Below are 57,671 nucleotides of genomic sequence, written 5' to 3'. Positions count from 1 at the left end.
ACCGCCGCGAGCCCGACGGCCGCGATCGTCACGATGCGGAAGGTGTTGCGCGCCTTGGGTTTCACCGGTGGCGCCGGGCGCTGCTGGAGCTCGGCGACGAGGGTGGCCAGCTCACCGAGCGTGCGCGCTTCGGCGGCCAGCTCGGTCATCGCCGTGTGCTCCTCGGCATCGAGCTGACCGTCGGCGCGGGCGGTGTCGAGGGCGGCGATCGTGCGTGCCCGGTCGTCGTCGCGCGCCTTGGTCCTGGCCGGGTACTCGCCGGAATGCTTGCGGCCGAAGCGCTTCCGTTCGGTGGTCGGACCGAACACCGCGGGAGACTGCAGATCGGCGGTGAGACCACGCAATTCACCGAGTGTGCGCGCCGAACCGGCCCGTTTCACCCGGTCGTGGTACTCCTGTGCACCGAGCTGGCCCTCCGCGTAGGCCGCGTCAAGCACGGTCGACACCTCGGCGCGATCGATATCACGCGCCCTTGTCCGGGGATCGGCGACGGAGCGCGCCTGTGGAGAATCTGCCATCTACTTGCCATGCCTCACCTGCGAAAAGACCCGGAAAGTACCCGGTATCGGGAGTCTAAGGCCGCCGGGGGCAACAAGCGGTGGCACCGGCGGTGGAAATCAATCCCGGCTACTCTGGTGATCGTGCGAATTCAGCGGCAGGTGGTGGACTATGCGCTCCGGCGCAGGTCGCTGCTCGCCGATGTCTACGCGGGGCGGGTCGGTGTCGCCGAGGTGTGCGATGCCAATCCCTACCTGCTGCGAGCCGCGAAGTTCCACGGTCGCGGCAGCGAGGTGACCTGCCCGATCTGCCGGAAAGAGCAGCTGACGTTGGTGTCGTGGGTGTTCGGCGACGGGCTCGGCCAGGCGGCCGGGTCGGCGCGCACACCCGACGAGTTGACGCGGATGGCAGAGTCGAACGAGGAATTCTCGGTGCATGTCGTCGAGGTGTGCCGCTCGTGCAGCTGGAACCACCTGGTGCAGTCGTACGTGCTCGGGTCGGCGCCCGCGCCCGCCCGTCGCCGGGCGGGACCGAGAGCGGGACGTCGCTCTGCGGCCGAATGACAGCGGCCGCGTGACGCGCCGCAGTTCGGGGTGCAAAATATCCGCGCCGGTCCTCCGGCGCGGATGTTGTGTGCCGGTCGAACCTTACGAGTTATGGAGATCTGGTCAGTGAGTTCGCCCTACGAGCCCTCCCCTTACGGTGACGATCCGCGCGGCGGCCGCCCGTCGCGGGGTGCACAACCAGGTCCGCAGTCCGGTGATCGTCCTGTCGGGCCGCCGCGTCGGCCGACGCCGCCCGCCGGACCGCCGCGCCCGCAGGGTGGACCGGGTGGGCGTCCGCCCGCACCGACCGGGCGTGGGCCCGCGCCCGGCGCACGTGGTCCGCAGCCGCAGAACCGTCAGCCCGCGCCGCCGCCGGGCGGGATGCCGCCGCGTCGGCCCGGTCAGCCGCCGCAGCGACCCGGTGCACCGCAGGACCGTCCCGGTGCACCGCAGGGCAGGCCCGTGCCGGGTCGCCCGGCCGCGCCCGCCGCAGGAGCTGCCGGCGCCACTCAGAAACTTCCCCGTCCCGGTGTCGACGAGTCGACGGTGCGGGCGAGTCATCCGCCGCGGACCGTGCGCGAGGAGGCGGGTCGTCCGCGTACCGGTGGCACGCCCGTCGCCGCGCGACCCGGCGCGGGTCGTCGTCCGGGCGGACCGACCACCGGTGAACGCCGCGCCACCGGAACCGGCGGCACACCCCCGCCGGTCGGGCCACGCAATCGCCGCGATGGTGGCGGGGGCGACGACGGCTCGGGTAGGGATGGTTCGGTGACCAAGAAATCGCCGTGGCGTGCCGTGCGCCGGACAATGTATGTCCTGATGGCCTTGGCCATCGTCGTGCCGAGTGCCGTTTTCCTCGTCGCCTACACCGCCGTCTCCGTACCCAAGCCGGAGGATCTGGAGACCAATCAGGTCGCCATGATCTACGCCTCCGACGGCACGAGCGTGATCAGCAAGGTGGTTCCGCCGCAGGGCAACCGCACCGAGGTCTCCATCGACCAGATCCCGCCGCATGTGCGCAATGCCGTGATCGCCGCCGAGGACCGCGACTTCTACACCAATCCGGGCTTCTCGGTGTCGGGCTTCGCCCGTGCCGCCCGCGACAACATCCTCGGCAAGGAAAGCGCCGGTGGTGGTTCGACCATCACCCAGCAGTACGTGAAGAACGCGCTGGTCGGTGACGAGCGCTCGATGACCCGAAAGATGCACGAGCTGGTGATCTCGGCCAAGATGGCCCGCCAGTGGAGCAAGGAGGAAATCCTTGCCGCCTACCTGAACACGATCTACTTCGGTCGTGGCGCGTACGGCATCGACGCCGCCGCCAAGGCCTACTTCGGCAAGCCGGTGCAGGAGCTGACCGTGCCCGAGGGCGCCGTCCTCGCCGCGACCATTCAGCTGCCCTCGCTGCTCGACCCGGAGAAGAACCCCACCGGCGCGAAGTCGCGCTGGAACTACGTGCTCGACGGCATGGTCTCCGGCGGCAACCTGTCGGCGGCCGAACGTCAGTCGATGCAGTATCCGGCTGTGGTGCCCATCGCGTCGCTCGGCGAGAACAGCCTGGACTCCGGGCCCGAGGGGCACGTGAAGAACCGGGTGCTCGAGGAACTGTCCGCCGCGGGCATCAGCGAGCAGCAGCTGAACACCGAGGGCCTGCAGATCACCACGACCATCGACCCGAAGGCGCAGGAAGCCGCGGTGAACGCCGCGCGCAACAAGCTCGACGGCGAACCCGAGAACCTGCGCACCGCGGTGGTCTCCATCGACCCGCGCACCGGTGCTGTCCGCGCCTACTACGGCGGTGAGGACGGCCAGGGCTACGACTTCGCCAACGCGGGTCTGCCGACCGGTTCGTCGTTCAAGGTGATCGGTCTCGCCGCCAACCTCGAGCAGGGCATTCCGCTGTCGCAGATGTACGACAGCTCGCCGCTCAAGGTCAACGGCATCGAGATCAACAACGTCGAAGGCCAGTCGTGCGGTATGTGCACGATCGCCGAGTCGCTGAAGCGTTCGCTGAACACCAGCTTCTACCGGATGCAGCTCGACATGCAGAACGGTCCGCAGAAGATCGCCGACATGGGTCACAAGCTCGGCATCGCCAAGGAACTGCCGGGCGTGGGCCCCACGCTCACCGAACCCGACGGCGCGGGCCCCAACAACGGCATCATCCTCGGCCAGTACCAGTCGCGTCCGCTCGACATGGCCTCGGCCTACGCCACGCTGGCCGCCTCCGGCATGTACCACGCACCGCACTTCGTGCAGCGCGTCGTCACCGCCGACGGACAGGTGCTGCTCGATCGCGGCGAACCGGCCGGTGAGCAGCGGGTGAGCGCGGCCGTCGCCGACAATGTCACCGCGGCGATGAAGCCGATCGCTGCCTACTCCAACAACCACAACCTGGCCGGTGGCCGGGAATCGGCCGCCAAGACCGGTACCCACCAACTCGGCGACACCGGCAACAACCGCGACGCCTGGATGGTCGGCTACACGCCGTCGCTGTCGACCGCGGTGTGGGTCGGTACCGAACAGGGTGACCCGCTGAAGAACTACGGCGGCGCGCACATCTACGGTTCCGGCCTGCCGTCCGACATCTGGAAGGCCACGATGGACGGCGCCCTGGCGGGCACCCCCACCGAGACGTTCCCCAAGCCCGCCGCGATCAAGGGCCAGGCCGGTGTGCCGGAATGGTCGGCGCCCTACACGGCGCCGGAGACCACCGCGCCGACCATCGCGCCGCCGGTGATCGTGCCGTCGCAGGTGGAGATCCTGCCCGGTATCCGCATCCCCGTGCCCGGTGTGCAGCAGCCCGCCGTGCAGGCGCCGCAGCAGGCGGAGCCGACCACCGGCCCGCTGCCCGGTCAGCCGACCGCGACGCCGGGCGAGTCACCCGGCAACGGCAACGGCAGGCCTGGTGGTGGCGGCAACGACGACGAGGAGACCGGCGGCGCGGGAGCCACACCGACGCGTTCCCGATAGCCACCGGTAGCCTCGGATGTCGTGACCGATCAGCAACTCGCGGACCAGCCGGCGCCGAACGACACCTGGCCCGGCCGCGAGCCGCGGTACGTGTCGCCCGCCCCACTGGCACCGGACCTGCGTTCGATCGACGCGCGAGACCGCCCGAGCCGCAACGATTCCCTCACCTCGCAACTGTCGACGGTGATCGGCGGCCCGGTCGGCGCGCACGCGCTGATCGGCCGGGTCCGGTTCTGGACGCCGCTGCGGGTGCTGTTCGCCTTCACCGTCGTCTTCCTCGCGCTCGGTTGGGCGACGAAGGCGGGCTGCATCCAGCAGACCGACGACGGCGCGGGCGGGCTGATGCTCGACTGGAACAACGGCCGCCAATACGTGGCCATGTGCTACTCCGACACGGTGCCGCTCTACGGCGCCGAGCGGCTCAACGAGGGCGCGTTCCCCTACAAGAAGTACTGGCTCGAGTCGACACCCGACGGTGGCACCGAGGTCAGATACATGGAGTACCCGGTGCTTTCGGGGCTCTACCAGTACGCGGCCATGCAGATCGGCAATGTGTGGGATCACCTGCCGCTGCCCGGTGCGCTGTCGGTTGTCGTGTACTTCAATGTGGTCGCGCTCGGGTTGGCCGTGGGGTGGTTGATCACGGTGTGGGCATCGTCGCGACTAGCCGGGCGCCGGGTCTGGGATGCCGCGTTGATCGCGGTGTCGCCACTGGTGATCGTGCACATCTTCACCAATTTCGACGCCCTCGCAACGGCTTTCGCGGCCACCGGACTGCTGGCGTGGGCGCGGCGGCGGCCGGTGCTCGCCGGGGTGCTGCTCGGTCTGGGCGGTGCGGCGAAGTTGTATCCGCTGCTGTTGCTCGGGCCGATCATCGTGTTGTGTCTGCGTACCGATCCGATGCAACGTGTGCCCGCCGCTCAGGCCGGTCTGCGATTACGCGATATCGACAGCCTCGCCGCGGTTCGCGCCTGGCTGCGTGCAACACCGACGCGCACACAGATTTTCGCGCAGCGTCCGCTCGGTTCGGCAACGCTCGCTGTGGCGGCGGCCCTCGGTACGTGGGGTGCGGTGAACCTGCCGATCGCGGTGCTGTTCCCGAACGGGTGGCGAGAGTTCTTCCGCCTCAACACCACCCGTCACGCCGACCCCGACTCGATCTACAACGTGATCTCCTCGTTCACCGGTTGGGAGGGCTTCGACGGTCCGCTGTCGCACGGTGAGCCCCCGGCCATCCTGAACACGGTCTCGCTCCTGTTGTTCGTCCTGGCCTGCGCGGGCATCGCCTACCTGGCACTCACCGCCAACCGCCGCCCCCGCCTCGCCCAGCTGTGCTTCCTGGTAGTCGCCGCGTTCCTGCTCACCAACAAGGTGTGGAGCCCGCAGTACTCCCTGTGGTTGGTACCCCTCGCCGTCCTGGCCCTCCCCCACCGCCGAATCCTGTTGGCCTGGATGACAATCGACGCCCTGGTCTGGGTGCCACGCATGTTCTATTACCTCGGCGAGGACAACAAGGGCCTCCCCGAACAGTGGTTCACCGCCACGGTGGTGCTGCGTGACCTGGCTGTCATCGGCCTGTGCGCCATGATCATCTACCAAATCCTGCGCCCAGAAACCGACCTGGTCCGCCGCGACCACGTAGACGACCCCGCAGGCGGCATCCTCGACCGCTCCCCGGACCCACTCCTCCCCTGGCTCCCCCACTTCCTTCAACCACGGAGGCGTTGGACCGACCCCGCGCACCCGGACGCCGTCCGAGTAGACGCGGGGCCGTCCCGCGTCTACTGAGCGGTCCTACATCCGCAGGTAGCGGGCCTGGAGTTCGGGTTCGAGGGGGAGCATGTCGAGGTCTAGTTCCCAGGCGTTGCCGGTCCAGGGGTCGAAGAGGGGGGTGCCGGGGAGGGTGGGGAGGTGGCGGCAGGATTGGGAGAGGAGGGTGGCGGGGGCGTCGGCCGCGTCGGGGGTGGCGGTGCCGACGATGAGGAGGGAGAGGCCGATGAGGTCGCCGCGGACCATGAGCTGGCCGAGGCGGACTACGTCGGCGGCTTGGTAGCCGTGGGGGAAGTCGGCCGCTACCAGGATGCGGTGTTCTTTCGGGGGCGCCACTTCGCCTGCGTGGTAAGCGATCTCGGCCAGTTCGGCGGCGTTGGCCAATTCGGCCAGGCGCGGGGAGATGTCGAGGTGGTCGGCGATCACCGGGCCCGCGAGCAGCGGGGACAGGGGCGTGGCGAGGCCGCGTAGGCCACCGGTGAGGTCGATCAGGTCGATGCGGGTCGGCCGGTCGGGGATGGCGGCGACGAGGCGGGCCAGCAGGGCGCCGACCACGCGGGAGGCGGCCGCGCTGGACTCCGTGTCGACCCACAGCGGCCGATTCAGCGGCACCGGAACGCAATACGGGACGCGGAGGTCGCCGCGGTCGGGTGCGTAGAGCTCGCCGAGGCGGATGCCGTCGCTGGCGGCGGCGCGGGTGGTCCAGGCGGGCGCGAGCCAGGAGGCCAGGGCCGCGGGCATCACCGAGTCGGCTTCGGCGATCTCGCGGGCGAGCATGTCGCTGTCGCGGCGGTGGTCGGCATCGGCGCGGCCGACCAGCTCGTCGTGACGGCGTTGCGCGGCGTGACGGGCGGCGTCGGCGGCAGGGGTGTTGCGGGTTGCGGGATTCGAAACCGCTTCCGACAGTTCCTGATCCAAGCGTTTGGCGGCGTAGTCGCGCGCCGAGACGAGGGCTGCGGCGGAGCGTGCGGCGTCCTCGAAGATCATCCACATGCGCTGTAGGCCGTGGTCGACTTCGAGGGGGAGGCCGGGGGCGGGCGTCGGTTGGGCGAGCGATTCGGTCGAGGCAGCGGCATGGCCCGAAGCCGGTCCCGCCGACGCGGCTGCTCCATGAACCGGCGCCACCGGCACCGTCCCATCCGGAACGTGACCGCGCTGCGCAGCACCGCCAGGCACTCCGCCGGGCGCACTACCGGGCATGCCGCCCTGTGCGCCACCGCCGGGCACACCGCCCTGCGCGCCACCACCGGGCACACCGCCCTGCGCACTACCACCGGGCACACCGCCCTGCGCGCCACCACCAGGCACACCGCCCTGCGCAGCACCGCCAGGCGCACCGCCGAAGGCAGCACCGCCAGGTACGCCACCGTGGGCACTACCGCGGAACGAATCGCCCTGCGCGCCCGACCCGAAACCACCGGTCGCCGACGGCACGCCATTTGCCGCGTTGTGCCCGAAAGCGGCGGCGCCCGAGGCACTTTGGCCGGGAACTCCATGCGTGCTCAGCAACTGAGCCACACCACCGGCATAACCCTGGCCGAGCGCACGCAACTTCCAGCCCGGCCCCCGCCGATACACCTCGAGACAGATCAGCGAACTCTCACCCGCCGTCGGCGAGATGACGAATTCCGCTGCCGGAACACCGTTCTCGGCAAACAACGCGGTCACCGGCCCGAGCACGTGCCCGGCGGCGACGAACAGCAGCACGGCATGCGCGTCCGAACGCACCTGGGGCAGGGTCAGTTCCACCGAACTGCCGCCGAACCGCACACCGGGAGCCGCGGGTCGCGACGCGCACACATGGTCGTGTTCGTCGCGCACCCGCAGATCCTCGCCGACCACGAGCGCGCCGAGTTCGACGGTGCCCGTGGTCTGCGCGGTGAAACGCACGGAGTCGGCGGTCAGTGCGGTGTTCTGCCCAGCCTTCAGGTGAATCACGGTGTCTGCCTTGCTGTGTGGTGCGGAAGGTCAGTCGCGGCCGAGGAAACGGCCGAGCTGCGGGACGGCCTCGCCGGGATGCTTGGCCTGGAATCCCTCGCCGAGCGCCTGCATCTTCCAGTCACCACCGGAGCGGTACACCTTCGCCATCGCCATCGCGGTGAACGGCATGCCGCCCGCGAGGGTGTAGCGGGCGAGTTCGCCGTTGGTCGTGCCGTCGATCAGGCGGCAGAAGGCGTTCTGCACCTGTTCGAAGGTGTGCCCCTTGTAGGAGGTGACGATGAACAGCAGCGTGGAGATGTGGGCGGGGATGCGGGTGAGGTCGACGAGGATCATCTCGTCGTCGCCTTCGCCCTCACCGGTGAGGTTGTCGCCCTGGTGGCGGACCGATCCGTCCTTGGACGAGAGCTGACCGTAGTAGGCCACGTCGACCAGGTTCTGGTCGGCGAACAGGCACACCGAGGCGTCGAGGTCGATATCGACGGTGCGGTTGCCGAACATGCCACGGGTGCGCACCGGGTCCCAGCCCAGACCCATCTTCACGAAGGTGAGCGCGGCGCCTTCCTTGCGCAGGGTGACCCGCTGACCCTTCTGCAGGCTGACCGGCCGGTCCTTGCTCAGGCTGATCTCCCCGGTCGGCTGCGGCGGCGCGGCAGGCGAGGCGGCGGGCGGGTAGCCCCCACCGGGCGGCGGCGGGTAACCACCCTGCTGCGGCGGCGGATAGCCACCGCCCACGGGGGGCTGCTGCGGCGGTGCGGGCGGCGGGTAACCCCCACCGGGCGGCGCGTAGGCGGGCGCGGGCTGCTGGTAACTCGGCGCCGGGGGCGGCGGGGCGGCCTGCTGCGGTGCGGCGGCGGGCTGTGCGGGCGAATCATCCACCTGCACACCGTGATCGGTGACCAGCGCGGCGAACCCACCGGCGTACCCCTGGCCGACGGCCCGCACCTTCCAGCCACCTTGACGGCGGTACAGCTCCAACGCGATCACAATCGACTCGGCGTTGAGACCCTCGATGAGGTACGAGTACAGCTGGTTGCCCGCGGCGTCGGAGATGATCGCGGTCGGCGGGGCGAAACGACCGAAATTGCTGGTCGCGTCGTCGAGGGTGATGACCGCGCGGATCTGGTCGATCTCGGCGGGCACGGCGGGCAGCGACACCGCGAGCGAGGCGGGCTGCCCGGCCGGACCGGGTCGCAGGTCCACACCCGGACCGCTCGGCTGGTTGTAGAACACGAAATCGGCGTCGGTGCGGACCTTGCCCTGCTCGGTGACGAGCAGCGCGGACAGATCGGCCGGCGCCGTGAGCTGGAGTGAGATCACCACGTCACTGACGGCCAGTGGACCGTTCTGGCCTTTGGCGAGTGTTGCAGACAAGTTCGACCCTTCGCTTGTCGGTGCGGTCTTGTTGTCACTGTACGAGAAACCGGGCCCGGGCGTTCAGCCTCCCGATCGGTTAGGGTGACGTCGCTGTCGGAACGGGGCGTCGCACCCGCCTTACAAAGGGGCCAGGAATGGCGCAGTTGTTCGAACAATCGAAGAAAGTGATCGAGGCACATCTCGCGGGGACCAGTATCCGCGCGATCGCCGGCTCGATGGTTGCCTACGAGGGCAATGTGCAGTTCAAATCGGCCGGCTTCGGCGGCGGCGAGGGCGTGCTCAACGGTCTCAAGCGCCGCGCCACCGGCGAGAAGCTGTCGCTGATGGAGTGCACCGGCAACGGTCGGGTGTTCTTCGCGGTCAACGGCCAGAACGTCACCGTGGTGAACCTGAACAACGACACGTTGCAGGTCGAGTCGCAGCAGTTGCTGGCCTTCGCGGGCAATCTGCGCACCGACGTGCGGTTCGCCGGTGTGGGTGGAATGTCTTCGGGCAGCGGCCTTTTCACCACAACGGTGAGCGGTCAGGGCCAGGTTGCGCTGCTGTCGGCCGGTGGGCCGCTGATCCACCTCGAGGTGTCGCCGCAGTACCCGCTGATCGTGGACCCCGATGCGTTCGTCGCGGCGCGCGGCAATCTCAACCAGTCGTTCGTCACCGATGTCTCCTGGCGCACGATGGTCGGCCAGGACGCGGGCGAGGCGTTCTCGCTGCGGTGGGACGGCCAGGGCGTTGTGCTGATCCAGCCCGCGGAACGGTAAGGGAAGCGACGATGTTCGAGAAGGTCAACAGCAAGGTCGTCAAGGTCGACGTCGCCCAGGCGGGCGGGGTGGTCGGGCGCACCGGCGCGATGCTGTTCTACACCGGCCAGGTGCAGTTCTCCCCACACCAGATTCCCGGCGCGGGTGGCGGCATGGGCGGTGGTGGTGGGCTGATGCGCATGGCGGGCGCCATGATGGCGGGCGAACACGAGCGGACCATGCTCGCGCGTGGAAATGGCTCCGTCCATTACGGATTCGCCGGGCTCGAGGTGCACGTGGTGCAGATGCAGCCCGGTGCGGTGCTGCGGGTGGAAGCCTCGCGGCTGCTGGCGAACACCGCCGGGTTGCAGGCCTCGGTGGTGTCGGTGGCCAGTTCCGGTGGTGGTGGCGGTGGCGGTCTGATGGGTGCGCTGCGCGGGGCCGCCGCGGGTGTGGCGACCGGGCAGGGCATGTTCACCACGCAACTGAGCGGTCAGGGTTCGGCGGTGCTGCTGGCGCACGGCGGATTCCTGGAATTGCAAGTGGGCGGACCGAATCCGGTGGTCGTCGACCCGCAGGCATTCGTCGCGGCGTACGGAAACGTGCAGACCGAATTGAAGGCGGCGATGAGCTGGCGCGACGCGGTGGGTCGCGGATCGGGCGAGGCGATGCAATTGCATTGCCACGGTCAGGGTGTCGTGTATGTGCAGGCCTCCGAAGAGAAGTTGTGAGTCATGAGCGAAATCCTGTCCCCCATGAATCTCGGTGCCAGCGACAATATTCCGGGTAACAGCTACGCCTATTGCATCGACCTGACCGGGCCGTGGTTCATGCGCAAGGGCGCCATGATCGCCTACTACGGGCAGATCAATTTCCAGCTGCTCACGCACGGTCTGCAGGGCCATCTCACCCAAATGGTGAGCAGCCAGTTCTCGGCGCCGCTGTTCGCCGGTGAGTACGTGGTGGCCGAGGGCCACGGCAAGCTCATCATCGGCGACCGCGGCTACGACATCAATTCCTACGATCTCGAGGACGGCAACCTCACGATCCGCGGCGCCAACCTGCTCGCCTTCGAGCCGGGCCTCGCGCTGAAACAGTCGATCGTGCCCGGTTTCCTCACCCTCATCGGCACCGGCAAATTCCTCGCCTCGTCCAACGGACCGGTGATGTTCGCCGAACCCCCACTGCGGGTGGACCCCGAGGCGCTCGTCGGCTGGGCCGACTGCCCGTCCCCGAGCCACCACTACGACCAGGGCTGGATCACCGGTTTCCTCTCGGCGGGCGCGGCCGCGATGGGCGCCACCTCCGGCGAGGAACGCCAGTTCGACTTCACCGGCGCGGGCACCGTCCTCATCCAGTCCTCCGAGAAGGTGATGAGCGACAACGCCCTGGTCCGCACCATCGAAGGTCAGTTGCAGAGCGGCGTGAGCGTGGGCGGCCTGCAACGCATCCAGGCCGTCGTCACCCAAAAGCTCGCCGGTCAGCAGCAGTACTAGACCGGATCCGCGACGGGGAGGGCGGCGTGGAACCAGTCGAGGATTTCCGCGCCGGCCAGGATGCCGGCGGCGGTGGTGACGGTGAGGTTGGGGGCGGTGTAGGCGAGTTCTTCGAGTTCGCCGTGGCGGGGGCGGATGGCGGCGTCGGCGGATTCGAGCATTTTCGCGTCGAGGGCGCCGTCGCCCGCGGCGAACAGTCGCGCGCCGTCGGGTAATTCACCGGATTCGGTGAGGCGGCGGCGGACTTCGGCGACGGCGAGGCTTTTGCAGACCGCGTCGGGCATGGTGTAGATCTTGCGGCCCTGCTGGGAGGCCGACCAGCCGTTGGCGCGGCACCAGTTGTCCCATTCGGCGAGGAAGCCCGCCGGGACCGCCTCGGGGCGGACGACCAGGTAGCAGAACAATTCGTCGGCCTCGCGATACTTGGTGACCCAGGAATCGCTGATCCGCGAACGCAACTCGGCGCCGACCGAAGCCAAGGTCGCGCCGGTCGCGTTGACCTGATCGTCGATGGACAACCGCCACGCCGGGTCGGGAATGCCGTCGACGAGGATATTGCCGCCGTTGCTCGTGATGGCGAAGCGCCACGGCGCACCGGGTAATTCGATGCGCTGGAACTGTTCGATGGTGCGGGTGGTGGTCGGTATCACCGGCGCGTTCGCGGCCAGCTCACGCAAACGGGCGATCGCGGTGGTGGTCATGTAGGACAGGGGTTCGCCCTCGTAGTACTCGACGCATTCCTTCTCGACGCTTTCGGCGCCGTGGAAGGCGTTGCGCGAGAAGATCATCGTGCGATCCAGGTCGGTGGCGAACAGGGCGGTCACTGCGATAGCTCCTTGATCAGGCCCATGCAGGAGTAGGCCAGATCCGGCACCACCTCCACCGGGACATTGCGTGCGGCGGCGAGCAGGCGGATGTGGGCATGCTCGGGTGCGTCGGCTTCCCGCACCAGCACCCGCCACGGTACGCGACGCAGCAGCACCCGGGTGGTCTCGCCGACGCCGGGCTTCACGTAATTCACTGTGCTGATGCCGTATTCGGCACGCACCTTCTCCACCGACGCCCAGCCCGACCAGTCGGGTGTTCGGTCGGAATCCCGGATCGCGGCGACGGCGGCGGGCACCTTGTCACGAATGGATTCGAAGGCGGCGGTGACGGTGTCGATCAGTTTGTTCGACACGTCGTCGGCGGCCAGGTCGCGATAGAACTTGGCGCCGTGGAAGTCACGCGGACCGATCAGCTTCTCGTTCAGGACCGTGCGTGAAACCAGGCCGGAGACAGTCGAATTCAGGCAGGCCGAGGCGATGAGGAAATCGTCACGGGTGCCGAAGGTTCGCACACAATTGGCCGGGTCGGCCAGCACGACGAGTTCGTCGTCGAACCTGGCGCCGCCCGCCGCGTGATAGGCATCCAGGGCAGCGGTGAGTTCGTGGGTGATGGCGCCCTTGCCGGTCCAGCCGTCGACGAACACGATTGTGGACGGATCGTGATGGTGGGCAAGGTAATCCAGGGCGACCGAGTCGATGCCGCGGTCGCGGACGATGGATACGGCGTAGTGCGGCGCGTCCAAAGCCGGGCGCCCGATACCGCTGGCCAACCAGCGTCGCATCAGCACACCGATCGGTGTACCGGCGCGGGCCAACGACACCAGCACGATGTTCTCGCCGCGTTCGGCGACGACCAGTTCGGCAACCGTCGCCACGGCCAGGGCGAGCCGCTCGGCACTCTCGGCGAGCACGCGGTCGAACAGTTCGCGGTAGGCGGCGTCTGGCTGGTACTCCACCGGCAGCGATTCGGCGTAATGGGCTTTACCTGCCTGAATGCGCCGTTCCCGTTCGGCCACATCGGCTTCCAGGTCGACATCGGACAGGTCCTTGAGCAGCCACGAGACATCCTCGCGCGCGTACGAGCCGAAGTCCGGGCCGTGCAGCGGAGCAGGGAAGTCGTTCGGCCCGACAGCGAGCTCAACGGCACCACGCGACTCTCCGACCCAGTGATTATCAGTCACCAGCTCTTCCCGGCCCCGGGCATTGCGCGGCGCCCCCTCGTCCGACGCTTGCGCACGGCGAGAGGCGTGCAGCTCGCGGGGATCGGCGCCCGGGACGACGGCGACCAGAACATCGGCACCCGACGCGGTGAGCACATCGACCAGACCGCCGGGGGCGACGAGTTCGGGCGTGTCGGCGGGCGGGTCGATGACGACCAGGAGGACCGGGTTCTCACCCTCCCACTGAGCGTTGTAGAGGTAGCGCTGGGCGGTCGGGTCGGGTTCGGGGGCGGTGAAGCGGAAACCTCGGCGCAGCGGATAGCCCGGCTCGTCGAGGACGTAAGCCGGTGAGCGGGTGGTGGTTTGGAAGCGGGCAGGGAACCCCGCGTCGGCCAGCCCGGCGGCCAGGCGCACTGGCAGGTACATGAGTTCCTCGTGGCCGAGCACGATGACCGGCCGACCGGCGAACTCGGCGTCCAAACGTGCGCGCACTTCGTCGACGACAACGTCCAGGGCGTCGTCGAAAGCCGCGGCGTCGGTGCGTAGAACACCGTGCCGGCCACCCTCGGGAACAGCGCCCGGCCAAGGCAATTCGATGTGGCTGTACGAACCCGGCTGAACCGATCGGGGATTGAGTCGCGGCTCGGGCAAAGCCGCCACCGCGTCGACGAGCCCGGCGGGTAGGTCGACCAGACCTGTTGCCAGACAAACGGTGTCGATGCGTGACCCGAGTTCGGCCGCGAACTTCTCGAACTTGTCCCGGTCGGCGGCGGTCCGCAAGTCGACCAGCGAGGCCAGCACGTACTGCGAACGCGGCGCGAATTCGTGCAGGGCGCGCACAGCGTCGATGGCCGTATCGCCGGTGGAGATCTCGTCGTCGACAAGCACCAGCGGCAGATCGTTGGCGAAGATCTCGGCGGGCGCGGGCTGCAACTGGTGGGAGGTGGCGTGCGAGTGCCCCTCCTCGAAACCGGTGAGCGTGGTGGCCCTCGGCTCGCTCCTCCGGGTGGAGTGCAGGTAGCAGCCGGCCTCGAGCCGCGCCGCCACACAGTGGCCCAAACCGGTTGCGGTCTCGGCGAATCCGAGAACAACCGCCTCTCGGTCGCCGAGCTTGTCGCGCACCAGGTCGGCCAGGCGGTTACCGGCGCCGATCACCACACGCGGGTCCGTGGGCAGATGCTTGCCGAGCACCGTGGAAACCAGCAGATGAGCGCGGCGCGGATTCCGGCGCAAGCCCGGACGCACCAGTTCACCGATCGACAGCGCATCGGGCAATTCGCCGCCCGGCTCGACAGGCGCGAGCCCCGCGCCCCAGGATTCGGCCGAGACTGCTCGGCTCTGCGGCGCGGGGTCGATCGCGGTCACCGCCGACGAACCGTCCGAGACGCCGCAGGCGGTGAAAGCCTGCCCGTGGTGCAGGCGAATCCCCAGATGCACGGTGGCCCACGGCATGTCGATCGTGCTCACGGCATTCATTCCGCGATCATCGCTGTCAGCAGATCCACGAAGGACACTCCCTTGTTCGCCACCCCGAACGCACGAGCCCGGACCAGCGTCTGGCGGGCCCAACTGCGGTGGGGGCGCATCTCGTTCATCTTGTTGCGGTACTCGGAGGCGGCGACCCCGCCGACATCGGCCTCCATGATGTGCAGCGCGTCGGCGTATTCCTCGTGCGTCACCACCGACAGCGCGTGCACGGCGGCCACGTGCGACGGGTGGATCACCGTTTTGCCCTGGATGCCGTTGGCGCGGTCGAGGGTGATCTCGCGCAGCAGCCCGTCGAGATCGCGGCTCACCAGGTACTGCCGGAACGGCACCGCGTCGGATTCCTCGAACGGGGCGGTGCGCAGCAGCGGGCGGAACATACGTTCGTGGTCGGCGAAGTACTCCCACACCGGGCCGGTGATGATGAAACCGGTGCCGTCGGCGCGGCCGAGGTAGTTGACGATGTCGGCGATCACGTCGGCGATCACCCGCACGTCGTAGATGGTGAGGTCGCGGTCGCGGCGGATGCCGAAGGTCGAGCACATGTCGGTGGCGCCGATCCGCACCGCGAGCAACCGGTCCCGATGCTCGGCGAGCAGCTCGGCGATGCGCGAGAGCTGTTCGTCGCGGGTCTGGCGATGCACGAGGTTCGCCGATTCCAGCACCGGCATGCCGTAGACGGGGCGGCCGAGGCGGTCGCCGGCCGCGTCGAGCGCGGCCAGGTAGGCGGGCCCGGTGACGGCGTCGAACTTGGGGAAGACGAAACCGGTGAGCATGTCGGCGCCCGGGCCGAGCCGGTCGGCCAATTCGGTGACGGTCTGCACGTCGCGCACCCGGACGAACAGCATCGGCACCGGGTCGGCGACTCCGGCGAGCAGGTCGAGGGTGGCGACCGCGTGTTCCTTCGCGGCGTCGACCTGATGGTCGGCCACGGCGTCCTCGAGGTCGATCACCATCGAGCACACTCCGCGCGCGGCGCGACGCAAAATGGTCGCGGCCAGATCGGGGCGGGTCGCGGGCACGTACAGGGTGGCGCCGAGGGCGGTGGCGAGCAGTTCGCGGTCGGCGGTTCCCGGAATCGGTTCCGGCTCCACCAGGAACAACTCACGGCTGCGCGGGCCCTGCAAATTGTGGAAGTGGCGCAGCGGCACCTGCTTTCGCAGGTTCACCTCCGGTGCGATGGCGTAGCCTGCGGTCATTCCCCCCACCTCATTCGTCGACCCGTGTCATGTCGTGTGCGGTCCTAAGTGCTGTCGGTTCCTACGGTTTTTCGCATGCGATCGACCACTCCGGCGATGAACTCCGCGACGGTTCGCAGTTCAGAAACATACGCCCAATAGTCTGGATGACGACCGGTCAGTCCGGCCGTTATGCGATCGAGGCGTTCGGCTTGCGCGTCGAGCACCGAACCCCACTCGCCGACCAGCCCTCGATCGACGGCGAGCATCTGCGCGTCCCGCAGCCGGAATCGTACGGTGCGTAGCTGCGCTTCGGGGTCCGCACGTACCTCGCGCAACAGTTCGAGCCGCCGGGTGACGGCGTCGACGAGCTGTTCGGACTCGGCGAGGTGTTCGCGCGCGGTCGCTGTCAGGTCAAGGGCGGTCTCCGGGTCGCGATCGGCAGCCGCGACACGCGCGCGTACCAGCGCCGCGTCCGCGGCCTCGATACCGCGCCGGCTTTCGCGTTCATTGTTCGTCAGATCCGCCGAACTCGCAGCGTTGAACTCGCGCAACAACGCCGAGTACGCGGGGCCGAGCGCGTCGGCCCGATTGCGCACGGCCGCCAGCCGGGTGGTCACCGAGGCGATCGCGTTGGACGCGGCGTTGGCACGAGATGGTGCCTGCGCCAACACTTCCCGCAATTCCACACACGCCTGGCGGACCTCGGTCGCGACCTCCCGCGCAGCCGCGACGGCGGTACCCGGATCGACCCCGGAGGCTGTGACCAGTGCCTCACTCAATTTCCGCACGCCCGCGGCCACCGAAGGGTAGGAGACATACTCCGACGACTCGGCCGCGGCGAGTTCCCGCTCCGCCTCGGCCCGCACCTGCGCGAGCAACTGCGGCACCGACGCCCGCACACTCACCGCGTGCTCGAGGCCGGCCCGATGCGCGTGATAGAACTCGTCGACCCCGCGCGCGGCGGCGGCGAGCTCGCGAACCAGCGCGTCGGCCCTGGCCGGGCCGTCGGCGATCGCCGTCCCCGCGGCCTCGGCGCTGTCGAGTTCGTCGGTGAAGCTCAGATAGGCGCCCGACGCGGCATAGCACCGCGCGCGCACCGGTTCCCATACGGCGCCGATGTGGCGCTCGGGGAACACCTGCTCGCTCGCCGCCACACCCGCCTCCGCTGCCGTCTGCCTGCGATCCATATCGAGAAAGGCGGCGGCCGTCGCGGCCCGCGCCCCACTGATCCAGGCATTGTCCGGCCCCGACCTGAACCATCCGCGTCTGCGAGGTGTCACCGGCGTATCCCCTTTCCGAACCACGCAGCGGTCACCCGCCCGCTGACCCGATCGTAGGAGATTCCCCCTCGCTACCAGGGCTCTCGGTTGTTCCTACGCAAGTTCGCCGAAACCTATTACTGTCGTAGCGGTACCCGGCGATTCGGACATGCTGGGAAACGACACACCGGACTAACCGAAGGGATTCCCGCATGGGTGTCAGTCTGTCCAAGGGCGGCAATGTCTCGCTGACCAAAGAGGCCCCGAACCTGACCGCGGTCGCGGTCGGCCTCGGCTGGGACGTGCGCACCACCACCGGCACCGACTTCGACCTCGACGCCAGCGCCATCGCGACCGGCGCCGACAAGAAGGTCGTGTCCGACAAGCACTTCGTGTTCTTCAACAACCTGAAGTCCCCCGAGGGTGCCATCGAGCACGCCGGCGATAACACCACCGGTGAGGGCGAGGGCGACGACGAGGTCATCAACGTCGACCTGGCCAACACCCCGCCGACCATCGAGAGCATCTTCTTCCCGGTCTCGATCTACGACGCGGAGACCCGTCAGCAGTCGTTCGGCCAGGTGCGCAACGCCTACATCCGCGTTGTCGACCGCGCCAACGGCACCGAGCTGGCCCGCTACGACCTGTCCGAGGACGCTTCCACCGAGACGGCTATGGTCTTCGGTGAGCTGTACCGTAACGGTGCCGAATGGAAGTTCCGCGCCATCGGTCAGGGCTACGCCTCCGGTCTGGCCGGTATCGCCCGCGACTACGGCGTCAACGTCTAGTCATCATCATGAGCAGGGGGCTTGTCACTGCGGGCCCCCTGCTCGTGTGACACAGAAAGGTCCCTCCGCGTGATAACGCGCATCTTCGGCCTGTCCATCGTCATCACGGTGCTGTCGCTGGTCGTGGCCTACCTCTACGGTGGTCTGACCGCCCTCGCACTGTGTGCGATCCTCGGCATCCTCGAGGTGTCGCTGTCGTTCGACAACGCCGTCATCAACGCCACCGTGCTGGAACGGATGAGCGAATTCTGGCAGCGGATCTTCCTGACCGTCGGCATCCTCATCGCCGTGTTCGGTATGCGTCTGGTGTTCCCGCTCGCCATCGTGTGGGCAACCGCCGGACTGAACCCGGTCGAGGCCTTCGACCTGGCACTGAACCCGCCGGCCAACGATGCCCTCGAGTTCCCCGATGGCAGCCCCAGCTACGAGAAGCTGCTCACCGACGCGCATCCGCAGATCGCGGCCTTCGGCGGCATGTTCCTCGCACTGCTGTTCCTGAACTTCATCTTCGAAGAGCGCGAGATCACCTGGCTGAGCTGGCTGGAGAAGCCGCTGGCGAAGGCGGGCAAGCTCGACATGCTCTCCGTCGTCGTCGCGGGCACCGGCCTGGTGCTGGTCGCGGAGTTCCTCGCCGCCGACGACAAGCGTTCGACCGTGCTCATCGCCGGCCTGCTCGGCATGATCACCTACATCCTCGTCGACGGCCTCGGCTCGATGTTCCACACCGAGGAGCTCGAGGAAGGTCCGCAGGGCGGCCCGTCCACACTGGTCAAGGCCACCGGTAAGGCCGCGTTCTTCCTGTTCCTCTACCTCGAGGTGCTCGATGCCTCGTTCTCCTTCGACGGTGTGATCGGCGCGTTCGCCATCACCTCCGACCCGATCATCATCGCGCTCGGCCTCGGCCTGATCGGCGCGATGTTCGTCCGGTCCATCACGGTGTACCTGGTCCGCCAGGGCACGCTGGCGGACTACGTGTACCTCGAGCACGGCGCCCACTGGGCGATCGGTGCGCTGGCCACGATCCTGCTGGTCTCGATCGGTGTGCACGTCGACGAGCTGATCACCGGCCTGATCGGTGTGGCGTTCATCGGCGCGGCGCTGATCAGCTCGATCATCCGCAACCGCAAGGGCGGCGATCCCGACAACGTGGATCTCACCAAGGATGCGGCCCCGGTCGGCTGATCGGTTCTGCCTCGACGGCGGCGTTTCCCCTGTGGGATTCGCCGCCGTTGTCGTTTGCTAGGCCGGTTGCAGTGCGCGAATCTCGTGCTGTGCGCGCCCGAGCGTGCGTGACCGCGTCCACACGAACAGGAAGAACAGCACCAGCAACAGGGCGCTGCGCAGCCACACGCCGAACTGCACGATGCCCTCCATGAGATGCACGTTCTCCCCGGCGCCCAGTGCCGCGAAGTAGCGGAAAACGCCGACGCCGACCGCGATATCCGCGAGCAGATAGCCCGCGACGAGTGTCCACGGCACCTCGAGCAGCACGAGGAACGGAATTATCCACAGGGTGTATTGGGGTGAGTGCACCTTGTGGAAAAGCAGGAAACCGGCCAGCATCGCACCGCTCACGCCGACCCAGGGGAACGCCGAGGCCGGGGTCCAGCGTCGGTAACCGAGCCACAGGGCAAGGGCGAACGACGCGAAGATCAGCAGCGGTGAGACCACCGAGACCATGGTGTGCCAGCTTGCCGACGTTTCGGCGGTCCGGCCGAACAGGGCTTGATGACCCCAGTACCAGATCGAATTGGTGGTGATGTCGGCCTGCCGCATCTGCTGGAAGGTGATCGAGGCCCGCCAGCCCTCGATCCCCGCCAGAACGAACGGCAGATTCACCGCGACCACCGTCGCCATCGCCGCGAGCAACGTCTGCGACGCACCTGCCACATCGAGTTCGCGCAAGCGGCGCCCGTCGCGCGGCGCACCCTCGGTGAGGACGTAGAAGGCCAAGGGCAGCACGAAGATTCCGGGATAGATCTTGAGGCAGAAACCGAGCGCGAGCAGTACCCCGGCGATGATGCCCCTGGCCCGCACGGACAGACCGGTCAGCATCGTCATCACATAGACCGCCGCCACCGCCGTGCACACCACCGGCAGCTCCCAGTTGTGGAAGGCGTAGAGCACCAGCGGCGGGCCGATCGCCCACAGCAGTGCGGCCGGACCGGCCATTCGCGCCAGCATCCAGGCGGTGAGCAGGGCGAACGGGGTGAGCAGCAACGCCGAATGCCACAGGAAGTCGGCGTCGTTGGTCGCGCCGATCGCGCCCGCCCACATCAGCAGGCCGCTCAGCACGGGGTATTCGACGGCGCCGCCGGTGAGCGCGCCGTCGTCGGTGATGGCGCCGCCGACGTACGGGAAAACGTGATTGTCGATATCGCGGCCAAGCCAGAGGAACTGGATATCCGAATAACAGACGGCGGTGTCCTTGCGCTCCTCGAAGACCAGGCTGCGGCCCGATTCGTCGATCGCGCCGCCCGCGCACCGCGCCTTGTTCGCATACGCCAGGGCGAGGGTGAGCCCGCACAACAGCACGATCAGGAAGGTCAACGCCGTGGCTGTCGCCGCACGGCGTGCCGAATGCTGCTGCGGTACGGCCGTGGTCATGTCGACCACATTAAGCGGCTGTAGCCTCGGCGCCCGGCGCATACCCGCCGCGAAGATCGATTTCGTCGGCAACTACCTGCTCATGTAGCCTTGGCGGGTTGCTGACGCAACGAACCCTCCTGCCACGGAAAGTCCGTGGCCGTTTACCAGTCCACAGGAGGTGATTGGTCCGTGCGTCAATATGAAGTGATGGTCATCCTCGACCCCAGCCTGGACGAGCGCATCGTCGGGCAGTCCCTGGATAATCTGTTCTCGGTCGTGAAGACCGAGGGCGGCAAGCTCGACAAGGTCGACATCTGGGGCCGCCGCCGGCTCGCCTACGAAATCGCCAAGCAGGCCGAAGGCATCTACGCGATCGTCAACCTGACCGCGACCCCGGCCACCGTGAGCGAGCTCGACCGCCAGCTGGGCCTGAACGAGACGGTGCTGCGCACCAAGGTTCTGCGCAACGACAAGTAGTTCACCTCCTTTGTGTCGGAGCCTGGCTTTAGGCTCAGCGCAAATCCAGGATGTGGACTGCACCCCCGAGCAGGAGGAACCCCATGGCAGGCGACACGGTCATCACCGTCATCGGAAACTTGACGGCAGACCCCGAGCTTCGTTTCACGCCCGCGGGCGCAGCGGTGGCGAATTTCACCGTCGCTTCGACTCCCCGTGTGTTCGATCGCAATTCGAACGAATGGAAAGACGGCGAGGCACTGTTTCTGCGCTGCAACATCTGGCGCGAAGCAGCGGAGAACGTCGCCGAAAGCCTGACCCGAGGCGCTCGCGTGATCGTGAGCGGACGGCTCAAGCAGCGCTCCTACGAAACCCGCGAGGGTGAGAAGCGCACGGTCGTCGAGCTCGAGGTCGACGAAGTCGGCCCGTCGCTGCGGTACGCGACCGCGAAGGTCTCCAAGGCCGGTCGTGGTGGCGGAGGCGGTGGCTTCGGTGGTGGTTCCGGTAATGCCGGTGGTGGTGCAAGCGCAGGCGGCTACAACGCCAACAGTGGTGGCGGACGCCCGGCAGGTAATGCCGGCGACGACGACCCGTGGGGTAGCGCGCCCGCGGCCGGCTCCTTCGGGGGCGGCGGCCGCATGGATGACGAACCGCCGTTCTGATCGAACGGCACTCATAGTACGGAGAGAAAACCATGCCTAAAGCGCCCGCGCGCGAAAAGGTACTGAAGAAGAAGGCCTGCGCTTTCTGCAAGGAAAGCAAGTCCGGAATCGTCAATATCGATTACAAGGACACCACGCTGCTGCGTAAGTACGTCAGCGATCGCGGCAAGATCCGCGCCCGCCGCGTCACCGGCAACTGCGTGCAGCACCAGCGTGACATCGCCGTTGCCGTCAAGAACTCGCGTGAGGTGGCTCTGCTGCCTTACGTGTCGACTGCTCGCTGAGAAAGGGAGTCGGACAGATGAAGCTCATCCTCACTGCTGATGTCGACAATCTCGGCGCCCCCGGCGACCTTGTCGAGGTCAAGGACGGCTACGGCCGCAACTTCCTGCTGCCCCGCGGTCTGGCCATCCAGGCCACCCGTGGCGCCCAGAAGCAGGTCGACGGCATCCGCCGCGCCCAGGACGCCCGCAAGGTGCGCGACCTGGATCACGCCAACGAGCTGAAGCAGGCCATCGAGGGCCTGACCGGTGTCTCGCTGGCCGTGAAGACCGCCGACAGCGGCAAGCTGTTCGGTTCGGTCACCACCGCCGACGTGGCCTCGGCCATCAAGGCAGCCGGTGGCCCCGTGGTCGACAAGCGCAGCATCGAGCTGCCGAAGTCGCACATCAAGGCGACCGGCAAGCACGGCATCGTGGTGCACCTGCACCCCGATGTGGTTGCCAAGTTCGACCTCGAGGTCACTGCGAACTAGTTTCGCCGGAAACCACCCCCGTGTTGTCACGGGGGTGGTTTCTGCTGCCCTTGTCGAGGGATCTTCTCCGATAGCTGGCGAGTAGCCGAGATTCGGGTTCGTTGTGGTCGAGTAACCCGGCCCACAGTCGGCAACTGCCTGACCTCCTGTTATTCAGCCTGTGGATTACCGAGGAAACCGACCGGCAGAATTGTGACTCCAGTCATAACGTGAACGCCCGCTGTTTACCCAACACGCCCGGTTGTTCACGTTCGCCGACACGCCGCGACTTCTTTAATCCACAGGGTCGAAGTCTGGTAAAGGGCTATCTATCAGGGCGTTCTACCGCACTGACCTGGGTTTTCCCCACGTTTTCCACAGGGGCTGCACAACAACAGGTGAACTACCCCCAAGTTATCCACAGTTGTGTGCACATGTCGGTTTGGCGTGGCTCGAAAACGTCGCCTAGGTTCATCGCATCGCCTCGCACGTGACCCCGGGAATCGTGCAGGGAACCGATTGCTGGCACTCGTGTCGGTGCCCGGGAGTACAACGAGTACATCGATGTGAAACCCCCGGTTCTGCGGGCAGAGAGGAGGGTCGATTCTGGTGACTACCACCGGTGACCGCGCGCATACCGAGTTTCCACCCGAGCCCCCCGGCGAGGACTTCGGCCGTCAGCCCCCGCACGACATGGCTGCCGAACAGTCCGTCCTCGGCGGCATGCTGCTGAGCAAGGACGCCATCGCCGACGTGGTGGAGGTGCTGCGGCCCGGCGACTTCTACCGCCCCGCCCACCAGGCCGTCTACGACACCATCCTCGACCTGTACGGCCGCGGCGAACCCGCCGACCCCGTCACCGTCGCCGCCGGCCTCGACCGCCGTGGCGAGCTGAAGCGCATCGGCGGCCCCGCCTACCTGGTGACGCTCACCCAGACCGTCCCCACCGCCGCGAACGCCGGCTTCTACGCCGAGATCGTCGCCGAGAAGGCCATCCTGCGCCGCCTCGTCGAAGCCGGCACCCGCATCGTCCAGTTCGGCTACGCGGGCGCCGACGGCCAGGACGTCGCCGAGGTCGTCGACCGCGCCCAGGCCGAGATCTACGAGGTCACCGAACGCCGCACCACCGAGGACTTCACCCCCCTCGAAGAACTCCTCCAGCCGACGATGGACGAAATCGACTCCATCGCCTCCCGAGGCGGAATCTCCCTCGGCGTCCCCACGGGCTTCACCGAACTGGACGAGCTCACCAACGGTCTGCACCCGGGTCAGATGATCATCGTCGCCGCGAGGCCTGGTGTCGGTAAATCGACCCTTGGAATGGATTTCATGCGCAGTTGCTCGATCAAGCACGGCATGGCCAGTGTTATTTTCTCGCTCGAAATGAGCCGGACCGAGATTGTGATGCGTCTGCTTTCGGCCGAGGCGAAGATCAAGCTGGGTGATATGCGGTCCGGGCGGATGAGTGATGACGACTGGACGAAGCTCGCGCGGCGGATGAGTGAGATCAGTGAGGCGCCGCTGTTCGTGGATGATTCGCCGAACCTGACCATGATGGAGATTCGGGCCAAGGCGCGGCGGCTCAAGCAGCGTCATGATCTGAAACTCGTTGTGGTGGACTACCTGCAGCTGATGAGCTCGGGTAAGAAGGTCGAGTCGCGGCAGCAGGAAGTCTCGGAATTCTCGCGTCACCTCAAGCTGCTGGCCAAGGAACTCGAAGTTCCCGTGATCGCGATTTCCCAGCTGAACCGTGGTCCGGAACAGCGAACCGACAAGCGCCCCATGGTGTCCGACCTCCGCGAGTCCGGCTCGCTCGAGCAGGACGCCGACATGGTCATCCTGCTGCACCGCCCGGACGCGTTCGAGCGCGACGACCCGCGCGGCGGTGAAGCCGACCTCATCGTCGGCAAGCACCGTAACGGTCCGACGGCCACGATCACCGTCGCGCACCAACTGCATTTGAGCCGGTTCGTGGATATGGCGCGCGGCTGATCGGTTTCGGAGCGATACCTTCGCGGCCTTCGCCTCGCTGACGGATCAGAACAGGATCAGTGCGGTGCACAAGCCTGCGATGGCGGTGAACTGCAGGGTGACTCGATACTTCAGGATGCTGTCCCACTTGTTTTGCAGCGCCCGGGCATTCGGCGGAATGATGCCCGACAGAGCGGCGGCGGTCTGCTGGGAATTGATCGGCTTGGCGATGCGCACGTAGAGGGCGAGCCAGGTGAATAGAGCCGCCACCGTGATTGCCGCGGCGACGGCGGCGCCCAGCTGGCCGGCCAGCAGCGCGATCAGCAAGGTGAGCACCGCGGTCACTATGCCTCCGGCGCCGATGACCGGCATGCGCTTGTCGCCGTAGTAGTGACCCCATCCCGCACTCACCGTCACCGTCGCGTCGTCGAGCTTCCGGTACACCGAGCGCATGATCACCGCCCCGCAGACATCGGTGCCGTAGACGACGGCATTGGCGAGGACGGCGACGGTGGCAATGACCTGGCCGGTGGTAACAAGCATTTCGGCTTCCTTCCTGAGACTTCCCGTGTGTTCCGAGGATGCTCCCCGAGGTTTGGAAGGCACTAGGAGCCGACTTGGACAGCTGTGGTGACCTAGTCACGGGCCGTGCGTGTCAGCGGGCGTGTAGGTGGGGTGTCAGGGCGGTATCAGGGGACGGCGTGACAGTGGTTCTCGTAACGGCGAGAACGACTGAAAGGCAAGAGTGATGACTGCTCAGGGAACTACTCGGGGTAATGCGTGGAGCGGCATGGTCGAGGTGGACGACACCGCGCTGGCGGTGACCGACACTGGTGGCGACGGGATTCCGGTGATCTACCTGAACGGGCAGTTCGCTACCCAGGGTTACTGGAAAAAGACCATTGCCGAACTGGGTGACGGCTTCCGGCACATCACCTTCGACGAGCGGGGGCGTGGGCGGAAGTCCAAGACTTCCAAGGACTACTCGTTCGAGGCGGCGGTGCGGGATGTGGATGCCGTGCTCGCGGCCAGGGGTGTGGAGCGGGCCATCGTCGTGGCGTGGTCCTATGGCGCGGTCGTGGGAGCGCATTGGGCGCAACGGAATCCGGAGCGGACCATCGGGGCGGTGCTCGTGGACGGCGCGTTTCCGTACGACTGGCTCGACGACGCGATGGAGCAGCGGATCCGGAAACTGTTCAAGCGGTTGAACTGGGTGATGCCGTTGCTGCGGCCGACGGGGTTGACGCCGCGGTTGTCAGCGGCCGAGCAGGCCGAGAGCAATATCGAGCTCGGGAAACTCTCGCGGGAGAGTGCGCTGGGTCCGGTGTTGGACGCGATCACAGTTCCGGTGCGGTATGTGATCGCTTCGGGGACGTCGTTCGGCAGCAAGAAGGACGAGCAGGAGAAGATCCGCAAGGGACTGGATTCGGCTGTCGCCCGCAACGAGAACATCGAGCTCGCGGCGAAGGTACCGAGCAATCACGGTGCGATCCTGCGGAAGGATTTCCGGGCGATCGCGGATTCGGTGCGCGAAATCGCCGGATGAGGCCGACGGAGCCGGGAAGCGTCGAACTTCCCGGCCGGGCCGGTCAGGAGTTGACGCGCTCGGTGGGGTCTTCGTCGGGAGAACCCTTGCGACGCATCCGCTTGACGACCTCGACGACGATCGGCAGCACGGAGACGGCGACGATGAGCAGGAAGATCAGGTCGACATTGTCGCGGACGATGGCGATCTGACCGAGCAGGAAGCCGAGATAGGTGACACCGGAACCCCAGGCGATACCGCCGACCACGTTGTAGACGAGGAACGTCCGGTACCGCATGCCGGACGCGCCCGCCACCACGGGCGCGAAGGTACGCACGATGGGGACGAAGCGGGCGAGCACGATGGTGATCGGTCCGTGCTTTTCGAAGAATTCGTGGGATTCGTCGATGTAGCGCTTCTTGAAGAACCGGGCGTCGTTGCTCTTGAACAACGCGGTCCCACCGCGCGCACCGATCACGTACCCGACCTGATCGCCGAGGATCGCGGCGACGGGGATCAGCACGAGCAGCACCCCGATCGGCGCGAACGGTTCGATCTCGGTCGACTTAGACGCCGCGATCAGTCCGGCGGTGAACAGCAGGGAATCGCCGGGCAGCAGGGGGAACAGCAATCCGGACTCGATGAACACCACAAGCAGCAGCCCGGCGAGCATCCAGGTGCCGAAGGAGTTGAGCAGGTTCACCGGGTCGAGGAAGCCGGGCAGCAGCGCGAGGTGCACGGTGTCGGCCGGGAGGTGCGAGGTCATAGTCCTACCTGGGGATGACGGGTCGGTTCACGTCGTCATTGTTCCATTCGGACGCTATCACCCGGCCCGCGCCATCACCCTCACGGCGATAGCGAGCCCACATGACCACGGAAATGGGGGCATACGGTCCCGTACGCCGCAGTAACGATCTTGCAGGTGGGGGCGACATGGTTCGTGACATGCGGCCCGTCGGGGGGCCTGCCCACCTGTAGGTCGTTCGAACGGGATCAACATATGAATCTGCGTGCGTTTCTCGCGAAACATCGCATCGCTTCTGCTGTTGCCGCGCCTGCGGCGTTGGGGGTCGCGGCCATCGTCGCCGCGTCGTTCGCGGTGACATCGAAGCCCGCTTCCCCCGAATACACCCTCACCACATCGGTGACCGAGTGCCGCGAGATGGTGACCATCTCGGTGGCCGGACGCAACGACACCCCGGTCGAGGGCACCACCGCCATGCTGCTCGACGCCAACGGCAACCCGCTGCCCGCCGCGCTGTCGGGCGACCACAGCAGTGTGTGGGTCGACCCGGTGGTGAACGCGCCACGTGACGATCTGGCCGAAGGCCAGTACGCGGCGGTGTACATCGCCTATCCGGCGGACATGTCGACCTACGAGGACGCGGTGAACGCGGGTGTCGCCAACACCCAGCGCGTGATGCGGGAGATCTCCGCGGCGTGCCCGGACACCAAGTTCTCCATCGTCGGCTACAGCGAGGGCGCCGACGTGGTCCGCCGCGTCGCCGAGGGCATCGGCAACGACGATCCGGCGGACGGCTACGGAGTGGTCGACCCCGACGACGTGCTCGGTGTGGTGATGTTCGCCGATGCCGGTCGCGGTGCCGGCGAGGGCCCGTTCATCGGCGCCGAGGACCCGTTCGCCAACCCGGACGGTTTCGACCAGAAGTACCAGGACGGCACGAAGCCGATCTCGGGCAAGGGCGTGACCACGGGCGGCGACTTCGGCGCCCTCAACGGCAAGATCGCCTCGTTCTGCTCCGAGGGCGACCTGACTTGTGCCGCGCCGGAGAACATTTCGCTGCTGCAACTGGCCGCCAATGTGGGCAGGCAGATCAATGTCGATGATCTGCAGCGCGACGGTCTCACCCCGGCGACGGGCCAGGACATGGCGTTCACCCTCGGCCGGATCGCGATGGCCGCCTTTTCCGATATCGCCGCCAACCCCAATTGGATGGCCAGCGACGAAACCTTCCTCGATGTGCTGCTGAAGGTTTCGGACCCGGATTACAAGCCGGGTGAGACGAAGGCGCCCGCGAAGGCGGACACGATTGCGGCCGAGAAGATCTCGCCGCTGGCGTACCTGCCGCAGAAGGTGTTCAACGAGATCGTCGGGCTGATCGTCACGAACCAGAACACCATCCCGGTCGCGCTGAGCGATCCGTACCAGCTCACCCTCGGCCCCAACGGCACCGGTCATCACTTCGACTACTGGCGCGATTCCGATGCGGCCAACGGTAAGCCGCTGACCTCGGCGGAGTACGCCGCTGCCTGGCTGACACACCTGGCCAAGCAGGCGCAGGCGGGCGAGACGGTCGACGCGAAGTCGGCTCCGGAGGACGCCGATGTGACGGCTGCGCTCGCCGCGCCGACCAAGCCGGCGACCACGACCACCTCGGCGGCGCCGAGCACGTCCAAGGTGGCCGCGCCTACGTCGAGCACGTCGAAGGCGGCGACCAGCACGTCGAAGCCGACGACCACCGTCGAATCGTCGACCGTCGCGCCGTCCACCACGACGGCCCCGCCGACCACGACCGAAGAACCGGCGACCAACCAGGCCGCCGCCCCGGAAACCACCACCCAGGCGCCCGCGCCGAGCACAACAGTGGCTCCGACCACAACGGTCGCGCCGAGCACCACTGTCGAACCGTCCACCACCGCGACGAACTGATCGACGCCGAAGAACCCGGTGTGACCTCGTGTCGCACCGGGTTTTTCGTGTCCGCGCCCGCCGGGAACGCACCGACATCGCGGTCCGACGCGCCGATCATGGTGACTGTGACGGGCCTCGGTGCAATGATCGGCGGGTGACTCAGTGGCTCCCACTCCTCGGCTCGCTCCCCGTCGCCGGCGCAGTTCTGGTCGGCGTGCTCGCCAACAACCGAACCCACCGCGATGCACTCGCGGCGGCCGACGAGCGTGGCAGGCAGGCGCTCGACGCCGCGCAACGCCATGTCGAGCTGTCGAACATGGTCGGCGACCAACGTGATCACGAGGCGTGGCGGCGCGAGGCCGTGCTCGCCGCGGTCGCTTCGATCCTGGAGACCTCGGCGTCGGTGCGGGCCGATCTGGCCAGCTGTGGCGATTGGGAACTGCTCACCGTCGACGAGATCGACAATGTGGGCGCGCAGATCCACAAGGTGATCTGGGATCGCCCGAGCGGCATGCTCACCCGGTTGCGGGTGGTGGCCCATCGCCGCATCCCGAACAAGTGCGAGGACCTGCTGCGCACGCTCACCGCCGCTCAGCACATCACCATGCAGCGCCTGAAGCTCCACATCGATGTGGAGGCGACGGTGGAGGAGCTCGAGGAGATGGCGTCGCTGTGGCAGAAGGCGATGCGTCATGCGGCCGAGCAGGAGCGGGCGCTGGTGGAGACCACCCGGATCGAACTCGGGATCGAGATCGCCTCGAAAACCGTAGGCGCGGAACCGGCTCCGGTACCGGTCCGGCCGGTTGCCGAAACCCCGTCGCCGACAGCACATTCCGACGAGCCCGAGTCGGAGCAGGTGACGGAGCAACCGCAGTCCGTGCCAGAGCGATCCGCTGACATCAAGGCCGAACCCGAACAGGCCACCGAGACTCAGCCGATCGCGGAATCAGAGCACCCGACCGAAGCACTGGCCGATGATCCGCGCGACGCTGCCGACCCACGCGAAGCGGAAACGGTCAGGGCCTGATCCGCTCTCGCATGCGAGACCGACGGATGCACTGATCCGCGGCTCGGTGGAACAACGCCTGCTCGTCCGGACCGCTGTTTCCCGGTACGAGGTGAGGCTGTGGTGCGCTGTGGAGTTCGGCAGGGTCGCGACGTTCGGCTGACGTCCTCCACACCACCGGGTAGCGTGGATACATACGGCACGCAGGGGTGCCGTAGCCGACAGCGTGGTCGATCATCTGAAATCTTTGCCATCACCTGTCGTCAGGGGGCGATCTCGCATGGATCTCATAGCGCCGCTGGATGCGCTGTTCTTGCTCGCGGAATCTCGGGAACACCCGATGCACGTCGGGTCACTGCAACTGTTCGAACCGCCCGAGGATGCCGGGCCCGACTACCTTCGCGAACTCCGCGAAACCTTACTGGCCGACAACACCGTTCGGCCCACCTTCAGCAGGCGGCCCGCCACCTGGCTGGGCGCTCCGCAGCTGGCGTGGACCGAGGACGACGAGGTCGACCTGGACTATCACGTGCAGCACAGCGCACTGCCCGCGCCCGGCGGGATGGACCAGCTGCTCGACCACGTCTCGACCCTGCACAGCGCGCTGCTCGACCGGCACCGCCCGATGTGGGAGATGCATTTCATCGAGGGTCTGGCCGACAGCCGCTTCGCCTTGTACGCGAAGATGCACCACGCGCTGATCGACGGCGTTTCCGCCCAGCGGATCATGCAGCGCACCCTCACCACCGATCCGTTCGCCACCGAGGTGACGGTTCCGTGGAACCTGCCGCGCAAGGAGCGCACACCGCGGACCGCGCAGCCGAAGACGGGACTGCTCGGCGCGCTGTCGTCGGCGAGTTCATCGGCGGCCGCGCTGCTGAAAGCCACCAGGACCGGGCTGCTCGAGCAGCAGCTCACCCTCCCGTTCGAGGCGCCGCGCACCATGCTCAACGTGCCGATCGGGGGCGCTCGCAAGTGCGCGGTGCGCAGCTGGTCGATGGACCGGCTCAAGCAGGTGAAGAAGGCGACCGGCACCACCCTCAACGATGTGGTGCTCGCGATGTCGGCGGGCGCGCTGCGCGCGTACCTGCTGGAGCACAACGCCTTACCGGACAAGCCGCTGATCGCGATGGTCCCGGTGTCGTTGCGCGACGAGGACGACCTCGACACACAGGGCGTGAAAGTGGCTGCGCTGCTGTGCAATCTCGGTACCGATATCGAGGACCCGGCGGAACGCCTTCGGGTGGTGAGTGATTCGATGCGGCGCAACAAGCAGGTGTATCACGGCCTCGGTCCGCTGCAGACGCTCGCCGTGTCGGGTGCGGTGGTGAGCCCGATGGCGGCGATGCTGCTCCCGGGGTTCGCGTCGATGACGGCGCCGCCGTTCAACATCGTCATCTCCAATGTGCCCGGTCCGCGCGAATCGATGTACTGGAACGGCGCGCGCCTGGACGCGGTCTTCCCGCTCTCCATCCCACTGGACAGCCAGGCCGTGAACATCACCCTCACCTCCAATGCCGACAACCTCGATTTCGGCCTGGTCGGGTGCCGCCGCACCCTGCCCGACCTGCATCGATTGCTCGACCACCTGGAGGAATCGCTGTCGGCGCTGGAGGACGCGGCACTCTAGAAATTGGGCATTCTCCACCAAACTAGAACGTGTTACAGTTCGGTATGCGTACCGAATTCTGCGAACAGCTCGGCATCGAATTCCCGATCTTCGCCTTCACCCACTGCCGCGACGTCGTGGCGGCGGTGAGCAATGCGGGCGGACTCGGGGTGCTCGGCGCGGTCGGCTTCACCGCCGAACAGCTCGAGGTGGAGCTGGCTTGGCTCGATGAACACGTCAACGGCATCTACGGCGTCGACCTGGTGATCCCCTCGAAGTACGAGGGCAAGGGTGTCGACGGCCTGACCCCCGAACAGCTGGAGAAGCAACTGGCGCAGATGGTTCCGCAGGGCCATCGCGACTTCGCCCAGCAGATCCTCTCCGACCACAACGTGCCGCCGCTGCCCGACGGCGAACACCACAACGAGCTGCTCGGCTGGACCGCGACCACCGCGGGCCCGCAGGTCGACGTCATCCTGAACCATCCCAAGGCCAAGCTCGTCGCCAACGCACTCGGCACCCCGCCCGACGATGTCATCAAGCGCATCCAGGACTCCGGCCGGGTGATCGGCGCGCTGTGCGGTTCGGTGAAGCACGCGATGAACCACAAGGCCGCGGGCCTGGACTTCGTGGTGTGTCAGGGCACCGAGGGTGGCGGGCACTGCGGCGAGGTGTCCTCGCTGGTGCTGTGGCCGCAGGTGATCGAGGCGATCGGTGACACGCCGGTGCTGGCCGCCGGTGGTATCGGCAACGGCGCGCAGGTAGCGGCGGCGCTGGCGATGGGCGCGGCGGGCGCGTGGACGGGCTCGCTGTGGCTCACCGTCGAGGAGGCCAATGTGCCGCCCGCGCAGATGGAGACCTACCTCGAGGCCGACAGCCACTCCACCATCCGCTCGCGGTCGTGGACGGGCAAGCCGTGCCGCATGCTGCGCAACGACTGGACCGACGCCTGGGAGTCCACCGACACTCCCGACCCGCTGCCGATGCCGCTGCAGATGATGGTTGCCCTCGACGGCGTCAAGCGCGGACACCGCTACCCCGAGGCCGCCAAGGACGTGAACTTCAATCCGGTGGGCCAGGTGGTCGGCATGATGAACAAGGTGGAGCGCAGTGCCGACGTGATCGAGCGACTGGTGAACGAATACGTCACCGCGTGCGATCGGCTCAGCACCCTGAACTCCTGACCGTCCGGATGCCGGTAGGTTGCCGGCGCCACACCGTCGCAATGGCACTGCTCGCCTAGACTCGCGGTATCTCACCCAGGTGCACAGTGCCCAACGGTTGCGGACGGCGGTGACATGGCTTCCGAACACAGGATCAGCACGTGGGCGGCGGCGCGCAAGCGGGTCGCCGAGGCCGTGGCGACCACCCGCGCGCAGTACCCCGGCCGGCCGGCGCCGGTGGACGACCCACCGGTACCGGCCGATCTGCTGAACCTGCTGTGCCGCCTCGGCGTGGCGCTGGTCGGCTCGGGCGAGACCTCCCAGGGCGTGCAACAGATCCTCGACCGGCTGTCCAAGCGATACGCCACCGACAACATCCATTTCATGGTGCTGCCCACGGCGGTGTTCGTGCGCGTTCGCACGCACGAGGGATCCGCGGTCGACATGCTCGACGCGCGGGTGGGCACCCTGCCACTCGACCAGATCGCCGGGCTCTACAAACTCATCGACAAGATCGAGCAGGACGCGCCGCCACCCGCCGAGGCATCGGCCGACCTCGACAAGATCCTGTCGGCGAAACCGGGCAGTCCGCCGTTGGTGATCCTGCTCGGTCATGTGGTGCTGACGGTCGGGATCGGCATGATGCTCAATCCCGGGGCGCGGGCACTGGTCGGGTACGTGGTGCTCGGGCTGATCGTCGGGTTGCTCACTCAGCTGGCCGACCGGTTCCGGCTGCTGAAGTCGTCGCTGCCGGTGGTCGCGGCGGCCGTGGTCGCGATGCTGTCGTTCGGGTTCCCCGGGGCGCTGGCCGGTGGTCAGCCGCAGCAGTTGCTGATCCCCGCCGTTGCGACGCTGCTGCCCGGGGCGATGCTCACCAACGGCACGATCGAGCTGTCGACCGGGTCGATGGTCGCGGGGGCCAGTCGGCTCGTCTATGGCATCAACATGCTGTTCCTGCTGGCCTTCGGGCTGTTCGTGGGCATCAGTCTGCTCGGGCAGTTGCAGACGGTTCCGGTGAGTTCGGCCCAATTGGGTTGGTGGGCACCGCTGCTCGGCGTACTGCTGATCGGGTACGGGCATTCGTGGCGGTCGAGCGCGCCGCAGAATTCGGTGGGCTGGCTGCTACTCGTCCTCTACATCACCTATCTCGCGCAGTTCGCCGGAAAGGCGCTGTCGGGACCGCTGACCGGCACGTTTCTCGGCGGACTCGTCGCCGTGCCCGCGGCCTACCTGATCCGGAACCGCAAGAACGCACCGCCGACGCAGGTGGCGTTCCTGCCCGCGTTCTGGATGCTCGTGCCCGGCGGCATCAGCCTCACGGGCATCTCGGAGCTGGTGATGCGCACCCACGGTGGAGCCGCGAGCGGCGGTCTGGAAGTGATTGCCTCGGCATTGCTGTCGGTGATGTCGATCGCGCTGGGCGTGATGGTCGGTTCGGGCCTGCGGGCGACCTACCCGCCGCACGTCGGACCGATCCTCGATTCGATCGTGCCCAGAGCGCACCTGCCGTGGCATCACACGGCCGACGCGCGGCACGCCGCCGAGGCCCGCCGCCACGGCGACCCAGACAGCTCAGGCTGATTCGGCCTCGGCCGCGGGGCCGGTGATGCCGAGCAGATCGTCGAACCGGGCGATCACCTTCTCGTGGTACAGGGCGAAAAGGTCGACGAACAGGGCCGATTGCGCCTCTGTCGGCTCGGAGCCCGACTCCCACACCGCGAGCAGCGCACGCCAGACGAGCACGTGCAGGTCGGCGGCGACGGCGAAGTAGGCGGTGACCGCCTCGGGCACCTCGGCGACCATGTCACCGATCGTATTGAGCACCGCGCGTTGCATGCTCATCCCGAGCGCACCCAGCACCCGCCGGATCAGGGCGATCTCGGTGGCGATGATGCGCGGATAGTCGGGCACGGTGTGGCGGGCGAGCGCCTCGAGCTCGTCGACGGTTGCGGCGAGTTCGCGGTGGTCGAGCGTTTTCGCCGCGCCGGTGTAGGTGAGCAGCGCCTCGAGGACGATGCCGCGTTCCACCTCGACGATGTCGGCGAACATCTCCGCCGCGATCTCGGGCGCCGACAGGGAGAAGCGGAACAGGTGCCGGTAGGCGTCCATCCCGCCTTCGGAGCGCACATCGCGAATGGTGAAGCCCTTGCCACGGCGCGCCTCGACGAAGCCGTAGGACTCGAGCCTGCCGAGGGTGAGCTGGGCGGTGGCCCGGTTCATCCCGAATTCGTCCGCGACCTGGCGCACCGAGGGCATCAGCTCGCCCGGCCGGTACTCGCCGGTGGCGACACGGCGGGCCAGCTCGTCGGCGACGTCGGCGACCACCGTCCGGGATCCCATCGAAGAAACACCTCTCGGTCATGATCCGGCTACGTCCCAGACAGCTTAGGCGCTGGACACGACGCTTGGCACGGTCGGCAATCCTCGCGGTGATTCCCCACCCCGGCCGATCAGCAAACCGATCCGACCGACCGGCATGTTCAGCGACCGGCAGGCAACCGGCGATTCGGGCAGCGAGAATTCCCGATTCGGCTGCGCGCGGATCAGACAGCGTTGCGCCGCATCGTGATTGAATGCGCACGTATCGGCGGGACCCCAGACTCTGGAGGATGCGTTGAAGCAGATTCATTTCGTCGTGTGCGCGGTCGCCGCGCTCACCGTGATCGCCGGAGCCTCCGGCTGTGGTGAGGACTCCGGCAACCAGTCCGCACATCCGAGCAGCACCGTCGCGCCGACCACATCGGCCCAGGTGGTCGCCCCGCCGAGTGAGATCGTCGAGTCGACCCGCGCGGCGGCATCGAGCACGACTAGGGCGACTTCCACCGCGTCGAGGACCACGAGCGCGGCCCCCGACGAGCCCGTCGAGGACGTGGACTGCGGGCCGGTCACCGACGCCGTCGGCGGCACCCGCACGGTGATCGCCGTCGGCTCGCCGGAGGGCCGACCCGGCTGCACCGAGGCGATCAATGTCGCCTCCACCTACGTGACGACGATCCAGCCGTCCGACGAACTCGACGTCGACGGCTGGGACTGCCACGCCCAGCCCGATCCGGCCGTCCCGTCGATCTGCGAGAAGGACGGGCTCACCATCGCGCTGCGGGCGAACTAGATCATGTTCTTCTCGCCCATCCAGCGCATGATCGGCCAGCCGAGCGCCACCGGGATCCAGCAGGTGAGCACGCGATAGAGCAGCACGGCGGGCACCGCGATCTCTGCGGGCACCCCGAAGGCGGCAAGACCACCGATCAGGGCCGCTTCCACCGCACCGACACCGCCGGGGGTCGGCGCGGCCGAGGCGAGGGTGCCGCCGATCATGGTGACGATCGTGACGGCGACGAAATCGGTTCCGCCACCGAAGGCCTCGACGCTCACCCACAGCACGAACGCCTTGCCGAGCGTGATCACCGCCGACCCACCGACGATCACGGAGAACCGCACCGGGTTGCGGGCGAGCGCGACGACCTCGCCCACCACCTCCCGGATCTGCGGCCACACCGAATGGTTCACCCAGCGGCGCAGTTTCGGCACGAACATGAACGCGCCGATCAATCCGACGCCCACCCCGGCGGCCAGGTACAGCACGGTGGCGTCGGGCACGATGTGGGCGAGATTGGTCGAGGTGCCCGCGACCACGCTGAACACCACGAGCAGCACCAGGTGGGTGAGCACCTGCATGGACTGCTGCAAGGCGACGGCTCCGGTGGCGCGCGCGGTCGACATGCCCGCCTGCACGAGGAACCGCACGCTCAGGGCCAGTCCGCCGACACCGGCCGGGGTGGTGGTGGCGACGAAGGTGTTGGCAAACTGTTCGAGGAACAGGTCGCGGACCCGGACCAACCCGTCGGCACAGGCGCCGAGCGCGGCCGCCGCACCGACATAGGTGAATGCGGTGATGACCAGGCCGAGCAGCGCCCACCACCAATTCAGGGTGCGCAGTTGGCTGAAGAACGTGGGCACCTGGCTGAAGAACGGGTAGGCCACGTAGACGAGCGCGACGAGCAGCACCAGCTGGATCACCTGATTGCGGGTGAACCGGGTGAGCTGTTCGGAACCGATGCGGTCGTGACCGGTCTGCTCCCGCACCTCTTCTCGCGCGGTGGCCATCACCTTGGCCCACTTCGGCACCGTCTTGCGGATGCCCGCGGGCATGGCCGATTTGGTGAGCCTGCTCGCGGCGGTGACGACGGCGCTCTCGCCGAGTACGCCGACGGCCGCCGACACGGCCTCGTGCTTGCCGAACAGCGCGGTGGTCGACACCAGCAGCTGCGCGATGTCGGTTTGGCGCTGGGAGTCCGACGCCCCGAATTCGGCGGCGGCGAAACCGTTGAACAGGGTGTCGCCCTGGCACATCCGCACATGGTCGGGGCGCAGGTCGCCGTGGCTGATCTGGTTGTCGTGCAGGCGGACCAGCGAGCGCCACACGCCGGGCAGCACCTGCGCGGAGAGCTTGCGCAGGGGTGTGCCGCGAGGGACGGTGTGCGCGTACAGCATCCAGCCACGGTTCAGGCTCGCCACCGCGACCTGATGCGCCGAGGCCATACCGAGATCACCGATGGCGATACCGAGCAGCGCGCGATGTTCCACCGCCCGGTGCAGCGAGCCGTGCAGTGGCGCGGTCTCGCTGGAGCGGAAGGTGATCCAGCGCCACAGCTGGCGGATGGCGCCGAAACTGCGCTGGTTCTTGCCGTACAGCTCGACGATGAGTTCGGATTCGGGCCCGTCGACGGCGGTGGCGAGCAGCAGCGGCCCGCGACCGGCGGGGCGGACCACCCGGAACGAGTTCACCGTGTACCCGCGTTCGGCCAGCACGCGCACGGCAGCGTCGAGAGGCACCTCGAGCGCGGGTGTGCCGACCAGCCAGACGATCACCGCTCCGACCAGCCAGCCGACGACCAGACCGAGCATCGCCCGCGCGGGCACCACCGAACTCACCACCAGGTGGATCGGCGCGAACATCAGCAGCAGAAACCACATCCAGCGCCTCGGCCGCACCGGCAACCACGGGCTCGACACGGTGAGCATGGCGGCGAGCATGGCGATCCAGCGTGGATCGTCGAGGAACTGGGAAAGGAACGTGTCGAACCGGTCTGGCACCGGCAGATGCCATTTGGGCGTGGAGATGCCCGCCCCGGTGATCGACAGGGCCAGCACCGCGAGCAGTCCCGCCGCGCCGTAGCCGAAGAGCAGTTTCCACTGTCGGCGCACCACGAGTTCGATGAAGATGGCGAACGGCAACGCCAGGATGAGCATCCCGTAGATCAGGTAGACCAGCGTCGACTGCTCGGGACTGAGGAAGTCGACGATCTTGGCGACGGACCGTTCCAGCGCCAGCCATTCGGGCCGCGTGATGAGCGAACCCGCCACCACGACGCCGACGCCCAACGACGCCGCGACCACCCGGACGATGTCACTCGTCCGCCTGATCCTCGGCTGCAGGAGACTCCCCGTGACCGGGATCTCCCGCCCGTCGACTCGCATGAGCCGCACGATACACACCGACACGCCGTGGAACCGCCGTGACATCACCCAATCTCGTAGTCGCCTTTGACCAGCGTGAACCGGGTCACAGACCATCACATCACGACGCCGCGTCCCGTCCAGGAAGCAAGGAACCACCTCACCGGAAGGAACGATCATGCAGGTTCTGCTCGCCGGGGCGACCGGTGCCATCGGGCGCCCTCTGATCCGCGCACTCACCGCCCACGGGCACGCTGTCACCGCCATCGTGCGCAACCCGGCCAACCACGGGCTGGTTCGCGAACTCGGTGCCGAACCCGTCACCGCCGATGTCCTCGATCGCGAGGGGCTGCTGCGCGCACTGGACGGCGTGCGCGCCGATGCGGTGATCCATCAGGCCACCGCGCTGCGCGATGCCAAGCCTCAGCGCCGCATCCCCGCCGACGATCCGACCGGCCTGTTGCGCACGGTCGGCTCCGCCCATCTGCTCGAGGCGGCAGAGCTGGTCGGCGCCCGGCGCTTTCTCACCCAGTCGCTGATCCTCGGCTACGGCTACCGCGACCACGGCACGGTTCCGCTCACCGAGCGCGACACGTTCGGCGTGTACGACGGCGGCGTGGCCGACGAAGTCGTGCGGGCGTGCGTGTCGGCGGAGGAGCAGGCGTTCGCGGCGGCCGGACTCGAGGCGATCGCGTTGCGCTACGGGCTGTTCTACGGTCCGGGCGCGTTCAGCGACCTCTTCGGCGACATGATGCGCAAGCGTCAGCCGGTGGGCCCGCGCGGAGAGGGCGGGGTGAACAGTTGGCTGCATGTGGAAGACGCCGCCGCCGCGACGGTGGCGGCGCTGGAACGTGGGGTCGCCGGTCGCGCCTACAACCTCGCCGACGACACCCCGATCACCTGGGGTGAGTTCTTCCGTCTGGTGCGGCACAGCAAGCAGGCGCCGCGGCCGATCCGATTGCCACTGTGGCTGGTTCGGCTCGGTGTGCCCTATATCGCCGCGCTGATGGGTGATACGTCGATGCGGATCTCCAGCGAACTCGCGCACGCGGAATTGGGTTGGCAGCCCAGGTATTCCAGCGTCGCCGACGGACTCGCGGCCGGTTGAGCTGCTCGCCGGGTCAGGATGCGGTGACGCGGGCGTTGACGGCGGCGCGGTCGTGGGCGGGGATCACTTCGATCTCCGGTGGCAGGGCGTGCAGGCGGTGGATGGTCTCGAACGCGGCGGTGCGGTCGTGGTCGACGAAATCGCCGGGGATCGGTGCCTTTTCGCGGATCAGTTCGATCTGCCGCCTGCTCCACACCGCGTCGCCCGCCAGCAGCACGCGGCTGCCGTCGTCCACGGCAAGGAGCACGCCGACGCTGCCCGGCGTGTGGCCCACCAGGTCGACGATCAGGACCGAGCCGTCGCCGAACAGGTCGTGGCTGCGACGGAAGGTGAGTACCGGTGGGCCGTCGAGGTCGTACAGGTCGAACACCCGTCCACGCAGCGGGCCGCGCGCCACGGCGAACGGCGCACCGGAATCGCCCATGGCCCAGCGGTATTCGGCCCCCGGCACGCGGATAGGAACCCAGCCGGGCAACTCGTAGAGCCCGGAGACGTGATCCCAGTGCAGGTGGGTGGGCAGCACGAAGTCGATGTCGGCGCCGGTGAGTTCGTGGTCGGCGAGTGCCTCGCTCAGCCCGCGCACGGGGTCGTCGAGGGCGACCACGCGCGCGATGGGGAAGGGGAGTTCGGGCAGCACCCGCTGGTGCACGCCCGCACAGAGGGCGGGATCGACCAGGAAGGTGGCCTCGGGGTGGCGGATCAGGAAGGCCGACATGGTGAGCGGCGTGCAGCGCAACGTCCGCGTGCCCTCGACGACCGCCGCCGTCGGTGCCGACAACTCGGCCTGGGTGAGCGCGGCGAGCGAGACGGTGTGGCGCGCCGGTGGCAGTGGCGCCTGCTCGAGGGCGGCGAGGAAGCGGGTGTCGGCGCCGCGCGGCCACAGCAGCCGTGGGCCCGAGGAGATCGCGGCGACACCACAGGTGAGAAGCGTCGTCAACATAGCTCTGTGCTCACCCATGAGTGCCACCGTAGGCGATGGCGGCGACGACCGACCACCGCAATGATTCCGCATCCACATCCAGCGAATACCGGGCTATCAGTCGGTGCGTCCCATCAGCCGGTCCGTCTCGCGGCGTTCGCGTTTCGTCGGCCTGCCCGCACCGCGATCGCGGCGTGGCAAGGTGGCGAGGACTTCCTTCGGTGGGGGCGGTGGACTGCGGTCGATCAGGCACTGGGCGGCCACGGGCGGGCCGACGCGCTTGTGGATGATCTGCTCGACCACGACGATGCGTTCCGTCCCGGCGTGCCGGATCCTGATCTCGTCACCGCGACGCACCGGCTGGGCGGGTTTCACCGTCACCCCGTTGACGCGCACGTGCCCGGCGCGGCAGGCATCGGCCGCCGCCGACCGGGTCTTGAACAGACGAACCGACCAGGTCCACGCGTCGACGCGGGCCTGGTCGGGTGATCGTTGTTCCGCTGGGGACACCCCTTAGACGATACGGCGTGCCGTTACGACGTCGTCGGCGGAGAGCTGGGTGTAGGACACCGGGGTGCCCGACTGCACGGCGTTCAGCAGCTGACCGTTGCCGGCGTAGATGCCGACGTGGCCGCCACCGTTGGTGATGACGATGTCACCGGCCTGCAGGTTGTCGAAGGACACGGGCGCACCCACGTGGGACTGCTCGAAGCTGGTGCGGGGCAGCTCGACACCGGCCTGGCGGTAGGCCCACTGCACGAGACCGGAGCAGTCGAAGCTCGACGGGCCCGCGGCACCCCAGTTGTAGGAGGCACCGAGCTTGCTGCGCGCGGCGTCGAGGGCGATGTTGCCCGCCGACTGCTGCTGCTGCTCGAAGGGGTTGTCGAACTGCACGCTCGGCAGCTGCGGCGCGGCCTGGCCCTGCGGAGCGACCATGGACTGCAGCTGCTTTTCCACCTGCTGGGCGGGCTGCTCGAGTTCGGGCGGCAGATCGAAATTGCCGAGGCCCGGAATGTTGATCGTGGCGGCCTGCGAAATCGCTGGCATCGCACCGGTTGTGGCGGCCACCGCACCCATGACGAGTGCACCCTTGACGGAATTCGGCAGACGAGAATCCCGCTGCAAGCTGTGTTTACCCACCGAGACGAGTCTCCGATCTTGCTGCTCACCCGCCGCGCTGTCGTGTTCGCTTGGGAAACACGATTATTCGGCGGTGACCCGTGGCGCCGCTTCTCTGACGAAGCGACAGACTCCACTAAGTCACGAGAAGATTACGGCCTGTGATCCACGGTGTCCAGCGGTGCCCGCAAGTTGTTTTCCCGTTGCCGCCAAAGCCCTGTTCAGCGCGCTGCCACGGCGTGTCGAGAGGGATAACGGTCCGGTCTCCCGATGTCACTGTCCGTCGCGGTCGCGCAGCGCCTGTTCGAGTTCGGCGATGCGGCTGCGGGCATCGGCGAGGTCGGCCTCGAGGCGGCCCAGCGCCGCAACGACCGGACCGATGGCGATGTGGGCGACGGCCTCCACGGGGTTCATGTCGCCGGTTCCCGCCGCGAGGGCGGCCAGCACGCCACGCTTGATGGTGTCGGCCCGGTGCGCGCCGGGCGGCACCCGCCAGCCGGCGACGACCTGGGCGGGCGTCAGGTAGATCGGTGACGTGGCGTCCTCGTCTCGCGATGGTTGCTCCGAGCTTGGCTCCTCGAACATCGGGCTCCGTTTCTTTCTCGGGTTCGCTAGCAGTATCTAGGACACGGCACAGAGTTACCGAGATTCTGCCGTGCACACGCGCTACGGTTGCCAGGCATGGACCCCGTGCGCAATCCCTATGCTCCCGGCGCCGGTCAGCGTCCGCCCGAATTGGCCGGGCGCGACAAGCAACTCGCCGCCTTCGACATCGTCCTGGAACGGGTGGCACGCGGGCGGCCGGAGCGCAGCGTGATGCTCACCGGGTTGCGCGGAGTGGGAAAGACCGTGCTGCTCAATCAGCTTCGGTCGGCCGCGGTGTCGCGCGGCTGGGGTACCGGCAAGATCGAGGCACGGCCCGATCAGGATCTGCGCAGACCGCTGTCCTCGGCGCTGCACATGGCGGTGCGCGCGGTCGCGATGGCGCATCGCAATCCGGAACAGGTCGACGATTTCCTCGGCATCCTCAAGGCTTTCGCGTTGCGCGCCACCGCCGACAAAGGCATGCGCGAACGCTGGCAGCCGGGTATCGATGTGCCCGCGGTGACCGGCCGGGCCGATTCCGGCGATATCGAGATCGATCTGATCGAGTTGTTCAAGGAGGCCGCGGCGCTGGCCGCCGCGATCGGGGTGGGCATCGGCATATTCATCGACGAGATGCAAGATCTCGGGCCCGCCGATGTGTCGGCGATCTGCGGCGCCTGCCACGAATTGAGCCAGGATGCCGCGCCGCTGATCGTGGTCGGCGCCGGCCTGCCGCACCTGCCCGCGGTGCTGTCGGCGTCGAAAAGCTATTCCGAGCGTCTGTTCAGCTATCACCGCATCGACCGGCTCGATCGGGAGTCGGCGGATCAGGCGCTGATCGCGCCCGCCGAGCGTGAGGAGGTGAAGTTCACCTCCGAGGCGCTCGATTCGCTGTACCAAAGGGCCGACGGTTACCCGTATTTCGTGCAGGCGTACGGGAAGGCGGCCTGGGATCAGGCGCCCGAGAGCCCGATCACGGCCGAGGACGTGGCCGTGGCCTCCCCCGCGGCCGAGGAGGAACTCGCCGTCGGCTTCTTCGGTTCGCGCTACGAACGCGCGACTCCCGCGGAGCGCGAGTACATGCGGGCGATGGCCGACCTGGCCGGGGACGACGGCCCGGTCGCCACGGCCGCGGTCGCCGCCGAGCTGGGCCGTAAGCCCGCCTCGGTCTCCCCTGCCCGCGACGGGCTCATCAAGAAGGGCCTGATCTACTCCGCCGAGCGCGGGACTATCGGCTTCACGGTTCCGCATTTCGGGCGCTATCTACGCAGCGTATAGAAATATCTGGCTCTATAGCTGTTTCACTAGACATCGATATAGATGGCTGAGGAACGCCCTCTCGACACTCCTCTTCGTAGTTCTAGATGAAACCCTAGATTCCTTTAGAGATTCCTGTGATCACGGGAACCGCCACGCCGGAGTCTTTTGCGCATCGGCTGAATAACGCGGGACATGCCCGGTTAACGCCAGGGCTACCTAGGTCGAAACACCACCACAGCCCGCGAACCCAGTCGACCAGGAGGCCCAGCCCATGGACACCACAACGGCCGAGGCCCGCCGCTGCACCGTCGTCGCCGACGACGGCACGCCGATCGCCACCCGCACCTACGGCTCCCCCGACGCCCCGATGACCGTCGTCTTCGTGCACGGCCACTGCCTGCACACCGAATCGTGGGCCCACCTGCGCGAACAGCTGCGCAACCGGTGGAGTTCGGACACCAAGATGGTCTTCTACGACCACCGCGGCCACGGCGAATCCGGCCACGCCCACCACGACACCTACACCATCGACCAGCTCGCCACCGACCTCGACGCGGTGCTGCGCACGATCGCACCGGCCGGTCCGGTGGTGCTGGTCGGGCACTCGATGGGCGCCATGGTGCTGCTCGCCTACGCCCGGCTCTACCCCGAGACCATCGGCACGCGGGTCACCGGCGTCGGCCTCATCGCGGGCGCGGCGGGTGGGCTCACCGAGCTGGGTCTCGGCAGGCTGCTCAACCGGCACGCCGTCGCCTCCCTGCAGCGCGCGGTGGTCCACGCGCCGCGGGTGATGCAGGCCTCGAAGCGCCTGTCACGCTGGGTGTTCGGGCCTCTGATCCGCGAGGGCCGCGAGCGCACCAGGACGACGGCGATCGCCACGGCGATCCTCAACGAGACCGCGCTGCTCACCATGGCGGGCTTCCTGAACTCGCTGCTGACTTTCGACGAGGCGCACACCCTGCGCCGCTTCGGCGACCTGCCCGCGCTGGTGCTCGCCGGGTCGGCCGACCTGATGGTGCCGTTCACCCATTCGATCGCGCTGGCCTCGGAGCTGGCCGGTGCCGAGCTGGTGCGGATCGAGGGCGCCGGTCACAGCGTGATTCTCGAACATGCCGAAGAGGTGGCACAGGCCATCGCGGCGCTGGTGGAGCGAGCCGGTGTGAGCGTTCACAACCGCTACGCCATCGCGGGCTGACATCCAACAGTTATCCGACGGCAACCGCCGAATCCCCAGCAACTTCGGGCGTAAACCGAAAAGATCAGTTACTGTGGTGGAGATCACGTTGTGTGGTGAGTCACACAGCTCGGTGCAGCGCGGCCCGGGAGCTTTTCGGGCGTGCCCGTGATCCGGCGAGTCGGTATGCCCGCCATATACCCAGGAGGTAACGATGACACGCAGCGATATCGCGGAACTGCGCTACGCGGTCGGCCAACTCCGGCAATCGATCGGCGCACTGCGCTCCAACTACGGCGACGCGGCCACCGTGCGCCGGTTGGAGAACGACCTCGAGCGGCTCGTCATCGACGCCGAGGACTTCGAGCAGGCGCCCCCGCCGGAACTGGCCGTGCCGCGCCGGGCGGAACCGATCTATGTTCCCGACAGCAAGTCCGACGAGGCGGCCTGGATGGGTGCGCAGGACGAGGGCCTCGGCTTCCACTCGCGGCCGAGGACCAAGTAGAAGCACGACCTCGGCGCGGCAGCCTCCGGGTTGCCGCGCCGACCCCTGTCAGCGGCGCGCGAGCCTGACACACTGCCGCAGGCCCACGGTGCCGCCGACCGGTCAGGCGCGGTGTCTACCCAATCGCCGACTGCTGCGTACCCCGTGGAATCGGGCGCCGCGTGGGGTCTCGACCGGCTCGTCGGATTCGGCGGATTCGAACAGCGCGGCGATGCCGTGGTCGTGGCCGAGGGCGATGGCTTCCAACCCGAATCGCCCACCGGTGCGGCCGAGTTCGTGCAGCATCGTGGTCATGATCCGCAGGCCGGTCGCACCGACCGGGTGACCGAGCGCGATGTCGGAACCGTTCACATTGAGGCGGTCGAGCGGGTCGAGTTCCCAGGCGGTGGCCAGGGCCAGCACCTCCACCGCGTAGCCCTCGTTGATCTCGAGCAGGTCGACGTCGTCGAGCGTGTGACCGGTGCGGCCGAGCAGTTTGGCGACCGCCGGTGCGGCGCCGAGCGCGGGCCCCGAGGTGTCACAGCCCGCGGCGGCCCAGCCCGCGAGGAAGGCCATCGGGGTCAGGCCGAGCGAGGTCAGCCGGTCCTCGGCGACGACCAGGCAGGCCGACGCACCGAGCCGGTGGCTGCTCATGTTCCCCACCGTCACCACGCCGTCGGGCAGCAGGGGCCGCAGCCCGGCCAGGGTGTGTGTGGACAGGTCGTCGCGCACGCCTTCGTCACGGCCGATCTGGTGACCACCGTGTCCCGGGCCGACATCCACCGGAACCACTTCCGCGCCGAACGCGCCCTGGCGCCAGGCCCGCGCGGCTTTGCGATGACTGGCCACGGCGAATTCGTCGGCCGCGGCGCGGTCGATCCCGTAGTAGCCCGCCAGCCCTTCGGCATTGTGCAGACCCTCGACGCCGCCGGGTAGTCCGGCCGGGGTGGTCACGCATTCCACTCCCCCGGCGACCACCACGTCGGCGGCGCCGGTCTGCACCATCATGGCCGCGGTGATCACGGCCTGCAGCCCGCTGCCGCCGTGCCGGTCGGTGAGAAAGCCGGGCACCGCGAACGGCAGCCCGGCGCCCCGGGCGGCCAGCGCACCGACGGCAGGCACGTTCGCCAGGCCACCGTCGACGCAGGCCATGGCGACGTCTTCGATGCGTAGCGGGTCGATGCCGGAGCGTTCGATCACCGCCGAAAGGACCGTCGTCGCCAGCCACTCGGCGGGCATTCCCGACAGCGCCCCGCCCTCCACCCCGCTCGGGGTGCGGACCGGCGCCACGATCGCGGCTCTTCTCATGGCCATAGGGCACCACACGTTTGTTGCACCGGCATGACGCGCCTTCACAGGCGCAACGCTGTGATGGAGATCACCGCCATACGAGGCAGGTGAGTGCGTGCGACCCGACTCGAGCGGCCGGAACACAGGCGTATGGTGCTCCACATCACAGTCCACAGCGGTGGGGAATGATTGCCGCCGCACACCTGCAGAGCAGCGAGGCATCGACCGTGAGTGCCGCACCGACCACCACCCCCGCCGCGGGGACCGGCGTCTTCAGCCGAACAAGGGCCCGTATCGCCGCGCGCACATTGCGCACCGACCGCTGGTGGCTGCCACCGCTGCTCACCACCCTCGGCCTGATCGCCTTCGTCGCCTACGCGACGGTCAGATCATTTGTGCGCACGGCCTATTGGGTGCCGGAGTACCACTATCTGACGCCGTTCTACTCCCCCTGCCTCAGCGATTCGTGTGTGCCGGGTTCGAGCCATTTCGGTACGCCGTTTCCCGAGCTGCCGATGTGGATTCCGCTCGGGTTCGTGGTGCTGCCGTTCCTGCTCGGGTTCCGGCTCACCTGCTACTACTACCGCAAGGCCTACTACCGGTCGATGTGGATGTCGCCGCCGGCGTGTGCGGTGGCCGAACCGCACGCGCGCTACAGCGGCGAGACACGGTTGCCGCTCATCATCCAGAACGCGCACCGCTACTTCTTCTATGTGGCGCTGGTCGTTTCACTGATCAACACCTACGACGCACTGTCGGCGTTCCACGGCAGCGGCGGCGGTTTCGGCTTCGGCCTGGGCAATGTGGTGTTGCTGGTGAACGTCGTCCTGCTGTGGGCGTACACGCTGTCGTGCCATTCGTGCAGGCATATCGCGGGCGGCAGGCTCAAGCATTTCTCGGCTCACCCGGTGCGGTACTGGTTCTGGACGCAGGTGTCCAAACTCAACACCCGCCACATGGCACTGGCCTGGACCACGCTCGGCACCCTCGTCCTCACCGACTTCTACGTGATGTTGGTGGCGAGCCAGACCATTTCGGATCTGCGGTTCGTGAACTGAACCGCGACAACGCGAGGAGCTTCATTTCGATGCCAGAGGTGGAACGGCACGACTACGACGTCGTGGTGATCGGGGCGGGCGGCGCAGGTCTGCGAGCCGTGATCGAGGCACGCGAGCAAGGCTTTTCGGTGGCGGTGGTGTGTAAGTCGCTGTTCGGCAAGGCACACACCGTGATGGCCGAGGGCGGGTGCGCGGCCTCGATGGGCAATGCCAACGAGAAGGACAACTGGCAGACCCACTTCAAGGACACGATGCGCGGCGGCAAGTTCCTCAACAACTGGCGGATGGCCGAGCTGCACGCCCGCGAGGCAGCCGACCGGGTGTGGGAGCTGGAAACCTATGGGGCACTATTCGATCGGACGCCTGACGGACGCATCTCCCAGCGCAATTTCGGCGGCCACACCTACCCGCGCCTGGCGCATGTGGGTGACCGGACGGGGCTGGAACTGATCCGGACCATGCAGCAGAAGATCGTGTCGCTGCAGCAGGAGGACTACGCGGCGACCGGCGATTACGAGGCGCGGATCAAGGTCTTCGCCGAGTGCACGATCACCGAGCTGCTCACCGAGGGCGGAAAGATCGCCGGTGCGTTCGGGTACTACCGCGAATCGGGGCAATTCGTGCTGTTCCGGGCGCCCGCGGTGGTGCTCGCGACCGGCGGTATCGGCAAGTCCTACAAGGTCACCTCGAACTCGTGGGAGTACACCGGCGACGGACACGCCCTCGCGCTGCGCGCAGGCGCCACCCTGATCAATATGGAGTTCCTGCAATTCCATCCGACGGGCATGGTGTGGCCGCCGAGTGTGAAGGGGATCCTCGTCACCGAGGGTGTGCGCGGCGACGGTGGCGTGCTGAAGAACTCCGAGGGCAAGCGGTTCATGTTCGACTACATCCCGCCGGTGTTCAAAGGCCAATACGCCGAGACCGAGGACGAGGCCGATCAGTGGTTGCGCGACAACGACTCCGCGCGCCGCACCCCCGACCTGCTCCCCCGCGACGAAGTGGCACGCGCGATCAACGAAGAGGTGAAGGCGGGCCGCGGCACCGAACACGGTGGGGTGTACCTGGATATCGCGTCCCGGATGCCCGCCGAGGAGATCGTGCGGCGGTTGCCGTCGATGCATCACCAGTTCAAGGAGCTGGCCGATGTGGACATCACCGCCGAACCGATGGAGGTCGGCCCGACCTGCCACTACGTGATGGGTGGTATCGAGGTCGATCCCGACACCGGTGCGGCCGTGGTTCCCGGATTGTTCGCTGCCGGTGAGTGTTCCGGCGGCATGCACGGTTCCAATCGACTGGGCGGGAATTCGCTGTCGGACCTGCTGGTGTTCGGCAGAAGGGCCGGTCTCGGCGCCGCAGCCTACGTCGGCGGGCTGACCGAGCGTCCCGCACCCACCGACGCCGATATCGAGTCGGCGGCGAAAACGGCTCTCGCACCGTTCGATCCGCCGACGGACGGCGCAGGCGAGAACCCGTACACCCTGCACGCCGAGCTGCAGGAGGCGATGAACGACCTCGTCGGCATCATCCGCAAGGAGCACGAGGTGCGCGAGGCCATCGACAAACTGGCCGACCTGCGCGCCCGGTACGCACGGGTCACCGTGGTCGGCAACCGGCACTTCAACCCCGGCTGGCACCTGGCGCTCGACCTGGCCAACATGCTGCTGGTCAGCGAATGCGTTGCCCAGGCGGCGCTGTTGCGCACCGAGAGCCGAGGTGGACACACCCGCGACGACCACCCGGGCATGGACCCGACCTGGCGCAATTCGCTGCTGGTCTGTGCGCTCGATCCGGCGCGCTCGGACGGACTGGTTCCCGGCGTCACCGTCACCCGCAAGGAACAGACTCCCATGCGCGAGGACCTGCTGGCCCTGTTCGAATTCTCCGAGCTCGAAAAGTACTACACCGAGCAAGAATTGGCAGCCCACCCGGCGGCCGAAGGAAAGGCGTGACCATGGGATACGACGCTCGTTTCCGGGTCTGGCGCGGTGACATCGACGGCGGCGACCTGCAGGACTACACCGTCGCGGTGAACGAGGGCGAGGTGGTGCTCGACATCATCCACCGCCTGCAGGCCACCCAGACCCCCGACCTGGCGGTGCGCTGGAATTGCAAGGCGGGCAAGTGCGGTTCGTGTTCGGCCGAGGTGAACGGGCGGCCACGGTTGCTGTGCATGACCCGCATGTCGACGTTCGCTCCCGACGAGGTCATCACGGTGACCCCGATGCGCACCTTCCCGGTGGTCAAGGATCTCGTCACCGACGTGTCGTTCAACTACGAGAAGGCCAGGGAGATACCGTCTTTCGTGCCGCCGGAGCTGGCGCCGGGCGAGTACCGGATGAAGCAGATCGATGTGGAGCGCTCGCAGGAGTTCCGCAAGTGCATCGAGTGTTTCCTGTGCCAGAACACCTGTCACGTGGTGCGCGATCACGAGGAGAACAAGCAGGAATTCGCCGGGCCGCGCTACCTGATGCGCATCGCGGAGCTGGAGATGCACCCGCTCGACACCGCCGACCGGCGCGAACTCGCCCAGGAGGACGCGGGTCTCGGCTATTGCAATATCACCAAATGCTGCACCGAGGTGTGCCCGGAACACATCAAGATCACCGACAATGCGTTGATTCCGCTCAAGGAGCGGGTGGTCGACCGTAAATACGATCCGATTGTCTGGCTCGGCAATAAATTGTTCCGGCGGTGAGACCGTGGCTGTCCGCTACAAGACAGCCACGGTCCCTACCGCTACCGATCCGACCAGTAATCCGATGAACAGCGCCGCGAGCAACGATCCGGTGAGTGTGTAGATTCCGATCGCCGATACCGCGAAAAGCAGGATCACGATCAGGCGTTCCACCCCGTCCTCAGGCGCCAGCCTCCGGTACCGGGGTGCAGTTTTCTTCAACCCTCGGTCCATGGCGAAGGATTACCCACCGGGGGCATTCGGCAAACGTTACGGGCGGTCGAACTCACCGTCGTGTACGCCCGCCGTGAACGCCGCCCATTCGCTCGGGGTGAAGATGAGCACCGGGCCGTCCGGGTTCTTGCCGTCACGCAGGGCTACGTTGCCCTCGTCGAGCATTGCCACCTCGACGCTCGCGTCGTCACCGTCGCCTGCGCGCTGCCAGGTGGCCCCGGTGAGGTCGATATCGCGTTTGGTGTTCACGCCAGTACCCCGGTGTCGATGCTGCGGGTGAAGGCGTCCCAGCTCGGTCCGTCGAAGACCAGCGCCGGCCCGGCCGGATTCTTGCTGTCACGCACGCCGACGTGCCCGCCGAACAGAAAGGCAACTTCCACGCAATCTTTGTTCGCGCTGCTGCGGGTGCTCTTGAACCAGTGTGCGTCGACGAGATCGAAACTCATGCCACATACTCCTTCGCGACCCGCCGGAGCAGGTCTCTACTCGGTTGACAGTCCAGCGCATGGCGCCGGAGGCACTCGTGAGCCCGGTCGTACCGTGTGACATCCGTGCGTCGTTCCAGGTAGAGGTCGCCGGTAAAGCCTTCGGCGTACACCACCGGTGGTTCGACCGGTTTACCGCTGCCATCGGTGCCGAACTCGAGAACCGTGAAAGGTCCGGTGGAGACTCCGAGTGGAACACCGGCGGCAAACGGCAGAATACGCAGTGCGACATTGCCCCGGGTACCGAAATCGGCAAGATGGCGCAACTGCGCAGCCATCACCTTGGCATTACCGACGACGCGATGCAAGACCGACTCGTGCACAACGACATCGAGTTCGGCCGGTTCGTGTTCGCGCCCGATCAGGGTCTGGCGTTGCATGCGCAGCGATACGCGCCGTTCGAGTTCGGCGGGTGAATCCTTCGGGCAGGCAAGTCGATTCAGTGTGCGCACATAGTCCGCGGTCTGCAGCAGACCGGGGACGAGCTCGGATTGATAGGTGCGCAGGGTGCGGGCGGAGGCCTCCAATCCGATGTAGATGTCGAAGTTCTCTGGAATGAGGTCGCCGTACGCGTGCCACCAGCTCTTGACGGCGGCCTGCTGAGCCAGACCGGCCAATCCGTCGGTGACCTCGCGTGGGACGCCGTAGATGCGGCAGAGTTCATTGATATCGATGGTGCGGATGCGGTCGGCGTGGCCCTTTTCCAGGCGTTGCAGGGTGCTCGCGCCCCATTCCATGCGTTTGGCCGCCTCGGCGATGGTCAGGCCCGCCTTGGTCCGCCATTCACGCAGATGGCGGCCGAGTTGACGGCGCGGCAGCGTAGACGCCGCCGGAGTTCGGTTAGATGCAGTGGCCACAGCCGTGCTCCTTCGATTCGCGCTGTGGGGAATCCTGCACTCTCCCTTGGGTTCCGTGCAGTGAATTGGGGCCGATCGATCAGCGGTCGCGGTGATCGGTGATCGGTGTGCGCGGGCCGAATTTCGGTTTGTGGGCCTGGCCGCTGAGCATGAGCAGACGCACGGCCCGATACCGGTGTGGGCGAAGAGGTTCCAGGTAGGCGACCATGGCGTCGTCGTCGATGGGGCGCCCGAGCAGGCTCCAGCCGACGGTGGCGGCCAGGTGGAAGTCGCCGACGGAGAGGGCGTCGGCGTCACCGAACGCGCGCTGTGCGGTCTCGGCGACGGTCCACACGCCGATGCCGGGGATGCTGCGCAGCCGGGTCGCCGCTTCCCGCGGGTCGAGGCGGGCGGTGCGTTCGATGGCGTCGGCCACGCGGGCGGCGCGCACGATCGTCTGCGCGCGCTGTGGGCCCACATTGGCCCGGTGGAATTTCCACGACGGTATCCGCCGCCAGGTGTCGGCGTCCGGCGCGATCATCAGGTCGCCCGGACCGGGGGCCTTGGTGCCGAACTCGCGCACCAGCGTGCGGTACGCCGCGAAGGAGGACTTGGTGTGCACCTTCTGCTCGAGAATGGCCGGGATCAGCGATTCGAGCACCAGGCCGGTGCGCAGCATCCGCAGGCCGGGAACACGGCGGTGCGCCTCGACCAGCTTGGGATGCTCGGGGGCGAAATCCTCGACGTTCTCCTCGAGGCACAGCATGCGGTCCAGGCCGCTGAGGAACTCCTCGGCACCGGGACCCCAGGCGCGCGCGTGCACGCCGTCACGGCCGTCCTGGGTGAGCCGGTAGGTGACCGGGCCGCTCGGCAGGCGCGAGGCATGCCAGTGCGAGCCGTCCGGGTCGGTGCGATGGCAGGGATCGCCCATTCCCCGGCGCAGGGGCGCCACCGTGAGCCCCACGTCGAAGGGCCTGCTCGACCGGACCGTCCGCGACAGCCCGGCCAGGTCCGGGTTCAGGGTCTGGTCACGCACCGACCCATTGTGCGCCCTTCTCCCCCGACGACGCCATTTCGTAATACCGACCACATTCGCGACGATGAAACCCTCGTCGGCAAACAGTCGGCATCCCCTCGTCACAGGAGGCAACGGATGATCACGGACGCGCTCAACTGGCTGCTCGCCGCATGGGGCAATATCTTCGCAGGCAGCTCCGGGTATCAGATCCCGCCGGGCACCCTGCCCTTCGGCAGCTGAGCCCGGTCACCGTTCCAGCAGGTACCTGGCCAGATGCAGGCCGGGTCTGCGGGCCAGCTGGGCGGCCTGGGTGCGGCAGGAGAAGCCGTCGGCCAGGAAGACCGCGTCCGGTGCCAGCGTTTCCAGCGCCGGGAGCAGAGCATTGTTCGCGACCGCTACGGAGATGTCGTAGTGGCCTTGCTGCATGCCGAAGTTTCCGGCGAGCCCGCAGCAACCGGCCAGTTCCCGGACCGTCACGCCCATCGCCGCGAGGATGGTTCGTTCGGCGGTGAGGCCGCCGACGGCGTGCTGGTGGCAGTGCGGCTGGACGACCACCGTGTCCGCGCGGGCCGGTGGTCGCCAGTCGGGGTGCTCGAGGAGGAATTCGGCGAGCGTGCGGACCGATGCGGCCACCCGGGCGGCGCGTGGGTCGTCGGGGAGCAGTTCGGGGAGGTCGGCGCGCAGGGTGGCGGTGCAGGACGGTTCCAGCCCGACCACCTTGCCGCCCTCGGCCACGTGGGGGGCCAGCGCCTCGACGGTGGCGCGCAGGCGGCTGCGTGCGCCGTCGAGCTGGCCGGTGCTGATCCAGGTGAGGCCACAGCAGACGCGGGTGGTGGGGATGACGACCCGGTAGCCGAGTCGTTCGAGGAGTTCTGTTGCGGCGAGCGCGTTTTCAGGGTCGAAGGTGTCGGTGAAGGTGTCGATCCAGAGCATGACGGTGCCGCGTTCACCCGGCTGAGTGGCATGTTCACGGTCGATCGCGAGCTGTGCGAAGGGAGGGTGCGCACTCGATAGCGGCTCGGTGCGCTGGTTTGCGCCGAGCGCCGACCACATTCGACGGAATGACTTCGGCGCCAGCGTCGGCATCTCGCGGCGAGTGTCTATGCGAGACAGGCGCATTCCGATTCGACGCAGGAAGGTTGCGCCGGCGAGCCTGTTGACCAGGCGTGGGGCACGTTGCGCCAGGGCGAGCCAGCGGGGGAGTTGGCCGAGTACATAGTGATCCACGGGGCGGGGGCGACGGCGGTAGCGGCGGTAGAGGGTTTCGGATTTGTAGGTGGCCATGTCGACGCCTGCCGGGCAATCCGAGGAACAGGCCTTGCACGACAGGCACAGGTCGAGGGATTCCTCGACTTCCTTTGCGCGCCAGTCCAGTTCCCCACGGACCACTTCTTGGAGGACCCGCGCGCGACCACGTGTGGTGTCCTTTTCGTCGCCGGTCGCCAGGTACGACGGGCACATGAAGCCACCCGACGCACCGGTGTCGGCTCGGCACTTTCCGATTCCTACACATCTGTGCACAGCTGTGGATAAATCGCCGTTGTCGTTGTGGAGGGCGAAGCCATGGGCCCGGACCGGGCTCAGACCGGCTACGCGCAGGTCGGTGTCGACGGGGCGCGGGGCGACCAGCACGCCCGGGTTCAGGATGCCGTCCGGGTCGAACAGGGATTTGAAGCCGGCGAAGGCTCTGCGTGCGGCCGGCGAGTACATGACCTCCAGCAGTTCGGAGCGGGCGCGACCGTCACCGTGTTCGCCGGACAGTGAACCACCGTGGCGCACAACCAGATGCGCCGCGTCGAAGAGGAACGAGCGGAAGCGCTGTGGTGCATCGGCGATGGGGAAATCGAGGCGGACGTGGATGCAGCCGTCACCGAGGTGGCCGTAGAGGAGCCCGGATACGTCGTATTCCTCGGTGAGCGAGGCGAATTCGCGCAGGTAGGTGCCGAGATTTTCCGGCGGGACTGCGGCGTCCTCCCAACCAGGCCAGGCCGGCTTGCCGTCGGGGGAGCGGCCGGCGAGGCCCGCACCGTCGGCCCGGATACGCCAGAGTGCTTTCGTCTCAGCGGCATCCGTGACTATGCGGTGGTCGTCGGCGTGAGCTTCCCTGACGAGTTGCCGGGCTAGCGCCAAGGCTTCGGCGGGTGTGGCGCCTGCGGTTTCTACGAACAGCCAGCCGCGGCCGCGTGGGAGGTCGGGGACCTTGCCGCGGTGGGTGCGCACGACGTCGACCAGACCGGCATCAATTCCCTCCACCGCGATCGGTGCGCACTGCATGACGGCTGCGATATCGTCTGCGGCCGAGGCGATATCGGGGTAGCCGAGAACGGTGAGGACTGTCGCGTCCGGCAGGGGAGCAAGCTCGACTTCGGCCTCGAGCAGCACGCCGCACGTGCCTTCCGAGCCTACGAAAGCCTTCGCTATCGACGAACCTCGCTCCGGCAAGAGGTGTTCCAGGCTGTATCCCGAGGCTTGCCTGTCGAACCGGCCGAGTTCTGTCCGCAGCACCGCGAGGTTGTCGCGGGTGAATTCGGCCAGGCCCGGTATCGCGGAAAGCCCGGATGTTCGGAGGCCGCTGTCCGGCAATCGGCCGTCGGCGTGCGACCGCGCAGGCGTGGAAGAGCCGGTGCCGAAGCGCCGCTCGGTGGCCGTTCCGTCGAGAATGCGCAGTTCACGGACCGTGTCGGAGGTTCGGCCCCAGGCCAGGGCGTGGGGACCGCAGGCGTTGTTGCCGATCATGCCGCCGAGGGTGCAGCGGTCCTGGGTGGAGGGGTCGGGACCGAAGCGCAGGCCGTGCGGGCGCAGGTGGGCTTGGAGGTCGGAGAGTACGAGACCCGGTTGAACCCGAGCGGTTGCGGACTCCACGTCGACCGCGCGGACAGCATTCATATGGCGGCTGAAATCGACGACGATCCCGGGGCCGATCGCGTTTCCGGCGACGGAAGTGCCCGCGCCACGCGGGGTCACGGACAGGTCGTTCTCGCGCGCGAATTCGAGCGTGGCCGCCACATCGTCGTCGCCGCGGGGGAAAACGACCATGGTGGGCCGGACGCGATAGTTGGAGGCGTCGGAGGAGTACTCGGCCAGTCTGCGCGAAGACACATCGACCACACAGCCGACCCGCGCTCGCAAGGCATCGGCCGCCCGCTCCGCATCCACGCGCCTCGTCACCCGTCCAGCCTATTCCCGGTAGTTGCCTCGGCCCGGGCGCCCACCCCCACGCACGCCGGGCCATTCGGCACTGCTCGGGTCGACCACCTCCGGCCGCGCCGCCGCAGCCGACCGGGGAGGCCGGCCTCAGCAAGGACCGGCCGGTCAGCCTGCAGAAGGCGCAGCGGGTCACCCACCGCAGCCCCGTCACCCGCACCATGCAGTTGCTGCCACCTCCCGGTCCAGGTGTGTGGCGCCGAATTTCGGCTTGCTCTCAACCTAACTTGAGGTTCTACTGTCGGTGGGCAGGAGTTGACTGGGCGGGGAGCCGAGGGAGAGCACACATGAGTATCGAGTCCGTGGCCTACAGCCAGATGTATCGGCGGATGAACGCGCCGGAGGAGGAGCGGCCGTTCAGCATGGCCACCGCGCGCCGGATCCTGCGGTTCGCGCAGGCGCATCGGCGCCGGATTTCGGCGTTCCTGCTGCTCAGCGTGGTTGCCGCCGTGCTCGGTGTCGCGACGCCGGTGCTGGCGGGCAAGGTGGTCAACGACATCGTCAATGGGTCGGCGCCGCGCACGGTGGTGATTCTGGCGCTCGCCATCGCGGGGTTGGCGATCGTCGACGCGGGCCTCGGGCTGGTGATCCGGTGGTTGTCGGCGCGGATCGGTGAAGGACTGATCCTCGACCTGCGGACCGCCGTGTTCGACCATGTGCAGAAGATGCCGGTGGCGTTCTTCACCCGGACCAGGACCGGTGCGCTGGTGAGCAGGCTGAACTCCGATGTGATCGGGGCGCAGCGCGCGTTCAGCGACACCTTGTCCGGCGTGATCACCAACCTGGTGACGCTGCTGCTCACCCTCGCGGTGATGCTCAGCATCTCCTGGCAGATCACGCTGCTGGCACTCGTGCTGCTTCCGGTGTTCGTCATCCCGGCCCGGCGCGCGGGTAATCGGCTCGCGGAGATGCAGCGCGAGGCCGCCCAGCTCAACGCGGCCATGAGCACGCAGATGACCGAGCGGTTCTCCGCGCCCGGCGCCACCCTGGTGAAGCTGTTCGGCAGGCCGCAGCAGGAGTCGGCGGAATTCGCGGTCCGGGCCACCCGGGTGCGCGATATCGGGGTGCGTACGGCGATGTTGCAGACCACGTTCGTCACCTCGCTCACGCTGGTGTCGGCTCTGGCGCTGGCCCTGGTCTACGGTCTCGGCGGTTGGTACGCGCTGGCAGGCAGCCTCGACGCGGGGTCGGTCGTCGCGCTGTCGCTGCTGCTGACCAGGCTCTACACCCCGCTCACCGCGCTGGCGAGTGCCCGGCTCGAGATCATGTCGGCGCTGGTGAGCTTCGAGCGGGTGTTCGAGGTGCTGGATCTGAAGCCGCTGATCGAGGACGCGCCCGGCGCCGTCGCGGTGCCCGACGGCCCGGTCTCGGTGGAACTGGACGGCGTGCACTTCGGGTACCCGTCGGCCGACAAGGTGTCGCTCGCCTCGCTAGAAGACGTCGCCACGCTCGACACCCGCGGCGGGGTGGAGGTGCTCCACGATGTGTCGCTGCGCGCCGAGCCAGGCCAGCTGGTCGCGCTCGTCGGTTCCTCCGGTGCGGGCAAATCGACCATCGCCCAACTGGTTTCGCGGCTCTACGATGTCGACTCCGGCGCGGTCCGGCTCAACGGCACCGACGTGCGTGAGCTCACCACCGAGTCGATCCAGCGCGCCGTCGGCCTGGTCACCCAGGACGGGCACCTGTTCCACGACACCATCCGCGCCAACCTGCTGCTCGCCCGCCCCGAAGCCACCGAAGACGAACTCTGGGACGCCCTGCACCGCGCCCGCCTCGGCGACCTGGCCGACTCGCTCACCGACGGCCTCGACACCGTCGTCGGCGAACGCGGCTACCGCCTCTCCGGCGGCGAACGCCAACGCCTCACCATCGCCCGCCTGCTGCTCAAGCAGCCGCGCGTGGTGATCCTCGACGAGGCGACCGCCTCCCTGGACTCCACCTCCGAAGCCGCCGTCCAGGAAGCCCTCACCGAGGCCCTCACCGGCCGCACCGCCCTGGTGATCGCCCACCGCCTCTCGACCATCCGCGCCGCCGACCAGATCCTCGTCCTGGAAGACGGCCGCATCATCGAACGCGGCACCCACGCCGACCTCCTCAACGCCGACGGCCGCTACGCCGAGCTGTACCGCACCCAGTTCGCCGACGACCCGATGGCACCAGCCATCGCTTGATTTGAACCCCGGGCCGGAACTCCTCGGAGCCCGCCACACACCGCACTCCCAGCCACCCGGCACCACTCAGGTAAGCCACCTACCGCATTTCCAGCCACACCGAACTACCTCGGTGTTTTGTGCACCACAAAGGTATTGGACTGTATTTTTGGAGCGCTGGCGCGCTCGAGCGCGGCCCCGAGAGGGCC

At 67.6% G+C, this 57,671-nt stretch carries 50 protein-coding genes (1 of these 50 running past the window's edge); 28 read left to right on the top strand and 22 right to left on the bottom strand.

What is annotated here, in order from left to right; genetic code table 11:
• Positions 1-518, bottom strand: the start of a protein-coding gene (locus NCO8_RS31930; protein ID WP_084457500.1) for a DUF1707 SHOCT-like domain-containing protein. It extends 547 nt beyond the left edge of the window; 518 of the gene's 1,065 nt are visible here — the first part of the coding sequence; its start codon is at positions 516-518; its stop codon lies off the left edge, out of view.
• Positions 519-641: 123 nt separating this feature from the next.
• Between NCO8_RS31930 and NCO8_RS26540 the strand changes: the two genes are divergently transcribed.
• The 3 genes from NCO8_RS26540 to NCO8_RS26530 all read left to right on the top strand — a co-directional run bounded on the left by NCO8_RS26540 (position 642) and on the right by NCO8_RS26530 (position 5,804).
• On the top strand, positions 642-1,061 hold the full coding sequence (locus tag NCO8_RS26540; protein ID WP_159372838.1) for a DUF5318 domain-containing protein: 420 nt from the start codon (positions 642-644) through the stop codon (positions 1,059-1,061).
• A 789-nt stretch (positions 1,062-1,850) separates the two neighbouring features.
• Positions 1,851-4,016, top strand: a complete 2,166-nt coding sequence (locus NCO8_RS26535; protein WP_210740210.1) for a transglycosylase domain-containing protein — start codon at positions 1,851-1,853, stop codon at positions 4,014-4,016.
• 90 nt (positions 4,017-4,106) lie between these two features.
• Entirely contained in the window at positions 4,107-5,804 is a 1,698-nt protein-coding gene (locus NCO8_RS26530; RefSeq protein ID WP_067643837.1) for a glycosyltransferase family 87 protein, read from the top strand.
• 6 nt (positions 5,805-5,810) lie between these two features.
• On the opposite strand, the gene NCO8_RS32625 is transcribed toward NCO8_RS26530, so the two are convergent.
• Positions 5,811-7,724, bottom strand: a complete 1,914-nt coding sequence (locus NCO8_RS32625) for a TerD family protein (protein WP_084457498.1) — start codon at positions 7,722-7,724, stop codon at positions 5,811-5,813.
• A 30-nt stretch (positions 7,725-7,754) separates the two neighbouring features.
• On the bottom strand, positions 7,755-9,098 hold the full coding sequence (locus NCO8_RS26520; protein WP_067643398.1) for a TerD family protein: 1,344 nt from the start codon (positions 9,096-9,098) through the stop codon (positions 7,755-7,757).
• Positions 9,099-9,235: 137 nt separating this feature from the next.
• Here NCO8_RS26520 and NCO8_RS26515 point away from each other — a divergent pair, with 137 nt between their 5' ends.
• Genes NCO8_RS26515 through NCO8_RS26505 form a run of 3 tightly spaced genes read left to right on the top strand, consistent with a single transcriptional unit; the run spans position 9,236 to position 11,334 of the window.
• Entirely contained in the window at positions 9,236-9,859 is a 624-nt protein-coding gene (locus NCO8_RS26515; protein WP_067497217.1) for an AIM24 family protein, read from the top strand.
• An 11-nt stretch (positions 9,860-9,870) separates the two neighbouring features.
• The gene (locus tag NCO8_RS26510) at positions 9,871-10,569 is read left to right on the top strand and encodes an AIM24 family protein (RefSeq protein WP_067643395.1); all 699 of its coding nucleotides are present in this window, start codon (positions 9,871-9,873) and stop codon (positions 10,567-10,569) included.
• Positions 10,570-10,572: 3 nt separating this feature from the next.
• Entirely contained in the window at positions 10,573-11,334 is a 762-nt protein-coding gene (locus tag NCO8_RS26505; protein ID WP_067643392.1) for an AIM24 family protein, read from the top strand.
• Here NCO8_RS26505 and NCO8_RS26500 read toward each other — a convergent pair.
• Genes NCO8_RS26500 through NCO8_RS26485 form a run of 4 tightly spaced genes read right to left on the bottom strand, consistent with a single transcriptional unit; the run spans position 11,331 to position 17,267 of the window.
• Positions 11,331-12,158, bottom strand: coding sequence for an HAD family hydrolase (locus tag NCO8_RS26500; RefSeq protein ID WP_439951699.1), 828 nt, complete (start codon positions 12,156-12,158; stop codon positions 11,331-11,333). The two genes, NCO8_RS26505 and NCO8_RS26500, sit on opposite strands and share 4 nt — an antisense overlap.
• On the bottom strand, positions 12,155-14,797 hold the full coding sequence (locus tag NCO8_RS26495; RefSeq protein WP_245655511.1) for a phosphoribosyltransferase: 2,643 nt from the start codon (positions 14,795-14,797) through the stop codon (positions 12,155-12,157). The genes NCO8_RS26500 and NCO8_RS26495 overlap by 4 nt, the downstream gene beginning before the upstream one ends.
• Positions 14,794-16,005 carry an HpcH/HpaI aldolase/citrate lyase family protein gene (locus NCO8_RS26490; RefSeq protein ID WP_174550367.1) on the bottom strand — a complete coding sequence of 404 codons (1,212 nt, stop codon included), beginning with the start codon at positions 16,003-16,005 and terminating at the stop codon, positions 14,794-14,796. The genes NCO8_RS26495 and NCO8_RS26490 overlap by 4 nt, the downstream gene beginning before the upstream one ends.
• Positions 16,006-16,049: 44 nt before the next feature.
• Positions 16,050-17,267, bottom strand: a complete 1,218-nt coding sequence (locus NCO8_RS26485; RefSeq protein ID WP_245655510.1) for a hypothetical protein — start codon at positions 17,265-17,267, stop codon at positions 16,050-16,052.
• 191 nt (positions 17,268-17,458) lie between these two features.
• Here NCO8_RS26485 and NCO8_RS26480 point away from each other — a divergent pair, with 191 nt between their 5' ends.
• The gene (locus tag NCO8_RS26480; RefSeq protein WP_067497229.1) at positions 17,459-18,034 is read left to right on the top strand and encodes a TerD family protein; all 576 of its coding nucleotides are present in this window, start codon (positions 17,459-17,461) and stop codon (positions 18,032-18,034) included.
• A 69-nt stretch (positions 18,035-18,103) separates the two neighbouring features.
• Positions 18,104-19,216 (top strand): DUF475 domain-containing protein, encoded by a 1,113-nt coding sequence (locus NCO8_RS26475; RefSeq protein ID WP_067643386.1) that lies wholly within the window; start codon positions 18,104-18,106, stop codon positions 19,214-19,216.
• 57 nt (positions 19,217-19,273) lie between these two features.
• On the opposite strand, the gene NCO8_RS26470 is transcribed toward NCO8_RS26475, so the two are convergent.
• Positions 19,274-20,641: a glycosyltransferase family 87 protein gene (locus tag NCO8_RS26470; protein ID WP_157105126.1), complete on the bottom strand. Its 1,368-nt coding sequence runs from the start codon at positions 20,639-20,641 to the stop codon at positions 19,274-19,276.
• 171 nt (positions 20,642-20,812) lie between these two features.
• Between NCO8_RS26470 and rpsF the strand changes: the two genes are divergently transcribed.
• The 5 genes from rpsF (at position 20,813) to dnaB (ending at position 24,466) form a co-directional block, all read left to right on the top strand.
• The gene (gene rpsF, locus NCO8_RS26465) at positions 20,813-21,100 is read left to right on the top strand and encodes a 30S ribosomal protein S6 (protein ID WP_067497234.1); all 288 of its coding nucleotides are present in this window, start codon (positions 20,813-20,815) and stop codon (positions 21,098-21,100) included.
• A gap of 83 nt (positions 21,101-21,183) precedes the next feature.
• Complete coding sequence (locus NCO8_RS26460) at positions 21,184-21,741, top strand: single-stranded DNA-binding protein (RefSeq protein WP_067497236.1); 558 nt, start codon at positions 21,184-21,186, stop codon at positions 21,739-21,741.
• 32 nt (positions 21,742-21,773) lie between these two features.
• Positions 21,774-22,025 carry a 30S ribosomal protein S18 gene (gene rpsR / locus NCO8_RS26455; RefSeq protein WP_067497238.1) on the top strand — a complete coding sequence of 84 codons (252 nt, stop codon included), beginning with the start codon at positions 21,774-21,776 and terminating at the stop codon, positions 22,023-22,025.
• A gap of 17 nt (positions 22,026-22,042) precedes the next feature.
• Positions 22,043-22,495, top strand: a complete 453-nt coding sequence (gene rplI, locus NCO8_RS26450) for a 50S ribosomal protein L9 (RefSeq protein WP_067497239.1) — start codon at positions 22,043-22,045, stop codon at positions 22,493-22,495.
• A gap of 588 nt (positions 22,496-23,083) precedes the next feature.
• Entirely contained in the window at positions 23,084-24,466 is a 1,383-nt protein-coding gene (dnaB, locus tag NCO8_RS26445; RefSeq protein WP_157105125.1) for a replicative DNA helicase, read from the top strand.
• 45 nt (positions 24,467-24,511) lie between these two features.
• Here the strand turns inward: dnaB and NCO8_RS26440 are convergent, their stop codons facing one another.
• Positions 24,512-24,988 (bottom strand): hypothetical protein, encoded by a 477-nt coding sequence (locus tag NCO8_RS26440; protein WP_067643383.1) that lies wholly within the window; start codon positions 24,986-24,988, stop codon positions 24,512-24,514.
• Between the two features lie 247 nt (positions 24,989-25,235).
• On the opposite strand from NCO8_RS26440, the gene NCO8_RS26435 reads away from it, so the two are divergent.
• Complete coding sequence (locus tag NCO8_RS26435) at positions 25,236-25,991, top strand: alpha/beta fold hydrolase (RefSeq protein WP_245655509.1); 756 nt, start codon at positions 25,236-25,238, stop codon at positions 25,989-25,991.
• Positions 25,992-26,034: 43 nt separating this feature from the next.
• Here the strand turns inward: NCO8_RS26435 and NCO8_RS26430 are convergent, their stop codons facing one another.
• Positions 26,035-26,736: a VTT domain-containing protein gene (locus NCO8_RS26430; RefSeq protein ID WP_067643376.1), complete on the bottom strand. Its 702-nt coding sequence runs from the start codon at positions 26,734-26,736 to the stop codon at positions 26,035-26,037.
• A gap of 234 nt (positions 26,737-26,970) precedes the next feature.
• On the opposite strand from NCO8_RS26430, the gene NCO8_RS26425 reads away from it, so the two are divergent.
• The 5 genes from NCO8_RS26425 to NCO8_RS26405 all read left to right on the top strand — a co-directional run bounded on the left by NCO8_RS26425 (position 26,971) and on the right by NCO8_RS26405 (position 33,982).
• Complete coding sequence (locus NCO8_RS26425; RefSeq protein ID WP_067643373.1) at positions 26,971-28,641, top strand: cutinase family protein; 1,671 nt, start codon at positions 26,971-26,973, stop codon at positions 28,639-28,641.
• Between the two features lie 136 nt (positions 28,642-28,777).
• Positions 28,778-29,650, top strand: coding sequence for a hypothetical protein (locus tag NCO8_RS26420; protein WP_067643370.1), 873 nt, complete (start codon positions 28,778-28,780; stop codon positions 29,648-29,650).
• Positions 29,651-29,909: 259 nt separating this feature from the next.
• A complete protein-coding gene (locus NCO8_RS26415; RefSeq protein WP_067643367.1) occupies positions 29,910-31,259 on the top strand; it encodes a WS/DGAT/MGAT family O-acyltransferase in 1,350 nt (449 codons plus the stop codon).
• A 44-nt stretch (positions 31,260-31,303) separates the two neighbouring features.
• Positions 31,304-32,422 carry an NAD(P)H-dependent flavin oxidoreductase gene (locus NCO8_RS26410; protein WP_067497251.1) on the top strand — a complete coding sequence of 373 codons (1,119 nt, stop codon included), beginning with the start codon at positions 31,304-31,306 and terminating at the stop codon, positions 32,420-32,422.
• A 114-nt stretch (positions 32,423-32,536) separates the two neighbouring features.
• Positions 32,537-33,982 carry a threonine/serine exporter family protein gene (locus NCO8_RS26405; protein WP_067643364.1) on the top strand — a complete coding sequence of 482 codons (1,446 nt, stop codon included), beginning with the start codon at positions 32,537-32,539 and terminating at the stop codon, positions 33,980-33,982.
• Here the strand turns inward: NCO8_RS26405 and NCO8_RS26400 are convergent.
• Complete coding sequence (locus NCO8_RS26400) at positions 33,974-34,741, bottom strand: GntR family transcriptional regulator (protein WP_067497255.1); 768 nt, start codon at positions 34,739-34,741, stop codon at positions 33,974-33,976. The genes NCO8_RS26405 and NCO8_RS26400 overlap by 9 nt on opposite strands.
• Before the next feature lie 274 nt (positions 34,742-35,015).
• Between NCO8_RS26400 and NCO8_RS31615 the strand changes: the two genes are divergently transcribed.
• Positions 35,016-35,510, top strand: a complete 495-nt coding sequence (locus NCO8_RS31615; RefSeq protein ID WP_157105124.1) for a hypothetical protein — start codon at positions 35,016-35,018, stop codon at positions 35,508-35,510.
• Here NCO8_RS31615 and NCO8_RS26385 read toward each other — a convergent pair.
• Positions 35,507-37,879 (bottom strand): lysylphosphatidylglycerol synthase transmembrane domain-containing protein, encoded by a 2,373-nt coding sequence (locus NCO8_RS26385; RefSeq protein WP_067643821.1) that lies wholly within the window; start codon positions 37,877-37,879, stop codon positions 35,507-35,509. The genes NCO8_RS31615 and NCO8_RS26385 overlap by 4 nt on opposite strands.
• Before the next feature lie 157 nt (positions 37,880-38,036).
• Here NCO8_RS26385 and NCO8_RS26380 point away from each other — a divergent pair, with 157 nt between their 5' ends.
• Positions 38,037-38,966: an NAD-dependent epimerase/dehydratase family protein gene (locus NCO8_RS26380; protein WP_067643358.1), complete on the top strand. Its 930-nt coding sequence runs from the start codon at positions 38,037-38,039 to the stop codon at positions 38,964-38,966.
• A 13-nt stretch (positions 38,967-38,979) separates the two neighbouring features.
• Here NCO8_RS26380 and NCO8_RS26375 read toward each other — a convergent pair whose 3' ends face one another.
• The 4 genes from NCO8_RS26375 to NCO8_RS26360 all read right to left on the bottom strand — a co-directional run bounded on the left by NCO8_RS26375 (position 38,980) and on the right by NCO8_RS26360 (position 41,589).
• Positions 38,980-39,924: an MBL fold metallo-hydrolase gene (locus NCO8_RS26375; protein WP_245655508.1), complete on the bottom strand. Its 945-nt coding sequence runs from the start codon at positions 39,922-39,924 to the stop codon at positions 38,980-38,982.
• Positions 39,925-40,002: 78 nt separating this feature from the next.
• Positions 40,003-40,395, bottom strand: coding sequence for an RNA-binding S4 domain-containing protein (locus NCO8_RS26370; RefSeq protein WP_067497264.1), 393 nt, complete (start codon positions 40,393-40,395; stop codon positions 40,003-40,005).
• A gap of 3 nt (positions 40,396-40,398) precedes the next feature.
• Positions 40,399-40,962 (bottom strand): C40 family peptidase, encoded by a 564-nt coding sequence (locus tag NCO8_RS26365; protein WP_067497265.1) that lies wholly within the window; start codon positions 40,960-40,962, stop codon positions 40,399-40,401.
• Between the two features lie 315 nt (positions 40,963-41,277).
• Positions 41,278-41,589, bottom strand: coding sequence for a hypothetical protein (locus NCO8_RS26360; protein WP_245655507.1), 312 nt, complete (start codon positions 41,587-41,589; stop codon positions 41,278-41,280).
• 96 nt (positions 41,590-41,685) lie between these two features.
• Between NCO8_RS26360 and NCO8_RS26355 the strand changes: the two genes are divergently transcribed.
• The 3 genes from NCO8_RS26355 to NCO8_RS26345 all read left to right on the top strand — a co-directional run bounded on the left by NCO8_RS26355 (position 41,686) and on the right by NCO8_RS26345 (position 44,528).
• Positions 41,686-42,867: a DUF8462 domain-containing protein gene (locus NCO8_RS26355; RefSeq protein WP_067497266.1), complete on the top strand. Its 1,182-nt coding sequence runs from the start codon at positions 41,686-41,688 to the stop codon at positions 42,865-42,867.
• A 253-nt stretch (positions 42,868-43,120) separates the two neighbouring features.
• Complete coding sequence (locus NCO8_RS26350) at positions 43,121-44,044, top strand: alpha/beta fold hydrolase (RefSeq protein ID WP_067643352.1); 924 nt, start codon at positions 43,121-43,123, stop codon at positions 44,042-44,044.
• A 193-nt stretch (positions 44,045-44,237) separates the two neighbouring features.
• Complete coding sequence (locus tag NCO8_RS26345; protein ID WP_067497270.1) at positions 44,238-44,528, top strand: Rv0250c family protein; 291 nt, start codon at positions 44,238-44,240, stop codon at positions 44,526-44,528.
• Positions 44,529-44,630: 102 nt separating this feature from the next.
• On the opposite strand, the gene NCO8_RS26340 is transcribed toward NCO8_RS26345, so the two are convergent.
• Positions 44,631-45,815, bottom strand: a complete 1,185-nt coding sequence (locus tag NCO8_RS26340) for a thiolase family protein (protein WP_084457523.1) — start codon at positions 45,813-45,815, stop codon at positions 44,631-44,633.
• A gap of 167 nt (positions 45,816-45,982) precedes the next feature.
• On the opposite strand from NCO8_RS26340, the gene sdhC reads away from it, so the two are divergent.
• Genes sdhC through NCO8_RS26325 form a run of 3 tightly spaced genes read left to right on the top strand, consistent with a single transcriptional unit; the run spans position 45,983 to position 49,556 of the window.
• The gene (gene sdhC, locus NCO8_RS26335) at positions 45,983-46,855 is read left to right on the top strand and encodes a succinate dehydrogenase subunit SdhC (RefSeq protein WP_247606904.1); all 873 of its coding nucleotides are present in this window, start codon (positions 45,983-45,985) and stop codon (positions 46,853-46,855) included.
• A gap of 29 nt (positions 46,856-46,884) precedes the next feature.
• On the top strand, positions 46,885-48,810 hold the full coding sequence (locus tag NCO8_RS26330; RefSeq protein ID WP_067643349.1) for a fumarate reductase/succinate dehydrogenase flavoprotein subunit: 1,926 nt from the start codon (positions 46,885-46,887) through the stop codon (positions 48,808-48,810).
• A gap of 2 nt (positions 48,811-48,812) precedes the next feature.
• Positions 48,813-49,556 carry a succinate dehydrogenase/fumarate reductase iron-sulfur subunit gene (locus NCO8_RS26325; RefSeq protein ID WP_067643346.1) on the top strand — a complete coding sequence of 248 codons (744 nt, stop codon included), beginning with the start codon at positions 48,813-48,815 and terminating at the stop codon, positions 49,554-49,556.
• A 249-nt stretch (positions 49,557-49,805) separates the two neighbouring features.
• Here the strand turns inward: NCO8_RS26325 and NCO8_RS26315 are convergent, their stop codons facing one another.
• The 5 genes from NCO8_RS26315 to NCO8_RS26295 all read right to left on the bottom strand — a co-directional run bounded on the left by NCO8_RS26315 (position 49,806) and on the right by NCO8_RS26295 (position 55,276).
• Positions 49,806-50,018: a DUF397 domain-containing protein gene (locus tag NCO8_RS26315; RefSeq protein ID WP_067497277.1), complete on the bottom strand. Its 213-nt coding sequence runs from the start codon at positions 50,016-50,018 to the stop codon at positions 49,806-49,808.
• A complete protein-coding gene (locus tag NCO8_RS26310; RefSeq protein WP_067497279.1) occupies positions 50,015-50,215 on the bottom strand; it encodes a DUF397 domain-containing protein in 201 nt (66 codons plus the stop codon). The genes NCO8_RS26315 and NCO8_RS26310 overlap by 4 nt, the downstream gene beginning before the upstream one ends.
• Positions 50,212-51,111, bottom strand: coding sequence for a helix-turn-helix domain-containing protein (locus NCO8_RS26305; RefSeq protein ID WP_067643342.1), 900 nt, complete (start codon positions 51,109-51,111; stop codon positions 50,212-50,214). Before NCO8_RS26305 ends, NCO8_RS26310 begins: the two co-directional genes overlap by 4 nt.
• A gap of 79 nt (positions 51,112-51,190) precedes the next feature.
• Positions 51,191-52,126, bottom strand: a complete 936-nt coding sequence (locus NCO8_RS26300) for a DNA-3-methyladenine glycosylase family protein (protein WP_084457497.1) — start codon at positions 52,124-52,126, stop codon at positions 51,191-51,193.
• A 228-nt stretch (positions 52,127-52,354) separates the two neighbouring features.
• On the bottom strand, positions 52,355-55,276 hold the full coding sequence (locus NCO8_RS26295; protein ID WP_245655506.1) for an FAD-binding and (Fe-S)-binding domain-containing protein: 2,922 nt from the start codon (positions 55,274-55,276) through the stop codon (positions 52,355-52,357).
• 323 nt (positions 55,277-55,599) lie between these two features.
• Between NCO8_RS26295 and NCO8_RS26290 the strand changes: the two genes are divergently transcribed.
• A complete protein-coding gene (locus tag NCO8_RS26290) occupies positions 55,600-57,483 on the top strand; it encodes an ABC transporter ATP-binding protein (RefSeq protein WP_067643336.1) in 1,884 nt (627 codons plus the stop codon).
• Positions 57,484-57,671: the final 188 nt, after the last annotated feature.

The organism is Nocardia coubleae NBRC 108252, from assembly GCF_001612805.1.
Lineage (GTDB): Bacteria > Actinomycetota > Actinomycetes > Mycobacteriales > Mycobacteriaceae > Nocardia > Nocardia coubleae.
The sequence above is the reverse complement of the archived record's forward strand: the minus strand, read 5'-3'. Positions and strand labels throughout refer to the sequence as shown.

Excerpts from the sequence above, each read along its gene's own strand:
- NCO8_RS26535 (WP_210740210.1), top strand. The coding sequence starts at position 1,851 with ATGTATGTCCTGATGGCCTTGGCCATCGTCGTGCCGAGTGCCGTTTTC.
- NCO8_RS26515 (WP_067497217.1), top strand. The coding sequence starts at position 9,236 with ATGGCGCAGTTGTTCGAACAATCGAAGAAAGTGATCGAGGCACATCTC.
- NCO8_RS26510 (WP_067643395.1), top strand. The coding sequence starts at position 9,871 with ATGTTCGAGAAGGTCAACAGCAAGGTCGTCAAGGTCGACGTCGCCCAG.
- NCO8_RS26505 (WP_067643392.1), top strand. The coding sequence starts at position 10,573 with ATGAGCGAAATCCTGTCCCCCATGAATCTCGGTGCCAGCGACAATATT.
- NCO8_RS26495 (WP_245655511.1), bottom strand. The coding sequence starts at position 14,797 with ATGAATGCCGTGAGCACGATCGACATGCCGTGGGCCACCGTGCATCTG.
- NCO8_RS26490 (WP_174550367.1), bottom strand. The coding sequence starts at position 16,005 with ATGACCGCAGGCTACGCCATCGCACCGGAGGTGAACCTGCGAAAGCAG.
- NCO8_RS26480 (WP_067497229.1), top strand. The coding sequence starts at position 17,459 with ATGGGTGTCAGTCTGTCCAAGGGCGGCAATGTCTCGCTGACCAAAGAG.
- NCO8_RS26470 (WP_157105126.1), bottom strand. The coding sequence starts at position 20,641 with ATGACCACGGCCGTACCGCAGCAGCATTCGGCACGCCGTGCGGCGACA.
- NCO8_RS26460 (WP_067497236.1), top strand. The coding sequence starts at position 21,184 with ATGGCAGGCGACACGGTCATCACCGTCATCGGAAACTTGACGGCAGAC.
- rpsR (WP_067497238.1), top strand. The coding sequence starts at position 21,774 with ATGCCTAAAGCGCCCGCGCGCGAAAAGGTACTGAAGAAGAAGGCCTGC.
- rplI (WP_067497239.1), top strand. The coding sequence starts at position 22,043 with ATGAAGCTCATCCTCACTGCTGATGTCGACAATCTCGGCGCCCCCGGC.
- NCO8_RS26440 (WP_067643383.1), bottom strand. The coding sequence starts at position 24,988 with ATGCTTGTTACCACCGGCCAGGTCATTGCCACCGTCGCCGTCCTCGCC.
- NCO8_RS26435 (WP_245655509.1), top strand. The coding sequence starts at position 25,236 with ATGGTCGAGGTGGACGACACCGCGCTGGCGGTGACCGACACTGGTGGC.
- NCO8_RS26430 (WP_067643376.1), bottom strand. The coding sequence starts at position 26,736 with ATGACCTCGCACCTCCCGGCCGACACCGTGCACCTCGCGCTGCTGCCC.
- NCO8_RS26425 (WP_067643373.1), top strand. The coding sequence starts at position 26,971 with ATGAATCTGCGTGCGTTTCTCGCGAAACATCGCATCGCTTCTGCTGTT.
- NCO8_RS26415 (WP_067643367.1), top strand. The coding sequence starts at position 29,910 with ATGGATCTCATAGCGCCGCTGGATGCGCTGTTCTTGCTCGCGGAATCT.
- NCO8_RS26410 (WP_067497251.1), top strand. The coding sequence starts at position 31,304 with ATGCGTACCGAATTCTGCGAACAGCTCGGCATCGAATTCCCGATCTTC.
- NCO8_RS26405 (WP_067643364.1), top strand. The coding sequence starts at position 32,537 with ATGGCTTCCGAACACAGGATCAGCACGTGGGCGGCGGCGCGCAAGCGG.
- NCO8_RS26400 (WP_067497255.1), bottom strand. The coding sequence starts at position 34,741 with ATGGGATCCCGGACGGTGGTCGCCGACGTCGCCGACGAGCTGGCCCGC.
- NCO8_RS26385 (WP_067643821.1), bottom strand. The coding sequence starts at position 37,879 with ATGCGAGTCGACGGGCGGGAGATCCCGGTCACGGGGAGTCTCCTGCAG.
- NCO8_RS26380 (WP_067643358.1), top strand. The coding sequence starts at position 38,037 with ATGCAGGTTCTGCTCGCCGGGGCGACCGGTGCCATCGGGCGCCCTCTG.
- NCO8_RS26375 (WP_245655508.1), bottom strand. The coding sequence starts at position 39,924 with ATGGGTGAGCACAGAGCTATGTTGACGACGCTTCTCACCTGTGGTGTC.
- NCO8_RS26365 (WP_067497265.1), bottom strand. The coding sequence starts at position 40,962 with ATGGGTGCGGTGGCCGCCACAACCGGTGCGATGCCAGCGATTTCGCAG.
- NCO8_RS26360 (WP_245655507.1), bottom strand. The coding sequence starts at position 41,589 with ATGTTCGAGGAGCCAAGCTCGGAGCAACCATCGCGAGACGAGGACGCC.
- NCO8_RS26355 (WP_067497266.1), top strand. The coding sequence starts at position 41,686 with ATGGACCCCGTGCGCAATCCCTATGCTCCCGGCGCCGGTCAGCGTCCG.
- NCO8_RS26350 (WP_067643352.1), top strand. The coding sequence starts at position 43,121 with ATGGACACCACAACGGCCGAGGCCCGCCGCTGCACCGTCGTCGCCGAC.
- NCO8_RS26345 (WP_067497270.1), top strand. The coding sequence starts at position 44,238 with ATGACACGCAGCGATATCGCGGAACTGCGCTACGCGGTCGGCCAACTC.
- NCO8_RS26340 (WP_084457523.1), bottom strand. The coding sequence starts at position 45,815 with ATGAGAAGAGCCGCGATCGTGGCGCCGGTCCGCACCCCGAGCGGGGTG.
- sdhC (WP_247606904.1), top strand. The coding sequence starts at position 45,983 with ATGATTGCCGCCGCACACCTGCAGAGCAGCGAGGCATCGACCGTGAGT.
- NCO8_RS26330 (WP_067643349.1), top strand. The coding sequence starts at position 46,885 with ATGCCAGAGGTGGAACGGCACGACTACGACGTCGTGGTGATCGGGGCG.
- NCO8_RS26325 (WP_067643346.1), top strand. The coding sequence starts at position 48,813 with ATGGGATACGACGCTCGTTTCCGGGTCTGGCGCGGTGACATCGACGGC.
- NCO8_RS26310 (WP_067497279.1), bottom strand. The coding sequence starts at position 50,215 with ATGAGTTTCGATCTCGTCGACGCACACTGGTTCAAGAGCACCCGCAGC.
- NCO8_RS26290 (WP_067643336.1), top strand. The coding sequence starts at position 55,600 with ATGAGTATCGAGTCCGTGGCCTACAGCCAGATGTATCGGCGGATGAAC.